This is a genomic window from Streptomyces misionensis (assembly GCF_007896895.1).
GTDB classification, from domain to species: domain Bacteria; phylum Actinomycetota; class Actinomycetes; order Streptomycetales; family Streptomycetaceae; genus Streptomyces; species Streptomyces misionensis_A.
The window spans coordinates 66104-122290 of record NZ_VOGW01000177.1; the positions used below are offsets into that span (position 1 = coordinate 66104).

The 56187-nt window shown below is 73.6% G+C and carries 56 protein-coding genes (2 of these 56 only partly in view); 24 read left to right on the forward strand and 32 right to left on the reverse strand.

Going from position 1 to position 56187, the window contains the following annotated elements:
- Positions 1-445: the end of a HelD family protein gene (locus FRZ03_RS29540; RefSeq protein WP_146468210.1), read on the forward strand. The gene continues 1829 nt to the left of window position 1, outside the view; the window shows 445 of its 2274 coding nt (coding positions 1830-2274); its start codon lies off the left edge, out of view; its stop codon occupies positions 443-445.
- Positions 446-503: 58 nt separating this feature from the next.
- Here the strand turns inward: FRZ03_RS29540 and glgB are convergent, their stop codons facing one another.
- The 5 genes from glgB to FRZ03_RS29565 all read right to left on the reverse strand — a co-directional run bounded on the left by glgB (position 504) and on the right by FRZ03_RS29565 (position 8289).
- Positions 504-2705: a 1,4-alpha-glucan branching enzyme gene (glgB, locus tag FRZ03_RS29545; protein WP_146468147.1), complete on the reverse strand. Its 2202-nt coding sequence runs from the start codon at positions 2703-2705 to the stop codon at positions 504-506.
- Between the two features lie 27 nt (positions 2706-2732).
- Positions 2733-4100, reverse strand: coding sequence for a maltokinase N-terminal cap-like domain-containing protein (locus tag FRZ03_RS29550; protein ID WP_186785686.1), 1368 nt, complete (start codon positions 4098-4100; stop codon positions 2733-2735).
- Positions 4101-4192: 92 nt separating this feature from the next.
- Positions 4193-5893 carry a maltose alpha-D-glucosyltransferase gene (treS, locus tag FRZ03_RS29555; protein ID WP_146468149.1) on the reverse strand — a complete coding sequence of 567 codons (1701 nt, stop codon included), beginning with the start codon at positions 5891-5893 and terminating at the stop codon, positions 4193-4195.
- Positions 5890-7881, reverse strand: coding sequence for an alpha-1,4-glucan--maltose-1-phosphate maltosyltransferase (locus FRZ03_RS29560; RefSeq protein ID WP_146468150.1), 1992 nt, complete (start codon positions 7879-7881; stop codon positions 5890-5892). Before FRZ03_RS29560 ends, treS begins: the two co-directional genes overlap by 4 nt.
- A 108-nt stretch (positions 7882-7989) precedes the next feature.
- The gene (locus tag FRZ03_RS29565) at positions 7990-8289 is read right to left on the reverse strand and encodes a DUF5133 domain-containing protein (RefSeq protein ID WP_146468151.1); all 300 of its coding nucleotides are present in this window, start codon (positions 8287-8289) and stop codon (positions 7990-7992) included.
- A 303-nt stretch (positions 8290-8592) separates the two neighbouring features.
- Here FRZ03_RS29565 and FRZ03_RS29570 point away from each other — a divergent pair, with 303 nt between their 5' ends.
- Positions 8593-9105, forward strand: a complete 513-nt coding sequence (locus tag FRZ03_RS29570; protein WP_146468152.1) for a pep a2 — start codon at positions 8593-8595, stop codon at positions 9103-9105.
- Positions 9102-11249 (forward strand): glycogen debranching protein GlgX, encoded by a 2148-nt coding sequence (glgX, locus tag FRZ03_RS29575; protein ID WP_146468153.1) that lies wholly within the window; start codon positions 9102-9104, stop codon positions 11247-11249. The genes FRZ03_RS29570 and glgX overlap by 4 nt, the downstream gene beginning before the upstream one ends.
- Positions 11250-11264: 15 nt before the next feature.
- Here the strand turns inward: glgX and FRZ03_RS29580 are convergent, their stop codons facing one another.
- Complete coding sequence (locus tag FRZ03_RS29580; RefSeq protein ID WP_146468154.1) at positions 11265-12095, reverse strand: VOC family protein; 831 nt, start codon at positions 12093-12095, stop codon at positions 11265-11267.
- 129 nt (positions 12096-12224) lie between these two features.
- Between FRZ03_RS29580 and FRZ03_RS29585 the strand changes: the two genes are divergently transcribed.
- Positions 12225-12572 (forward strand): ANTAR domain-containing protein, encoded by a 348-nt coding sequence (locus FRZ03_RS29585; protein WP_146468155.1) that lies wholly within the window; start codon positions 12225-12227, stop codon positions 12570-12572.
- Between the two features lie 7 nt (positions 12573-12579).
- Here the strand turns inward: FRZ03_RS29585 and FRZ03_RS29590 are convergent, their stop codons facing one another.
- Positions 12580-13380, reverse strand: a complete 801-nt coding sequence (locus tag FRZ03_RS29590; protein ID WP_146468156.1) for an RNA polymerase sigma factor SigF — start codon at positions 13378-13380, stop codon at positions 12580-12582.
- A gap of 282 nt (positions 13381-13662) precedes the next feature.
- On the opposite strand from FRZ03_RS29590, the gene FRZ03_RS29595 reads away from it, so the two are divergent.
- From FRZ03_RS29595 to FRZ03_RS29610, 4 genes are all read left to right on the forward strand, one after another.
- A complete protein-coding gene (locus tag FRZ03_RS29595; protein ID WP_261399396.1) occupies positions 13663-14217 on the forward strand; it encodes a MarR family winged helix-turn-helix transcriptional regulator in 555 nt (184 codons plus the stop codon).
- Positions 14214-15110, forward strand: coding sequence for an ABC transporter ATP-binding protein (locus FRZ03_RS29600; RefSeq protein WP_261399397.1), 897 nt, complete (start codon positions 14214-14216; stop codon positions 15108-15110). The genes FRZ03_RS29595 and FRZ03_RS29600 overlap by 4 nt, the downstream gene beginning before the upstream one ends.
- On the forward strand, positions 15070-15930 hold the full coding sequence (locus FRZ03_RS29605; protein WP_146468157.1) for an ABC transporter permease: 861 nt from the start codon (positions 15070-15072) through the stop codon (positions 15928-15930). The genes FRZ03_RS29600 and FRZ03_RS29605 overlap by 41 nt, the downstream gene beginning before the upstream one ends.
- Positions 15931-16127: 197 nt before the next feature.
- Complete coding sequence (locus tag FRZ03_RS29610; RefSeq protein WP_146468158.1) at positions 16128-16655, forward strand: hypothetical protein; 528 nt, start codon at positions 16128-16130, stop codon at positions 16653-16655.
- Positions 16656-16684: 29 nt separating this feature from the next.
- Here the strand turns inward: FRZ03_RS29610 and hemC are convergent, their stop codons facing one another.
- The 4 genes from hemC to FRZ03_RS29630 all read right to left on the reverse strand — a co-directional run bounded on the left by hemC (position 16685) and on the right by FRZ03_RS29630 (position 20075).
- Positions 16685-17626, reverse strand: coding sequence for a hydroxymethylbilane synthase (gene hemC / locus FRZ03_RS29615; RefSeq protein WP_186785687.1), 942 nt, complete (start codon positions 17624-17626; stop codon positions 16685-16687).
- Between the two features lie 18 nt (positions 17627-17644).
- Positions 17645-18601 carry an ATP-dependent DNA ligase gene (locus tag FRZ03_RS29620; RefSeq protein WP_146468213.1) on the reverse strand — a complete coding sequence of 319 codons (957 nt, stop codon included), beginning with the start codon at positions 18599-18601 and terminating at the stop codon, positions 17645-17647.
- 116 nt (positions 18602-18717) lie between these two features.
- Entirely contained in the window at positions 18718-19503 is a 786-nt protein-coding gene (locus tag FRZ03_RS29625) for a helix-turn-helix domain-containing protein (protein ID WP_146468160.1), read from the reverse strand.
- A 191-nt stretch (positions 19504-19694) separates the two neighbouring features.
- The gene (locus tag FRZ03_RS29630) at positions 19695-20075 is read right to left on the reverse strand and encodes an SH3 domain-containing protein (RefSeq protein WP_146468161.1); all 381 of its coding nucleotides are present in this window, start codon (positions 20073-20075) and stop codon (positions 19695-19697) included.
- A gap of 260 nt (positions 20076-20335) precedes the next feature.
- Between FRZ03_RS29630 and FRZ03_RS29635 the strand changes: the two genes are divergently transcribed.
- Together FRZ03_RS29635 and FRZ03_RS29640 are read left to right on the forward strand one after the other, a co-directional pair.
- Positions 20336-20857, forward strand: coding sequence for a MarR family winged helix-turn-helix transcriptional regulator (locus FRZ03_RS29635; RefSeq protein ID WP_146468162.1), 522 nt, complete (start codon positions 20336-20338; stop codon positions 20855-20857).
- 148 nt (positions 20858-21005) lie between these two features.
- On the forward strand, positions 21006-21473 hold the full coding sequence (locus FRZ03_RS29640; protein ID WP_146468163.1) for a peroxiredoxin: 468 nt from the start codon (positions 21006-21008) through the stop codon (positions 21471-21473).
- 66 nt (positions 21474-21539) lie between these two features.
- On the opposite strand, the gene FRZ03_RS29645 is transcribed toward FRZ03_RS29640, so the two are convergent.
- The 8 genes from FRZ03_RS29645 to FRZ03_RS29680 all read right to left on the reverse strand — a co-directional run bounded on the left by FRZ03_RS29645 (position 21540) and on the right by FRZ03_RS29680 (position 28644).
- Positions 21540-21974, reverse strand: a complete 435-nt coding sequence (locus tag FRZ03_RS29645) for a cupin domain-containing protein (protein ID WP_146468164.1) — start codon at positions 21972-21974, stop codon at positions 21540-21542.
- 113 nt (positions 21975-22087) lie between these two features.
- Entirely contained in the window at positions 22088-22693 is a 606-nt protein-coding gene (locus tag FRZ03_RS29650; protein ID WP_146468165.1) for a DNA polymerase ligase N-terminal domain-containing protein, read from the reverse strand.
- A 61-nt stretch (positions 22694-22754) separates the two neighbouring features.
- Positions 22755-23585: an aldo/keto reductase gene (locus FRZ03_RS29655; RefSeq protein WP_146468166.1), complete on the reverse strand. Its 831-nt coding sequence runs from the start codon at positions 23583-23585 to the stop codon at positions 22755-22757.
- Between the two features lie 126 nt (positions 23586-23711).
- Positions 23712-24740, reverse strand: coding sequence for an LLM class flavin-dependent oxidoreductase (locus tag FRZ03_RS29660; RefSeq protein WP_146468167.1), 1029 nt, complete (start codon positions 24738-24740; stop codon positions 23712-23714).
- 133 nt (positions 24741-24873) lie between these two features.
- Entirely contained in the window at positions 24874-26118 is a 1245-nt protein-coding gene (locus tag FRZ03_RS29665) for an oxygenase MpaB family protein (RefSeq protein WP_146468168.1), read from the reverse strand.
- 81 nt (positions 26119-26199) lie between these two features.
- Positions 26200-26877, reverse strand: coding sequence for a DUF5701 family protein (locus FRZ03_RS29670; protein WP_146468169.1), 678 nt, complete (start codon positions 26875-26877; stop codon positions 26200-26202).
- Between the two features lie 83 nt (positions 26878-26960).
- Positions 26961-27944, reverse strand: coding sequence for an alpha/beta fold hydrolase (locus tag FRZ03_RS29675; RefSeq protein ID WP_146468170.1), 984 nt, complete (start codon positions 27942-27944; stop codon positions 26961-26963).
- A gap of 37 nt (positions 27945-27981) precedes the next feature.
- Entirely contained in the window at positions 27982-28644 is a 663-nt protein-coding gene (locus FRZ03_RS29680; RefSeq protein WP_146468171.1) for a serine hydrolase, read from the reverse strand.
- A gap of 296 nt (positions 28645-28940) precedes the next feature.
- Here FRZ03_RS29680 and FRZ03_RS29685 point away from each other — a divergent pair, with 296 nt between their 5' ends.
- Positions 28941-31376: a M4 family metallopeptidase gene (locus FRZ03_RS29685; protein ID WP_464862631.1), complete on the forward strand. Its 2436-nt coding sequence runs from the start codon at positions 28941-28943 to the stop codon at positions 31374-31376.
- Positions 31377-31446: 70 nt separating this feature from the next.
- Here FRZ03_RS29685 and FRZ03_RS29690 read toward each other — a convergent pair whose 3' ends face one another.
- The 3 genes from FRZ03_RS29690 to FRZ03_RS29700 form a co-directional block, all read right to left on the reverse strand.
- Positions 31447-32646: a glycoside hydrolase family 64 protein gene (locus FRZ03_RS29690; RefSeq protein WP_146468172.1), complete on the reverse strand. Its 1200-nt coding sequence runs from the start codon at positions 32644-32646 to the stop codon at positions 31447-31449.
- 194 nt (positions 32647-32840) lie between these two features.
- On the reverse strand, positions 32841-33596 hold the full coding sequence (locus tag FRZ03_RS29695) for a dienelactone hydrolase family protein (RefSeq protein WP_146468173.1): 756 nt from the start codon (positions 33594-33596) through the stop codon (positions 32841-32843).
- A 148-nt stretch (positions 33597-33744) separates the two neighbouring features.
- On the reverse strand, positions 33745-34365 hold the full coding sequence (locus FRZ03_RS29700) for an L-threonylcarbamoyladenylate synthase (protein ID WP_186785688.1): 621 nt from the start codon (positions 34363-34365) through the stop codon (positions 33745-33747).
- Positions 34366-34648: 283 nt separating this feature from the next.
- On the opposite strand from FRZ03_RS29700, the gene FRZ03_RS29705 reads away from it, so the two are divergent.
- The gene (locus tag FRZ03_RS29705; protein WP_261399398.1) at positions 34649-36178 is read left to right on the forward strand and encodes a helix-turn-helix domain-containing protein; all 1530 of its coding nucleotides are present in this window, start codon (positions 34649-34651) and stop codon (positions 36176-36178) included.
- 355 nt (positions 36179-36533) lie between these two features.
- A complete protein-coding gene (locus tag FRZ03_RS29710; protein WP_186785689.1) occupies positions 36534-36707 on the forward strand; it encodes a hypothetical protein in 174 nt (57 codons plus the stop codon).
- Between the two features lie 21 nt (positions 36708-36728).
- Here the strand turns inward: FRZ03_RS29710 and FRZ03_RS29715 are convergent, their stop codons facing one another.
- Both FRZ03_RS29715 and FRZ03_RS29720 read right to left on the reverse strand, forming a co-directional pair.
- Positions 36729-37199, reverse strand: coding sequence for a hypothetical protein (locus FRZ03_RS29715; RefSeq protein WP_146468176.1), 471 nt, complete (start codon positions 37197-37199; stop codon positions 36729-36731).
- Between the two features lie 208 nt (positions 37200-37407).
- Positions 37408-38520 carry a PP2C family protein-serine/threonine phosphatase gene (locus FRZ03_RS29720; RefSeq protein WP_146468177.1) on the reverse strand — a complete coding sequence of 371 codons (1113 nt, stop codon included), beginning with the start codon at positions 38518-38520 and terminating at the stop codon, positions 37408-37410.
- A 224-nt stretch (positions 38521-38744) separates the two neighbouring features.
- On the opposite strand from FRZ03_RS29720, the gene FRZ03_RS29725 reads away from it, so the two are divergent.
- From FRZ03_RS29725 to FRZ03_RS29745, 5 genes are all read left to right on the forward strand, one after another.
- The gene (locus FRZ03_RS29725) at positions 38745-39653 is read left to right on the forward strand and encodes a GNAT family N-acetyltransferase (RefSeq protein WP_146468178.1); all 909 of its coding nucleotides are present in this window, start codon (positions 38745-38747) and stop codon (positions 39651-39653) included.
- Between the two features lie 264 nt (positions 39654-39917).
- Entirely contained in the window at positions 39918-40454 is a 537-nt protein-coding gene (locus tag FRZ03_RS40650; RefSeq protein WP_146468179.1) for an EF-hand domain-containing protein, read from the forward strand.
- A complete protein-coding gene (locus FRZ03_RS29735) occupies positions 40451-41554 on the forward strand; it encodes an isocitrate/isopropylmalate family dehydrogenase (protein ID WP_261399400.1) in 1104 nt (367 codons plus the stop codon). The genes FRZ03_RS40650 and FRZ03_RS29735 overlap by 4 nt, the downstream gene beginning before the upstream one ends.
- Positions 41551-42195 (forward strand): cysteine hydrolase family protein, encoded by a 645-nt coding sequence (locus FRZ03_RS29740; RefSeq protein WP_146468181.1) that lies wholly within the window; start codon positions 41551-41553, stop codon positions 42193-42195. The genes FRZ03_RS29735 and FRZ03_RS29740 overlap by 4 nt, the downstream gene beginning before the upstream one ends.
- Positions 42174-43133 (forward strand): class I SAM-dependent methyltransferase, encoded by a 960-nt coding sequence (locus FRZ03_RS29745; RefSeq protein ID WP_261399401.1) that lies wholly within the window; start codon positions 42174-42176, stop codon positions 43131-43133. The genes FRZ03_RS29740 and FRZ03_RS29745 overlap by 22 nt, the downstream gene beginning before the upstream one ends.
- Here FRZ03_RS29745 and FRZ03_RS29750 read toward each other — a convergent pair.
- From FRZ03_RS29750 to FRZ03_RS29780, 7 genes are all read right to left on the reverse strand, one after another.
- Positions 43130-44017 carry a Gfo/Idh/MocA family protein gene (locus FRZ03_RS29750; RefSeq protein WP_146468182.1) on the reverse strand — a complete coding sequence of 296 codons (888 nt, stop codon included), beginning with the start codon at positions 44015-44017 and terminating at the stop codon, positions 43130-43132. The two genes, FRZ03_RS29745 and FRZ03_RS29750, sit on opposite strands and share 4 nt — an antisense overlap.
- Positions 44018-44052: 35 nt before the next feature.
- The gene (gene tgmB / locus FRZ03_RS29755; protein ID WP_146468183.1) at positions 44053-45036 is read right to left on the reverse strand and encodes an ATP-grasp ribosomal peptide maturase; all 984 of its coding nucleotides are present in this window, start codon (positions 45034-45036) and stop codon (positions 44053-44055) included.
- Positions 45037-45054: 18 nt separating this feature from the next.
- Positions 45055-45246 (reverse strand): putative ATP-grasp-modified RiPP, encoded by a 192-nt coding sequence (gene tgmA, locus FRZ03_RS29760; protein WP_146468184.1) that lies wholly within the window; start codon positions 45244-45246, stop codon positions 45055-45057.
- Positions 45247-45365: 119 nt separating this feature from the next.
- Positions 45366-46232, reverse strand: a complete 867-nt coding sequence (locus tag FRZ03_RS29765) for a fructosamine kinase family protein (protein WP_146468185.1) — start codon at positions 46230-46232, stop codon at positions 45366-45368.
- Between the two features lie 156 nt (positions 46233-46388).
- Positions 46389-47267, reverse strand: a complete 879-nt coding sequence (locus tag FRZ03_RS29770; protein WP_146468217.1) for an SCO6745 family protein — start codon at positions 47265-47267, stop codon at positions 46389-46391.
- 56 nt (positions 47268-47323) lie between these two features.
- Positions 47324-47833, reverse strand: coding sequence for a TetR/AcrR family transcriptional regulator (locus FRZ03_RS29775; protein ID WP_146468186.1), 510 nt, complete (start codon positions 47831-47833; stop codon positions 47324-47326).
- Between the two features lie 135 nt (positions 47834-47968).
- Positions 47969-49414: a glyceraldehyde-3-phosphate dehydrogenase gene (locus FRZ03_RS29780; RefSeq protein WP_146468187.1), complete on the reverse strand. Its 1446-nt coding sequence runs from the start codon at positions 49412-49414 to the stop codon at positions 47969-47971.
- 216 nt (positions 49415-49630) lie between these two features.
- Here FRZ03_RS29780 and FRZ03_RS29785 point away from each other — a divergent pair, with 216 nt between their 5' ends.
- The 4 genes from FRZ03_RS29785 (at position 49631) to FRZ03_RS29800 (ending at position 53328) form a co-directional block, all read left to right on the forward strand.
- A complete protein-coding gene (locus FRZ03_RS29785) occupies positions 49631-50839 on the forward strand; it encodes a hypothetical protein (RefSeq protein WP_261399403.1) in 1209 nt (402 codons plus the stop codon).
- Between the two features lie 108 nt (positions 50840-50947).
- Complete coding sequence (locus FRZ03_RS29790) at positions 50948-51268, forward strand: hypothetical protein (RefSeq protein WP_146468189.1); 321 nt, start codon at positions 50948-50950, stop codon at positions 51266-51268.
- 128 nt (positions 51269-51396) lie between these two features.
- A complete protein-coding gene (locus FRZ03_RS29795; RefSeq protein WP_146468190.1) occupies positions 51397-52227 on the forward strand; it encodes a PP2C family protein-serine/threonine phosphatase in 831 nt (276 codons plus the stop codon).
- A gap of 75 nt (positions 52228-52302) precedes the next feature.
- Complete coding sequence (locus tag FRZ03_RS29800; protein WP_186785690.1) at positions 52303-53328, forward strand: MASE1 domain-containing protein; 1026 nt, start codon at positions 52303-52305, stop codon at positions 53326-53328.
- A gap of 14 nt (positions 53329-53342) precedes the next feature.
- On the opposite strand, the gene FRZ03_RS29805 is transcribed toward FRZ03_RS29800, so the two are convergent.
- Complete coding sequence (locus FRZ03_RS29805) at positions 53343-53543, reverse strand: hypothetical protein (protein ID WP_146468191.1); 201 nt, start codon at positions 53541-53543, stop codon at positions 53343-53345.
- 398 nt (positions 53544-53941) lie between these two features.
- On the opposite strand from FRZ03_RS29805, the gene selA reads away from it, so the two are divergent.
- The gene (gene selA / locus FRZ03_RS29810; protein WP_186785695.1) at positions 53942-55285 is read left to right on the forward strand and encodes an L-seryl-tRNA(Sec) selenium transferase; all 1344 of its coding nucleotides are present in this window, start codon (positions 53942-53944) and stop codon (positions 55283-55285) included.
- Positions 55285-56187: part of a GTP-binding protein coding region (locus FRZ03_RS29815; protein ID WP_146468219.1), annotated on the forward strand (this coding region is incomplete at its 3' end). 284 nt of the annotated region lie beyond the right edge of the window; the window shows 903 of its 1187 annotated nt. The genes selA and FRZ03_RS29815, both read left to right, overlap by 1 nt.

Consider the following 56187-nt stretch of genomic DNA (forward strand, 5'->3'; position numbering starts at 1 on the left):
CCCGTCCGAGATCATGGACCTCGCCGCGGCCGTGGTCCGGGCCGAGGACCCCGGGTTCCGGCCGCCGAGTTCGGTGCGCTCCACGGGCGTACGGCCCTGGGTGCGCCGGGCCGACGACGACCTGCCCGGCGCGGTGGCCAAGGCGGTCGCCGAACTCGCCCCGGCGGAGGGCCGCCTGGCGGTCATCGCCCCGCGCCGCCTGCACCGGGCCGTCGCCGCCCGCCTCGACGGCGTCACGGCCGGCGCGGAACCCGACCTCACCCGGGCGGTCGTCCTGCTGGACCCCCGCCAGTCCAAGGGGCTGGAGTTCGACTCGGTCCTGGTGGTCGAGCCGGGCGAGTACGGCACCAGCGACCTCTACGTGGCCCTGACCCGGGCGACCCAGCGGCTGGGGGTGCTGTACACCGGCGAGCCGCCGGCGGCCCTGGCCGGGCAGCCCGGGTAGCGGGCCCGGCGTCCGAGGCCGAGCGCTTTGGAGCGGCGTGCTCCGGGGCGCTCGGCCGTCAGGCCGGCCGCAGCCACACCGTGGCCGAGGGGGGCAGGGTCAGGCGGACGGAGGCCGGGTGGCCGTGGGCGGCCCGGGGCTCCGCCTTCAGCGGCCCCGGGTTGGTCACGCCGCTCCCGCCGTAGCGTCCGGCGTCCGTGTTCAGCATCTCCGACCACGCCGGGACGTCGTCCGGGACGCCGATCGCGTAGTCGGGGCGGGGCACCGGGGAGAAGTGGCAGACGACGAGGACGGGGGCGCCGGCGGGGGAGAGGCGGAGGAAGGCGAGGACGTTGTCGTCGGCCGCGTCGCCGGTGATCCACCGGAAACCGGACGGATCGGTGTCCCGCTGCCACAGGGCCGGAGTCGTGCGGTAGCGGGCGTTGAGATCGCGCACGAGGTCGCGGACGCCCCGGTGGTCGGGCTCGGCGGGGTAGGACGGATCGAGGAGCCACCAGTCGGGGCCGTGCGCCTCGGACCACTCGGCGCCCTGCGCGAACTCCTGCCCCATGAACAGGAGTTGCTTGCCCGGGTGGGCCCACATGAAGCCCAGGTAGGCACGCAGGTCCGCGCGTTGCCGCCACCAGTCGCCCGGCATCTTGGAGACCAGGGACCGCTTGCCGTGCACCACCTCGTCGTGGGAGACCGGCAGGACGTAGTTCTCGCTGTACGCGTACATCATCGAGAAGGTCATCTCGTGGTGGTGGTACGCGCGGTGCACCGGGTCGTGGGACATGTACTGGAGCGAGTCGTGCATCCAGCCCATGTTCCACTTCAGCCCGAACCCCAGCCCGCCGCTGTCGGTCGGCCGGGTCACGCCCTCCCAGGCGGTGGACTCCTCGGCGACGGTCACCACGCCCGGGCAGCGCCGGTACACGGTGGCGTTCATCTCCTGGAGGAAGGCCACCGCGTCCAGGTTCTCCCGGCCGCCGTGCTCGTTCGGCGTCCACCGGCCCGGCTCGCGCGAGTAGTCCAGGTAGAGCATGGAGGCCACCGCGTCCACCCGCAGGCCGTCCACATGGAACTCCTCGCACCAGTAGACGGCGTTCGCCACCAGGAAGTTGCGCACCTCGCGCCGGCCCAGGTCGAACTCCAGCGTGCCCCAGTCGGGGTGCGCGGCCCGCAGCGGATCGGGGTGCTCGTACAGCGGACGCCCGTCGAACTCGGCCAGCGCCCACTCGTCGCGCGGGAAGTGGGCCGGCACCCAGTCCACCAGCACCCCGATGCCGGCCTGGTGCAGCCGGTCCACCAGGTACTTGAAGTCGTCCGGGGTGCCCAGGCGGGCCGTCGGCGCGTAGTAGCCGGTGACCTGGTAGCCCCACGAGCCGCCGAAGGGGTGCTCCGCGACCGGCATCAGCTCCACATGGGTGAACCCCATCTCCGTGACGTACGCGGGCAGTTGCTCCGCGAGGTCCCGGTAGGTCAGGCCGGGGCGCCAGGACGGCAGATGGACCTCGTAGACCGAGAACGGCGCCTCGTGCACCGGGGTGTCCCCCCGGTGGGCCATCCACTCCGCGTCGTCCCACACATGGTGCGAGACGTCGACGACCGACGCCGTGGCCGGCGGGACCTCGGTGCGGCGGGCCAGCGGGTCGGCGCGCAGGGTCCGGGAGCCGTCGGGCCGGGTGATCTCGAACTTGTACAGCTCGCCCTCGCCGATCCCCGGCACGAACAGCTCCCAGACCCCGGAGGAACCCAGCGAACGCATCGGGAAGCCGGTGCCGTCCCAGAAGTCGAAGTCCCCGGCGACCCGCACCCCCCGGGCGTCGGGCGCCCACACCGTGAACCGGGTGCCCGTCACCCCCTGGTGGGTCAGGACACGGGCGCCGAGGGCCCGCCACAGCTGCTCGTGCCGGCCCTCGCCGATCAGATGCAGGTCCAGCTCGCCGAGGGTGGGCAGGAAACGGTAGGCGTCCTCCGTCTCGTGCACGACGCCGTCGTACACCACCCGCAGCCGGTAGGCGGCCGGTACCGCGGACAGCGGGACCAGGCCGGAGAAGAAGCCGTCGCCGTCGCCGCGCAGTTCGGCGTGCAGGTCGCCGGTGACGACGGTGACCGAGCGGGCGCCCGGGCGCAGCGCCCGGAACACCACGCCGCCGGGCGCCGGATGGGCGCCCAGGACGGCGTGCGGGTCGTGGTGGGTGCCGTGCAGCAGCCGGTCGCGGTCCCCGGCCTCCCAGGGCGCGGCGGTCCCGGCGGATACGTGCTTCTTCGACGTCACGAGCGAGTCTCCCGGGCGTGGATCGGGTCAGTTCGGGTCGGACGCGGCGAGGCGGCGGACCGCCGACAGCGGCACGGGCAGCCAGTCGGGGCGGTGGCGGGCCTCGTACACCACTTCGTAGACGGCCTTGTCGGTCTCGTAGGCGCGCAGCATGACCGGATCGGTGCGCGGGTCGTGCCCGGTCACCTCCGCGTACCCGGAGCAGAAGGCGGCCCGGCAGTCGTGCGCCCAGCGCGGTGCGGGCGGGCTCGCGGAGCGGGCGGCGTAGTCGAAGGAGCGGAGCATCCCCGCGACGTCCCGCACCGGCGGCTGCGGCAGCCGCCGCTCGGCCGGCGGCCGGGCCGGTTCCCCCTCGAAGTCGATCAGCGACCAGTCGCCGGACGGCGCGCGCAGGCACTGCCCGAGGTGCAGGTCCCCGTGCACCCGCTGCGCCGTCCAGGTCCGGCCCCCGGCCACCAGCTCGCCGAGCGCCGTGTACGCCGAGCGCAGCCCCTCCTCGTACGGCAGCAGCGCGGGCACCGCCTGGACGGCCGCCGCCAGCCGCTCGGTCATCCCCTGGACCAGCGGCCCCAGTTGGGCCGGACCGAGGGTGACCGTCGGCAGGGCGCGGGCGAGCGCGGTGTGCACCTCGGCCGTGGCCCGGCCCAGCGCCCGCGCCTCGGGGGCGAAGTCCTCGCCCTTGGCCAGCCCGCGCAGCGCCAGCTCCCAGCCGTCGGCGGCACCGCTCACGAACGGCTGGAGCACCGCCAGCACGTACGGCTCCCCGTCCAGTTCGGTACGGAGCCACGCCGTCGGCGCGGGCACCCGGGGGCAGCCCTCGCGGGCCAGCGCCAGCGGCAGTTCCAGATCGGGGTTGATCCCGGGGACCACCCGGCGCAGCACCTTCAGGATGAACGTGTCTCCGTACACCACCGAGGAGTTGGACTGCTCGGCGGCCAGCAACCGGGCCACCAGGTTCGGCCGTATCTCCCGGCGCGGGTCCCGCTCGAAGACCAGCCCGCCGACGCGGGCCCGGGAGCGCAGGGCCTCCAGGAGCACTTCGGCGGGCCGGGGGTCGTGGAGGGCGTCGTACACCGTGTGTCCGGCGAGCGGGCCGCTGTCCACATGGCCGATCAGCGCGGGCGCCAGCCGGGGCGGCAGCGCCTCGCGCACGCCTATGAGGAGCTGGTAGCAGTGGCCGGGTTGCCGTCCCGGTGGCTGATGGACCCGCAGCAGGATGTGGTACAGACCCAACCGGCCGCCGGGCGGCAGGAGTGGGGTGACGGCCACCGGGGTGAACCCGGTGACCGGGCGGCCCTTGCCCGCGAACCAGCGCTGCCGGGGCAGCCAGGCGCGCAGCAAGGGGGCCAGTGAGTCGAGGGTGGTGCTCGTCGAAGGGGTGACCGCTTCCGTCATGGGCGTCACGTCCTTTCCCCGGGTCGTCGGGGTGTCACTGTCGCGTGCCCGGGGCGGGGCGAGGGAAACGCCCCGCGGCGCGAGCGGTGGGACTACACCGCCTCCCGGCGCAGCCGGAACCAGTAGAAGCCGTGTCCCGCGAGGGTCAGCAGATACGGCAGCTCGCCCACCGCCGGGAACCGCACCCCGCCGAACAGCTCGACCGGGTGGCGCCCGCCGAACCGGCTCAGGTCCAGCTCGGTGGGCTGGGCGAAGCGGGAGAAGTTGTGCACGCACAGCACCAGGTCGTCCTCGTACTCGCGCAGGAAGGCGAGCACGGCGGGATTGCTCGACTGGAGTTCGGTGTACGTGCCGAGGCCGAAGGCGGGGTTCTGCTTGCGGATCTCGATCATGCGCCGGGTCCAGTGCAGCAGCGAGGACGGCGAGGACATGGCGGCTTCGACGTTGGTGACCTGGTAGCCGTAGACCGGGTCCATGATCGTGGGCAGGAAGAGGCGGCCCGGGTCGCTCGACGAGAAGCCGGCGTTGCGGTCGGGGGTCCACTGCATGGGGGTGCGCACGGCGTCGCGGTCGCCGAGCCAGATGTTGTCGCCCATGCCGATCTCGTCGCCGTAGTAGAGGATCGGCGAGCCGGGCAGGGACAGCAGCAGGGCGGTGAACAGCTCGATCTGGTTGCGGTCGTTGTCGAGCAGCGGGGCGAGCCGTCGGCGGATGCCGATGTTGGCGCGCATGCGGGGGTCCTTGGCGTACTCGGCCCACATGTAGTCGCGTTCCTCGTCGGTGACCATCTCCAGGGTCAGCTCGTCGTGGTTGCGCAGGAAGATGCCCCACTGGCAGCCCGACGGGATCGCGGGCGTCTTGGCGAGGATCTCGGACACCGGGTAGCGGGACTCGCGCCGTACGGCCATGAAGATCCGCGGCATCACCGGGAAGTGGAAGGCCATGTGGCACTCGTCGCCGCCCGAGGTGTAGTCCCCGAAGTAGTCGACCACGTCCTCCGGCCACTGGTTGGCCTCCGCCAGCAGCACCTTGTCCGGGTACTGGGCGTCGATCTCCTTGCGCACCCGCTTGAGGAACTGGTGGGTCGCGGGGAGGTTCTCGCAGTTGGTGCCCTCCTCCGCGTAGAGGTAGGGGACCGCGTCCAGCCGGTAGCCGTCGATGCCCAGGTCCAGCCAGAAGCGCAGGGCGGCCAGGATCTCCTCCTGCACCGCCGGGTTCTCGTAGTTGAGGTCCGGCTGGTGCGAGAAGAAGCGGTGGAAGTAGTACTGGCCGCGCACGGGGTCGTACGTCCAGTTGGAGGCCTCGGTGTCGACGAAGATGATCCGGGCGTCCTGGTACTGCTTGTCGTCGTCGGCCCAGACGTAGTAGTCCCCGTAGGGGCCGCCCGGATCGCGGCGGGACTCCTGGAACCACGGGTGCTGGTCGCTGGTGTGGTTCATGACGAAGTCGATGATCACGCGCATGCCGCGTTGGTGGGCGGCGTCCACGAACTCCACGAAGTCGGCGAGGTCCCCGAACTCCGGGAGCACGGCGGTGTAGTCGGCGACGTCGTAACCGCCGTCTCTGAGTGGCGACTTGAAGAATGGCGGCAGCCACAGGCAGTCCACGCCGAGCCATTGGAGGTAGTCGAGCTTGGCGGTCAGGCCCTTGAGGTCGCCGACGCCGTCGCCGTTGCTGTCGTGGAAGGAGCGGACCAGGACCTCGTAGAAGACGGCGCGCTTGAACCACCGCGGGTCACGGTCCCGGGCAGGGGTGTCCTCGAAGGTGTCCGGTACGGGTTCGTTGACGGTCATGACGCTGCGGGCCCTCCGTTCTCGGGCGTCGATCGCCGGACGTGGAGCACGTGCGCGGGCACCCGGCCGGGTGTCAGCCGCACGTAGTTGGTGCTGCCCCAGTGGTACGTCTCGCCCGTCAGTTCGTCGTGTACGGACAGGTCGGCGTGCCAGTCCAGGCCGAGTTGCGGCATGTCCAACGAGACCGTGGCCTCCTGGGTGTGACGCGGGTCGAGATTGACGACCACGATGACCGTGTCCGCCCCCGTGCTCTTGCTGTAGGCGAGCACGGCGTCGTTGTCGGTTTGATGGAAGCGGAGATTCCGCAGGCGCTGTAGCGCGGGATGACGGCGCCGGATGTGGTTGAGCTCGGTGATCAGGGGGGCGATGGTGTGGCCCTCGCGTGCCGCGGTTTCCCAGTCGCGTGGCTTGAGCTGGTACTTCTCGGAGTCGAGGTATTCCTCGCCGCCCTCTCGCAGGGGGGTGTTCTCGCAGAGTTCGTAGCCGCTGTAGACGCCCCAGCTGGGGGAGAGGGTGGCGGCGAGGACGGCGCGGACCTCGAAGGCGGGCCGGCCGCCGTGCTGGAGGTAGGCGTGCAGGATGTCGGGGGTGCTGGGGAAGAGGTTGGGCCGCATGTAGGCGGCCGCGTCCCCGCTCAACTCGGTGAAGTACTCGGTGAGTTCGTCTTTGGTGGTGCGCCAGGTGAAGTAGGTGTAGGACTGCTGGAAGCCGATCTGCGCGAGGGCGTGCATCATGGCGGGGCGGGTGAAGGCCTCGGCCAGGAAGATCACGTCGGGGTCGCGGCCGTTGATCTCGGCGATGACCCGTTCCCAGAAGAGCACCGGTTTGGTGTGGGGGTTGTCGACGCGGAAGATGCGCACCCCGTGGTCCATCCAGTGCCGCAGCACCCGCACGGTCTCCTTGACCAGGCCGTCCATGTCCGCGTCGAAGGCGATGGGGTAGATGTCCTGGTACTTCTTCGGCGGGTTCTCGGCGTAGGCGATGGTGCCGTCGGGGCGGTGGTGGAACCACTCGGGGTGTTTGTGCACCCAGGGGTGGTCGGGGGAGCACTGGAGGGCGAAGTCGAGGGCGATCTCCAGGCCCAGGGCGCGGGCCTGGGCGACGAAGTGGTCGAAGTCCTCGATCGTGCCGAGCTGGGGGTGGACGGCGTCGTGGCCGCCCTCGGGGGAGCCGATGGCCCAGGGCACCCCGACGTCGTCGGGGGTGGCGGTGAGGCTGTTGTTGCGGCCCTTGCGGAAGGTGCTGCCGATCGGGTGGATCGGGGGCAGGTAGACCACGTCGAAGCCCATGTCCGCGATCGGCTTCAGCCGGCGGGCCGCGCTGCGGAAGGTGCCGTGCGGCTGCTCGGCCGTGCCCTCGCTGCGCGGGAAGAACTCGTACCAGGAGCCGTAGAGCGCGCGCTCGCGCTCGACCAGCAGCGGCATCGGGTCCGACGCGGTCACCAACTCCCGCAACGGATACCGCGCGAGAACGTCCTGGACCTCCGGGCGGAGCGCGGGCTCGAGGCGGTCGTGGACCGAGCGGGAGTCGTCGCCGAGGGCGCGGGCGGCGGCGGCCACCAGGTCCCGCTCGGGGCCCCTCGGGACCCCGGCGGCGGCGCGCTCGTACAGCTCGGCGCCCTCCTCCAGGACCAGCCCCGTGTCGATCCCGGCCGGCACCTTGACCGAGGCGGCGTGCCGCCAGGTCGCCAGCGGATGGCTCCAGGCCTCCACCCGGAAGGTCCAACGGCCCGTCACGTCCGGGGTGACCTCGGCGCCCCACACGTCGCTGCCCGGGGACAGCTCGCGCATCGGGGTCCAGGGGCCGCGCCGGCCCCGGGGATCGCGCAGGACCACATTGGCGCCGACGGCGTCGTGCCCCTCGCGGAACACGGTGGCGGTGACCTGGAAGGTCTCCCCGGCCACCGCCTTCGCCGGGCGCCTGCCGCACTCCACGGCCGGCCGGACGTCGCGTACCGGTACACGGCCGATGGCCGGGGTCCTGCGCATGTATCTCACCTCCGCCGTGCGCGGAGCCGGGCACCGGCCCGGCTCCGCGATCCGAGAGCGGGGCCGGCCCCTGCCGGTCCCCGGGGGAACGCCTTGTACGGTGCCAGCTCAGGAGCTCGGCGCCGTGGAACGCCGCTCCGATGTCGGCGTCCTTCGTGCCGAATGGCGCGCCTTCGGCCGTCCGTCCTGCTCGCGCAGGTAGATGACCAGACTCGTGCGCAGATAGCGCTCCGCCGCGTCCGCCGCCTCGCGGGCGCAGCGTTTGCCCATCAGCACGCACAGGGTGTACCCCGAGTCCTCGAACGTGGCCCGGACCCTGCGGTCGTACGGCGAGGCGAGCATCACGCGCTCCCACGCCCGGTAACGCCGCAACTGCCGGGCCACTTCGGCCTTGGCGGGTAGCAGCATGGCCCTCTTCACCTTCCACGCTCTCGACTGGGCGCGTTCCCGACGGTCGGGTGATGACCGCGCGGGGGTGGGCGCGGCACCGTTACGGCGATCGAGGCTTTCACTCATGGTGCACGGGCGACGACGCAGCGTCTTGTTGGAGCTTCAATCAATCGGGGCGGCGGGCGTTCGTGTTGCACGAATGGCGTAGCGCCCGCACCGTGGAGGTGACTCAGAAGCGATCAACGCTCACGCTGTGTGTCCGGGATCCCTCCCGGACAGGGTGAGGGGAGCGAGAGCCGCGCCGGTGAGGAGCAAGCGACGATGAAGACCGCAGTGCCCTGCTACTACCACCTCGATGTGGAAGTCAGCCCGGAACGGGTGGGACAGGTCAGCCGCATCCTGGCCGCCCACCTGCGCTACTGGGACCTCGACAACCTCGTGGACCCGGTCTGCCGCGGCGCGGAACTGCTGCTGCACGCGATCGACCAGCACGCCAGGGACAAGCACACGTCCATCGAGATGTGGTGGAACGGGCAGCACCTCATCACCGCGTTCGGCGACGACGACCCGGACCTGCGCCCGGACCAGGATCTGCGGGCCGCCCTCGCGGACATCGCCGCCATGAGCGACGGCTGGGGCTGCTGCGCCCCCGACACCGGCAGCAAGATCATCTGGTTCTCGCAGCGGGCCCGGGCCGGCGAGCGGGTCCCGCTGGTGCCGCTGCCGCCCGAGCCCTTCCTGAGCACGGGCCTGACCGAGCCGCGCCGGCACCGGGTGGCCGTCCTGGCCGCGCCCGTGCCCGCCGGCGACACCACCCTGGAGGGCCGCCGGTGAGCCGCCGCACCGTCCGGAAGGGGCTGCCCGTGTGGAGCGGGCAGCCCTACCCGTTGGGTGCCGTCTTCGACGGACAGGCCACCAACTTCGCGCTGTTCAGCGAGGTGGCCGAGCGGGTGGACCTGATCCTCGTGGACGACGACGGCCGGGAGACCCCCGTACGGCTGCACGAGGTCGACGGCTTCGTCTGGCACGCCTGTCTGCCCGGCGTCGTGCCCGGCCAACGCTACGGCTACCGGGTGCACGGCCCCTGGCAGCCCGCGCTCGGCCACCGCTGCAACCCGGCGAAGCTGCTGCTCGACCCGTACGCCCGCGCCGTGGCCGGTCAGATCGACAACCACGCCTCGCTGTACGAGCGTTCACCGGACGGACCGGCCCCGGCCGACAGCGCCGGGCACTCCATGCTGGGCGTGGTCACCGACCCGTACTTCGACTGGGGCGACGACCGGCCGCCGCGCACACCGTACGCGGACTCGGTGATCTACGAGGCCCATGTGCGGGGGCTGACCCGCCTGCACCCCGAGGTGCCGGCGCGGCTGCGCGGCACCTACGCCGGGCTCGCCCACCCCGCCGTCATCGAGCACCTGACCTCGCTCGGGGTGACGGCGGTGGAGCTGATGCCGGTGCACCAGTTCGTCCAGGACGGGGTGCTCCAGGACCGCGGACTGTCCAACTACTGGGGCTACAACACCATCGGCTTCTTCGCCCCGCACAACGCGTACGCCGCCTTCGGCAGCCGGGGCGAGCAGGTCAACGAGTTCAAGGCGATGGTGAAGGCCCTGCACGCGGCCGGCCTGGAGGTCATCCTCGACGTGGTCTACAACCACACCGCCGAGGGCAACGAACGCGGCCCCACGCTGTCCTTCCGGGGCATCGACAACGCCTCCTACTACCGCCTGGTGGACGGCGACTGGGCGCACTACTACGACACCACGGGCACCGGCAACAGCCTGCTGATGCGGCACCCCTACGTGCTCCAGCTGATCATGGACTCGCTGCGCTACTGGGTCACCGAGATGCACGTCGACGGCTTCCGGTTCGACCTGGCGGCCACGCTGGCCCGGCAGTTCCACGAGGTGGACCGGCTGTCCGCGTTCTTCGACCTGATCCAGCAGGACCCGGTGATCAGCCGCGTCAAGCTGATCGCCGAGCCCTGGGACGTGGGGGAGGGCGGCTACCAGGTCGGCAACTTCCCGCCGCTGTGGTCGGAGTGGAACGGCAAGTACCGGGACGCCGTACGGGACTTCTGGCGCGCCGAGCCCGGCTCGCTGGGCGAGTTCGCCTCCCGGCTGACCGGCTCCTCCGACCTGTACCAGCACAGCAGGCGCCGGCCCCGCGCGAGCGTCAACTTCGTCACCGCGCACGACGGTTTCACGCTGCGGGACCTGGTGTCGTACAACGAGAAGCACAACGAGGCCAACGGCGAGGACAACCGGGACGGCGAGAGCCACAACCGGTCCTGGAACTGCGGGGCGGAGGGCGACACCGACGATCCCGCCGTGCTCGAACTCCGCGCCCGCCAGCAGCGCAACCTCCTCGCCACCCTGCTGCTGTCGCAGGGCATCCCCATGCTCTGCCACGGCGACGAACTCGGGCGCAGCCAGCGGGGCAACAACAACGCCTACTGCCAGGACAACGAGATCTCCTGGATCGACTGGAAGCTCACCGACGAGCAGCGCGGCCTCGCCGACTTCACCCGGCACCTGATCGCGCTGCGCGCCGCGCACCCGGTGCTGCGCCGGCGCCGCTTCTTCCGGGGCGAGACCGCGACCAACGCCGCGCAGCCGCTGCCCGACCTGATGTGGCTGCGGCCCGACGCCCGCGAGATGACCGGGCGGGACTGGCAGCGCGGGGACGCGCACTCCGTCGGCGTCTTCCTCAACGGCGACGCGATCGCCGAACGGGACGAGTACGGACGGAGGCTGATCGACGACTCCTTCCTGCTGCTGCTCAACGGCTACTGGGAACCGGTCGACTTCCGCCTGCCCGACCACACCTTCGCGGAACGCTGGACGACGCTCGTCGACACGGCCGACCCGGAGGGGGTCCCCGACGAACGCGAACGGAAGGCGGGGACGCGGGTGCGGGTGGAGGCCCGGAGTCTGGTGCTGCTGACGCGTCCGTCGCGCATCAGGGGTGCGTGAGGGACCGGTTCGGCCTCAGTGCGTGCGCCGGGACGTCACCGTGAACTGGGCGCCGTCGGCGTCCCGCAGGATCGCCTCCGTCTCGTCCTCCCGCAGCACGCTGCCGCCGTGCTTCTCCGCGGCCCGCGCGCACCCCGTGACGTCGGCGACGGCGAAGTGGATCTGCCAGTGCGGTCGTACGGAGGGGTCCGGGGCGGCCTCCACCGCGCCGGAGTCGATGCGCGCCACGGCGTCGCCCTGGCTGCGCAGGACGACCTCGTCGCCGTCGTACTCGACCTCGCAGCACCCCGGCTTCCCGGAGGCCCAGTCGAGGATCTCGCCGTAGAAGATCGCCGAGTCGAAGGCGTCGCGGGTGTGCAGCCGGATGAAGGTGGGGGCCGCGCGCCGCCACGCCTCCCAGTTGGAGACCAGTTCGCCCTGCCAGATCCCGAAGGTCGCGCCGTCCCGGTCGGCGAGCAGCGCGGCCCGGCCCGGCGGGAAGGACAGCGGGCCCACCGCCGCCGTACCGCCCCGCTCCCGGGCCCGGGCCACGGCGACATCGGCGTCCTGCACGGCGAAGTACGGCGTCCACGCCACCGCCATCTGCCACATCGCGGCCACGGCGGCGATCCCGGCCACCGGCACCCCGTCCGCCAGCGCGATCCGGAAGTGCTCGCCGAGTTTGGCCCCGCGCCAGCGCCAGCCCAGCACGGCCGTGTAGAAGTCCTGGGTCGCCTGGAGATCGCGGCTGGTCAGGCTCACCCAGCACGGTGCGCCGAAGACGGAGTGCGTGGAGACGACGTCCCCCCGGCGCGGCCCGTGCCCCGCGCCGTTCGTGCCGCCGCTGACAGGGGTGTCTTGGTTCATGGCAGTCGCGTCCTGCTTTCGTGGACCGGCCGGACACCGGTCTGGCTCCAGTGTCCGACCGGAAGCGGGTGGAACGCCTGTCGAGTACCCCCGGTGGCATGGAGGCAGGCCGCTGAGCAGGATGGAGAGATGGCACAGAGCGAGCCGGACAGGATCGCCGCGATGCAGGCGGAGATCGACCAGCTGCGGCAGGCGGTGTCCTCGCACGCGGTCGTCGACCAGGCGATCGGGATGGTGGTGGCCCTCGGCCGGGTCACCCCGGAGCAGGGGTGGGAGGTGCTGCGGGAGGTCTCCCAGCACACCAACATCAAGCTGCGCGACGTCGCCGAGCTGGTCCTGATCTGGGGCCGTCTGGGGGAGATGCCGCCCGAGATCGCCGCGGCGCTGGAGAGCGCCCTGGACCGGCACGGTCCCACGCGGATACCCGGCGGGGACACGGACCCGGCACCCCTGCCCGGCCGGCCGGAGCGGGCCTGAGCCCGCCTCAGCGGACCTCCGTGAGCAGTTCCTCGCGCAGCCGGTCGAAGCAGCCGCTGAGCAGCCGCGAGACGTGCATCTGCGAGATGCCGAGCTGCTGGGCGATCCGGCTCTGCGTCATCCCGCCGAAGAACCGCAGGTAGAGAATGGTGCGTTCGCGCTCGGGCAGCGCCGCCAGACACGGCTTGACGGCCGCCCGGTCCACGACGAGGTCGTACCCGGGGTCGGGACCGCCCAGCGAGTCCCCGAGGGCGTAGCCGTCCGTGCCGGCCACCTCCGCGTCCAGCGACAGCGCGGAGAAGCACTCCAGCGCCTCCATCCCGGTGCGCACCTCGTCCTCGTCCAGCTCGGTGTACGCGGCGATCTCGGCCACGGTCGGCGGCCGGCCCGGGGCGGACGACTGGGACAGCTCCTTCACCGCGGTGCGGACCCGGTTGCGCAGGTCCTGGACCCGGCGCGGCACGTGCAGGGTCCACATGTGGTCCCTGAAGTGCCGCTTGATCTCGCCGGTGATGGTGGGCACCGCGTACGCCTCGAAGGCGCGCCCGCGCGCGGGGTCGTAATGGTCGACGGCCTTCACCAGGCCCAGTGCGGCCACCTGGTAGAGATCCTCCAGGGACTCCCCGCGGCCCCGGAACCGTACGGCGATCCGCTCGGCCATGGGGAGCCAGAGCCGGACGAGTTCGTCCCGCAGCGCCCGGCGCTCGGGGCCGTCGGAAAGCTCCGCGAGCCGCTCGAAGGACTCGCCCGTGTCGGGCGCGTCGTCGTGCGGGTGGGGGCGGGGCTTGGTGCTGGCAGTGACACGCATGGCGCGCACCTCATCTCGGCCGGTGCTGGCTGGACAGACACCGTGGGAGGGCGCGCTTGGTCATATGACGGACACTGGGGCGTCCGGCCGCATCGCGGCCGGCTCCCACGGAAGTGCCTCCTGTCCGAAGCACATACATCGATTTTCCCACGCCCGGGCATCAACAAACAATTCGGTTCATATCGGGCAAAACAATTCGCCGGTCGACCGGCCTGTCGTCTTGACCTCCTCTTGGATGCGCGCGGCGGGCAGTTACCTCTGTAGCAGAGGTAATCTTCAGGCGTGGAAGACGAAGCGATACGAGGCCGCGGCGGCCAGGCGCCGCCCGGGACCTTCGAGACCGAGCTGACCGACGCGCTCGTCGGCATCCAGCGGCTGATCCGGCGCCGGCTGCGCGGCGGACTGGCCGGGCCACGGCTGCGCGGTGCCGAGGTGGAGCTGCTGCGGCTGGTGGAGTCCCGGCCGGGGATCGGCGTCTCGGAGGCGGCCAGGGAACTGCATCTGGCGAGCAATTCCGTCTCGACGCTGGTCAACCAGCTCGTGCGGGACGGCTACCTGGTCCGGGAGACCGATCCGGCGGACCGGCGGGCCGCGCGGCTGCGGCTGACCGGGGCCGCGGAGAAGCGCCTGGAGGACTGGCACCGGCGCCGCGCCGACCTGGTCGGGCGGCAGCTGAACCGGCTGGACGAGGCCGACCGGGAGGCCCTGCACGCGGCCCTGCCGGCCCTGCGCAGGCTGGCCGGCCATCTGCGCGAGGAGATCGAGGAGCCCGTGAGCGCGCCGGCCGGGACGACGCGGGCCCCGGAGGCACCCTGGACGAAGGGCACGCCATCATGACGACCGACCCGGCGGACCTGCCCGCCACCCCGGCACCGACGGCAGCCGACCCGGCGGAGGCGGCCGACGCCCCGGTCGAGGCCGTCAGCTGCACCGGGCTCACCCACGCCTTCGGCGACACCGTGGCCGTCGACGGGCTCGACCTGGCCGTCCGCCAGGGCGAGGTGTTCGGGCTGCTCGGGCCGAACGGCGCCGGCAAGACCACCGCCATCCGCTGCGTCACCACCCTGCTGCCGGTCCCCGCGGGCATGGTCCGCGTCTTCGGGCACGACGCCGCCAAGGAGCGGATGGGGGTGCGCCGCCTGCTCGGCTACGTCCCCCAGCAGCTGTCCGCCGACAGCGGGCTCACCGGGCGCGAGAACGTCGCCCTGTTCGCCCGGGTGTTCGATGTGCCGCGCCGGGAGCGCGCCGCACGCGTCGACCAGGCCCTCGCCGCCGTCGACCTCGCCGACGCCGCCGACCGGCTCGCCGGCACCTACTCCGGTGGCATGGTCCGCCGCCTCGAACTCGCCCAGGCCCTGGTCAGCGCGCCCCGGCTGCTGATCCTCGACGAACCGACCATCGGCCTCGACCCGATCGCCCGCACCGGCGTGTGGGAGCACATCAACGCGGTGCGCGAGGCCACCGGCATGACCGTCCTCGTCACCACCCACTACATGGACGAGGCCGACCAGTACTGCGACCGGGTCGGCCTGATGCACCGCGGCCGCGTCCGCGCCCTCGGCACCCCGGTCGAACTGCGCCGCGGTCTCGCCGAACGCCAGGGCGCCGAGACCCTGCCCACGCTGGAGGACGTCTTCCGGGACATCGCCGGCAGTGGCCTCGACGACAACACCGCAGGAGGTTTCCGTGATGTCCGAAGCACCCGCCGCACCGCGCGCCGCGTCGGCTGACCGCACTCCAGGGAAGGACGCCGCGCTGCTGCTCACGCCCCCGGTGCCGCGCGCCGGCTGGCGGCTGCTGCCCGCCCGGGTCTTCGCGATGTGCGCCGTGGAACTGCAGAAGCTGCGCCACGACCGCACCGAGCTGTACACCCGCGCGGTCCAGCCCGCCCTCTGGCTGCTGATCTTCGGTCAGACCTTCACCCGCATCCGGGCGATACCCACCGGCGGCATCCCGTACATCGACTACATGGCGCCCGGCATCATCGCCCAGTCCGCCATGTTCATCGCGATCTTCTACGGCATCCAGATCATCTGGGAACGCGACGCCGGCATCCTCAACAAGCTCCTCGTCACCCCGACCCCGCGCTCGGCGCTGATCACCGGCAAGGCGTTCGCGGCCGGCGTGAAGTCGCTGGTGCAGGCGATCGTCGTGATCGTGATCGCCGCCCTGCTCGGCGTCGCCCTGACCTGGAACCCGCTGAAGCTGCTCGGCGTCGCGGTGGCCGTGGTGCTGGCCTCGGTGTTCTTCTCCTGCCTCTCGATGACCATCGCGGGCATCGTGCTCAGCCGCGACCGGCTGATGGGCTTCGGACAGGCGATCACCATGCCGCTCTTCTTCGGCTCCAACGCCCTGTATCCCGTCTCGGTGATGCCGGGCTGGCTGCAGGCCGTCAGCAAGGTCAACCCGCTGAGCTATCAGGTCGACGCGCTGCGCGGGCTGCTGCTCGGCACGCCCGCGCATCTCGGCGCCGACTTCGGGGTGCTGGTGATCGCCGCGGCGCTCGGCATCACGGCGGCCTCCTCACTGCTCGGCCGGCTGGCTCGGTGATCCCCCTTCGGTGATCTTGCTCCGAACGTGATGTGCGGCACGCGCCGGGGCCGCGCCCGAAGGCGCCCGGAGGGATTCCTCCTGGGCAGCGCTTGATCGTCGATCAAAGGGTGCGAACCCCCTGGCCCCGGCGCATTCCGCTCATTTGACAGTGCGCTGAGCCCACAGATAGACACTCCGGGGTCGAGAGGGGCAGTGTGTACGAGCCGAACGTGGTCGGTGACTGGCAGGAGTACGAGGAGCATGCCGGTCTGCGGGTCCGCGTCCACCGCCTGGCGGCGGGCGAGCCGCCGCGCGGACGCGATGACGCCGCTGCCGGGCTGACGTACTTCAGTGTCCGGGTGACGGTCGAGAACCGCGGCGTGCGGCCCTTCGGCGTCCATCTGGAGGACGGACAGGTCGACATCCGCGTCGGCCCGGACGGCGAGGGCGCGTTCATCGACTGGCGCAACTCGCAGTTCATCGAGGGCTTCGACGTCCATCCGCTGCGCCGCGCCACCGCCGTCCTCTACGCCGCCGCCCCCGAGGCCGCCCTCACCCACGTGGATGTGCAGGTGCAGCTGCGGGTGGACGAGGAGTGGACCGACCGCAGGCTGTGGGCCGGCGGCACCGGTCTGGCGGAACCGGCCGGGACGGCCGCCCTCGCGGGCTGTGGTCCCGCCGCCGACCTGGCCCACCAGGTCAGCGCCTTCCTGAAGGAGCAGACGGAGCCGGGCACCGCGTAACCGGCGCCCGGCGGCCAGTAGGTGCGCGCTCAGTGCGCGATGCCGTCGATGATCTCCCGCGCGCCCTGCCGCAGCAGCGCCACCGCGACCGAGGTGCCGAGCGTCGCCGGGTCGAGCCGGCCCGCCCACTCGTGGGCGTTCAGCCGGGTCTTGCCGTCCGGCGTGAACACGCAGGCGCGCAGGGAGAGTTCGCCGCTGCGCTCCACGCGCGCGTATCCGGAGATCGGGCTGTTGCAGTGCCCTTGGAGCACATGCAGGAACATCCGTTCGGCCGTCGCCTCCCGGTGGGTGTCCGGGTCGCCGAGCCCGCTGACCGCGTCGATCAGCTCGGTGTCGTCCTCCCGGCACTGGAGGGCGAGGATGCCCGCGCCGATCGCCGGCATCATCGTCTCCGTCGACAGCACCTCGCTGATCACGTCGGTCCGGCCGATGCGCTCCAGCCCGGCGACCGCGAGCAGCAGCGCGTCCGCCTCGCCGTCGGCCAGCTTCTGGAGCCGGCGGTTGGCGTTGCCGCGGAAGGGCACGCACTCCAGGTGCGGGTGCGTGGCGGCCAGTTGGGCGATCTTGCGGACCGCGGAGGTGCCGATCCGGGTGCCGGCCGGCAGCTCGTCCAGGGTGAGCCCGCCCGGGTGCACCAGCGCGTCGCGGATGTCGTCCCGCTTCAGGAACGCGGCGAACACCGTCCCGGCGGGCAGCGGCCGGTCCGCGGGCACGTCCTTGACGCAGTGCACCGCGAGATCCGCCTCGCCGGCCAGCAGGGCCGCGTCCACCTCCTTGGTGAACGCCCCCTTGCCCTCCACCGTGGACAGCGAGCCCAGCCACTTGTCGCCGGTGGTCTTCACGGGGACGACCTCGGTGCGCACCCCGGGGTGAAGGGCCGCCAACTCGGCGCGGACTCGCTCGACTTGGGCCAGGGCCATGGGCGAGTCACGGGAGACGATTCGGATCAGTTCGGGAACCGGCATGCGCACACGATAGACCCGTGACCCTCAGTCGGCGCCCCCGGGCAGGTCCGCGGCCGAGTCCTCGGGGGTGAGATCGGGGCGCAGCCGCAGCCAGGACGGCTGGCGCAGCATCCCCGAGCGGGTACGGGTGCTGTAGGAGACCTCGCCGACCAGGCGGGGCCGCACCCAGCGGGCCCGGAGGACGCGGGGCACCGGTTCGAAGGGGCACCGCTCGCTCGCCGCGTCCCGCAGCAGCTCCGCCAGCGCCGTCCGCTCGGTCTCGCTCCAGCCGGTGCCCACCCCGCCGACGTAGCGCAGCCGGCCGGCCGCGTCCCGCTGGCCCACCAGCACCGCGCCGGGCAGCCCGGTCAGCCGTCCCTTTCCGGGCAGCCAGCCGCCCACGATCACGTCCTCCGCCCGCGTGTTGCGGATCTTGATCCAGGCGCGGGAGCGCACTCCGGGCTCGTAGACGGAATCGAGCCGCTTGCAGACCAGGCCCTCCAGGCCGTGCTCCCGGGTGGCCGCGAGCGCCTGGGCGCCGTGCCCGGTCAGCGCGCCCGGCGTCGACCAGTGCGGCCCGGCGAGGCCCAGCTCCGTCAGCCGGGCCCGGCGCCGTTCGTACGGCTGCCGCAGCAGCGGTTCGGCCAGATAGGGCACGTCGAACAGCACCAGGTGCACCGGCACCCGCGCGGCCCGGTGGGCGGCGCGCGCGGGCGCGTGGGCGAGCCCCATCCGGCTCTGCAGCAGCTGGAAGTCGGCCCGGCCGTGCGCGTCCAGGGCCAGCACCTCGCCGTCCAGGATCGCGGGCGTGCCGCCGAGCGCGCCGCCCAGCGGCCTCAGTTCCGGGTAGGCCCCGGTGATCTCCTCGCCCGAGCGGGCGCGCAGCACCACACCGCCGTCCCCGGGCAGATAGACCATCACCCGCTGCCCGTCCTGCTTGGTCTCGTACGCCCACCGCGCGTCCTGCGCGGCGGGCGGCAGCGAGCCGGGGGTGGCGAGCATGGGCGCGATGAGCGGCAGGGCTGCGGCGGTCACGGCAGAAGATGTCGACCGTTCCCGCCCGCCTCACGCGCCTTCGGCCACCGGTTCCCCTGAACGGGGTGCGGGGACCGCCGGGCTCAGTCCCGGTCGCCCGGCGGCCCGTCCGCCTCCAGACCCGTGCACACCACCTCCCCGTCCACCTCGGCGCAGGCCGCCACGCCCCGGGGCGAAGTCACCGGCAGCATCGGGCTGTTGGTCCCCGTGGTGTCGTCCGCCGGATAGTTCGCGGTGAGGACGTTCTCGCCCGCCCGCACCGACACCTCCCGGGCGTGACGGACGCGCATCCGCACCTCGGACCAGGCGGTGCCGCAGGACGGCGAGTAGCGCAGCCGTACGACATAGGCCGGGTCGGTGACCTCGCTGGGGGTCTGCGCGTCCCGGGCGCAGAAGGACGCGCCGGGCAGCACACCCTGGCAGGAGGGGCCGTGGCAGCGCGGCACCGAGGCCAGGGGCCGGGCCGCGGGCGCGGGCGCGGACCCCGGGCGCCCGGAGAGGGCCACGGTGGCGGCCACCGCCGTGGCCGCGCCGAACAGCGCGAGCGCGGACACCGGGAGCCACAGCGGCAGCCAGGAGGGCCGCCTGCCGCGGGGCGCCTGGTCGGGCGGGTCCGGGGGAGCGGGCACGTCGGCCGCCTCCCACAGCGCCAGTACGGTCGCGGGATCGGCGTCGGCCAGCCGGCACAGGGCCTCCACCGCGGGCCTCGGCGGGCGCTTGCCGCCCGAAAGATAGCGGTGCCAGGCGGACTTGCTGTAGGGGGTGCGCGCGGCCAGCGCCGCCAGGCTCAGCCCCGTACGGTCCTTCAGCTCGCGCAGTCTCACCACCAGTGACTCGTCCGGCGCGGTCGATCCTTGGGGGTGCCGCATCGTGCGTTCCTCGACTCCCATTCCTGTATGGGCGTTTCGCCCCTGTTGCCGGAATGGCTTCCCTGCCGAGCGGCGGCTGCAACACCGGACGAGGTATGGGCGGGGTCAAGCACCCCTGTGCCGAAGGCCTGTTCGGGACGCGGTTCCCGGACAGGCCCTCGGCGGTCAGTGGTCGATGCGGCGTTCGGACGTCAGCACCAGGGGACGTACCGGCCGGTGCGCACGTAGTGGGCGGAGACGTAGCCCCGGTGGTCCGGGAGCCGGTACCACAGGCGGTTGCCGTGCACCCGGGAGCCGTGGGACTTGCAGCTCACGGAGATGAGCCGGCGGGCGTCCCGGTGGCCGACGATCCGGTAGCGGGTACCCGGTCCGGAGCGGACGTTGAGCCGGCCGCGCTGGGTGGCGACCCGGCCGGTGAGGTAGTGGTGGGTGCGGTCGGGGTGCGGGGCGGCGACCGCGGCCACCGGGTGCGCGGCGACCGTGCTCGCCGCGGCGGCACCGGCCGTCACGGGAAGGAGCGCGAGCACCGCGGCCGCGGCCGGCAGGACGCTCTTGAGGGCCCGTCGGATCATGGAAACCTCCGGCTGTCGATCTCGTGACCACGAGCAGTGATCACGCCGCCCAGCCTTGCCGTGACCAGCGGTCACCATGCCGGTCCGGCGTCCCCCGGGACGGCCCGGGACGTCCCGGGACACGGGCGCCGAGGTCCCGTGCGCCTCGCCTGCCGGGCCGCGCGGGACCCGGTGGGCGTGCCGCGCGGACGAGGATCGTGCCGCCAGTCGTACCGGGACGAAAAGGTTGAGTCGGGCAATGTCCGCGTACACTCGGAGGCATGCCCGCGCCCTCGCCGTCCGGACCGCCCGCGCCCTGCCCGGAGATCGCCGAGATCGAGCGCGCCCTCAACCGCATCACCTACCTCGGCATGCGCACCCGGCACCACGACCGGATGCGCGCGCTGACCGGCATCACCCTGGACCGGGCCGCCGTGGCACTGCTGCGGCAGATCGCCGACTGCGAGTCACTGCGGCCGGGCGAGATCGCCCACCGGCTCGGCGTGGAGGCCTCGCACGTGACGCGGACGGTGCAGCAGCTCCAGCGGGCGGGCTACGTCGCCCGGGTCCCCGACCCGGACGACCGGCGCGCCCAGCGCATCCGGCTCACCGACGCCGGGCGGCGGGCCGTCGAACGGATCAGGGCGGCCGGGGCCGACGAGATGCGGCTCGCCCTCACCGGCTGGCGGCCCGAGGAACTGCGGCAGCTGGCCACGCTCTTCCACCGCATGGTCGACGACTTCCTCGCGTACTCGGCGCAGGTCGGCGCCGGGCCGGAGGCGAGCGCCGAGGGCGCCGGCTGAGCGGCTCCCGCGGAAGCGGCCGTGCGCACGGGCCGCACGGCGCCGTACCGTCCAGTAATATCCGGCGGCAGGCCATCCGAGGAGGAACCGTGCCCCGCTGTGAACGCCCGCTGCCGCCACCCGCCGCCGGACCCGCGAGGGCGCGGTCATGAGCGCGCGGATCGAGGTCGGAGACCGGGTCGAGGACTTCGCCCTGCCCGACGAGACCGGCACCGTCCGCAGGCTCACCGACCTGCTGGCCGACGGCCCCGTGGTGCTCTTCTTCTACCCCGCCGCCCTCACCCCGGGCTGCACCGCCGAGGCCTGCCACTTCCGTGACCTCGCCGCCGAGTTCGCCGCGCTCGGCGCCCGGGCCGTCGGGATCAGCGGCGACGAGGTGGGAAAACAGCGGGAGTTCGCCGGGCGGCACACCCTCGGCATGCCGCTGCTGTCCGACGCCGACGGCGCGGTCCGCGAGCGGTTCGGGGTCCGGCGCGGCTTCACCCTCGCCCCCACCAAGCGCGTCACCTTCGTCATCGGCCCGGACCGCACCGTCGTCGAGATCGTCCGCAGCGAGCTGCGCATGAACACCCACGCCGACAAGGCCCTCGCGGCCCTGCGCGCCCACCGGGGCTGACCCCCGGCCCCGCCCTCGTCCGACGGGCGGGGCCGGAGGACCGCTCCCCGGCGGCCGGCCGCCGTCCTACTGGAAGGAGCAGCCCGGGTTCGGCGCGTCCTCGGAGAAGGGGGCGCCGTGCGGCAGCACGTACCACACGTCGAGGACGACCGGCGTGTCACCGAGGTTGCGGCCTATGTGCACATGCCCGGGCCCGGCGGGCTCCTGGACGCGCGAGCCCGTCCGGTACACGCCGTCCGAGGCGCAGGAGGAGTCGAAGTGGCTCAGCGTGCCCTGTCTGACCACGCCGTACAGCGGGCCGTCGTGGTAGTGCCAACCGGTGCTCTGGCCCGGCGGGACGGTGATCTCGCGCAGGGTGTAGTCGGTGCCGTCGACGGTCCGCTCGGTGATCGTGCGGGCCGTCACCCCGGGGCCCGGCGGGGTCGCCCCGGCCGTGCCACAGGTCAGTACGGTGGCCGCGGTCACGGCGCCGATCAGGGCGCCGCGCAGTGCTGTGCGCATACGGAAGCCTCCAGCGAAGCGAAGGATGTCGGCGCGAACATAGGCGCAAAGCGATCACGTTGTGGCCGGAACCGGTCAATCCCTTTCAGTGGGTCGCGCGTTGCCACCGTCCCTCACCCCTCGCCGCCGTCCGCCGCCACCTGCGCGAGGGTGCGTCCGGTGCGCACCGAGCGGGCCCGCCGGGGGTCGGGGGTGCCGTGCCCCGCGCCGGCCGGGCCCTTGCGCACCAGCAGCCAGGCGTCCTCCCCGTCCCTGCTCTGGAAGCGGGTCAGGGCGTACTCGCCGCGCAGCTTGGCGCCGTGCAGCCGGAACGTGGCGTGCCCGCGCGCCAGCGACTCGGCGAAGTCCACCGGCCGCCCCCGCCGGTCATGGCTCAGCGGTTCGTACGTCCCGCGGTCCCACACGATCACGGTGCCCCCGCCGTACTCGCCCTTCGGGATCACGCCCTCGAAGTCCTCGTACGCCAGAGGGTGGTCCTCGGTCGGTACGGCGAGCCGCTTGTCCCCGGGGTCGGCGGACGGTCCCCTCGGCACCGACCAGGACTTCAGCACGTCGTCCACCTGGAGCCGGAAGTCGAAGTGCATCCGGCGCGCGTCGTGGATCTGCACCACGAACCGCGGCCGGCCGCCGCCCCCGGACGCCTGCCCGCCCGAGGGCTCCCGGGTCCGCTCGAAGTCACGCCTGCCGCGGTACGTCCGCAGCCTGTCCTCCGCTGCCACGTGCGGCTCCTTCCGTGCGTCCGCCTCACGGGCCCCGGGTACCCCCTCCCCGGTGGAAGGCTCAGAACTCCTCGTGGGTCTCCGGGTCCCCGCCGAGCCGGTGCGCGGCGTGCCGGGCGATCGCCGCCATCTCGTCCGAGTCCAGCTCGAAGCCGAAGACGTCCAGGTTGGCGCGCTGCCGCTCGGGATCGGCCGACTTGGGGACGGGCAGCGCACCCAGCTGGAGGTGCCAGCGCAGCAGCACCTGCCCGGGGCTCACGCCGTGCGCCGCGGCGATCCGGGCGACCTCCGGGTCGGCCAGCAGATGGCCGCCCCGGCCCAGCGGGCTCCAGCTCTCGGTGAGGATGCCCTGGTCCGCGTGGAAGGCGCGCAGCTCCTCCTGCGGGAACAGCGGGTGCAGCTCGATCTGGTTGACCGAGGGCAGCACCCCGGTCTCCTTCTCCAGGCGCACGATGTGCTCCGGGGTGAAGTTGGAGACGCCGATCGAGCGGACCAGCCCCTCCTCCCGCAGTTCGATCATCGCCTTCCAGGAGTCGACGTACTTGCCGACCCGGGGGTTGGGCCAGTGGATCAGGTACAGGTCCACGTACTCCAGCCCGAGGCGCCGCCGGGACTCCTCGAAGGAGGCCAGGGTCTCCTCGTAGCCGTGGTGGCGGCCCGGGAGCTTGGTCGTCACCACCACCTCCTCGCGGGGCACCCCGCTGCCGGCGAGGGCCCGGCCGACGCCGGTCTCGTTGCGGTAGTTCGCCGCGGTGTCCACCAGTCGGTAGCCCAGGCCGAGGGCGCCGCGTACGGCCCGCTCGGCCGCCGTGTCGTCCAGCGGCCAGGTGCCGAGGCCGATGGCGGGGATCGCCGTGCCGTCGTTGAGCGTGTGCGCCGGTATGCCGTTCACGTTGGGACCTTCCCTCGACAGTGTCGTGCCTCCAGCCTCACCGACAGGGCGAGTGGCGATCAACCGGACGGACGGGAGGGAGCGGCGCCCGACCGGCTGCGCGCCGAGCACCGGCCCGCCGGTGCGTCAGCCGGCCGGCCGCCAGCCGAGCGCGGGGCCCAGCTTCGTCGCCATGTCGGTGAGGATCTGCACGTAGTCCTCGTGTCCGAAGGTGAACGGCAGCGCGAAGGCGACCTCGTCCACCTCGCGGAACGCGGCGTCCGCGCGCAGCCGTTCGGCCAGTTCCTCGGACGTGCCGACCAGGTCCGGCGCGAACAGCAGCCGGGTCGGGCCCTGCGGCGCACCGGTGCGGGGCAGCCGCCGGGCGGCGTACTCGGCGTACTTGGCGCGCTGTGCGGGGGTCGCCGAGTCGGTGGGGATCACCACCAGGCCCTGCGAGACCCGGGCCGCCGCGCCGTCGGGGTGGTGCGCCCGGAACTCCCGGACGAGGGACAGCTGCAGCTCCGCGAAGTCGTACGGTCCCTCTGGGTGCTCGGCCTTGACGACGCTGCTGGTCAGGAAGTTCATCCCGTGCTCGCCCGCCCAGCGCGCGGAGCGGAGGCTGCCGCCGCCGTACCACAGCCGCCGGCCGAGCCCGGGGGAGTGCGGCTGGACGGCGTCGCTGAACACCTCGAAGCCCTCCGTCCCGCTGAAGTCGCTGGCGGGCTCGCCGCGCACCAGGTCCAGCAGCCGCCGCACGCGCGCGTACCCGAAGTCCTCGGCGCCGGCGGTGTCCGGGTACAGCGCGTCCCGCACCCGTTCGTAGTGCATCGGCGGGCCCACGCTGACGCCCGGGTTCAGCCGCCCGCGGGACAGCACGTCGACGGTCGCCAGGTCCTCGGCGAGCCGCAGCGGGTTCTCCCAGCCCAGCGGGATCACCGCCGTGCCGAGTTCGATGCGGCGGGTGCGCTGGGAGGCGGCGGCGAGGACGGCGACCGGAGACGAGATGCCGTACTGGAGGTGGCGCTGGCGGACCCAGGCGCTGTCGAAGCCGAGCCGCTCGCCCAGTTCGACGAGCTCCAGAGTGGACTCGTGACCCCGCGCCGGGTCCGCCGGATCGAACAGGCCGATGGTGAGGAAGCCCAGTTTGCGCAGAGGGCGGGGGACGGACGGCACGGGCTCCTCCGGCGGTCGTACATCGGTTCGGTTCCGTCTCGAGTCTGACAGTCGAATGTGACAACCGTGTGATCGGTTTTCCCGCACCGGCGCCGACGCCGCTCGCGAGCACGGTGAACTCGGTGCCCCCGGTTCAGAGCGGCAGCGGGCCGACCCGTGGGCGGGCTCCGGCGAAGAGCAGGGCGCCGCGCCGCTCCCGGAACCGCTCGCCCGCGCGTTCCAGGACCAGGCGGCCGCGCTCGGTGCGCCCGAGCAGCAGTGAGGCGGCGAGGTTCTTGGCCAGCACGGGCGGCACCGCCCAGGGCAGCGTCACCGGGATCCGGAGCTCTTCGAGGCACTCCCCGCCCAGGAAGCACCGGAGCATGCCGAGCAGCCGGGCCCGCGCGTAGGCCGCCCGCAGCGGGTTCGTGCGGGCCTCGGTCAGCCGGCGCTGTCCCCGCAGGATCGCCTCGGTGAGGTCGGCGCCCGCCGGGGTCTGGCCGTCCTGCGCCAGCAGCACGTGGTAGTTGAAGACGTTCTGCTCGCGTTCGGTGTCGAACAGCCAGTCCTCGTCCACCCCGAGCAGCAGGCCGACGTACTTCCACAGGTGCATCACGGCCCGCGCGTCCGCGGCGCTCACCCACCAGCCGAGCGCGCGGGCGCCGAGCAGCAGGGTGCTGCTGAACAGGCCCAGCGTGCCGGCCCGGTCGGACTGGTTGACGGGCAGCCCCCATTCGTGGACGTCCCAGCGGCCGTTGCGCTCGAACCGGTCGTTGACGAGCGCGTGCATCACCCGCACGTGGACCGTGAGCCGGAACCCCTCCCCGTCGCGCCGCAGCCCGCCCGGCCGGGCCACGGCGTGGGTCCACGTCTCCGTCTCGCCGAGCCGCCGCATGGCCGTCGCGCCGGACAACCCGCCCGTGGCGACCAGCAGTTCGGCCGGACCACCGAACCGGTAGCCGCCGATCAGGGACAGTTGCAGCAGCACGTCGTTCGCGGTGCGCCCGAGCCGCCGGACCACGCCGGCGCCCCGCTCGATCAGGTCGAAGTCCACCCACGCGGGCACGGCGTCGACCAGCGCGAAGAACCGCACCAGCTCCGGCGGGGCGTCGGGGACGGCCTGGATCCCCTCGTTCAGCGCCCGGTCGAACTGGGCCATGGTGACGCGTTCGGCACCGGGGCGGCCGTCCCGGCGCATGGCGCGCGCCAGCGCCGCCCCCGGCTCGTCGCGGGCGTACATGCGGCGCCCGATCCGGTCGAGCAACTCCTCGTCCACGTGCCGCACCCCGGCCACCCGGCGCAGTATCCGGCCGATCCGCCGCCCCCGCTCCTCGCCCCGGCGGAAGCGGCGCGGATACGCGGACACCGCGGCCGCCTCCTGCGCACGGGGTGTCGTCATGCCTCGATGCTGACATGGAGGGCAAGGCGCGTTCAATCGGCGCCGGCGGACCGGTCCCGGCCCGCCGCGCCCGGCCGCCCGCTACGCCCCGGGCACCTCGCGGCCCGCCGCCGAGGCGAAGCCCAGCCAGGGGTGGCGGTTGCGCCACCAGCACCAGCCCACCTTGGGGGCGTCGCGACGCTCCCGGCCGTCGCGGCCGGTGCCGTTGCTGATCCAGAGCGCCGGGGTGCGGGAGTCCAGCGTGCCGTCGGCCTTGCGCAGCCGGGAGCCGATGGTCATGAAGCAGTGGTTGCGCTCCAGGGCGGCCGGCTGCTGGAGCACCCAGTGGATGCCCTCGGTGACCAGCAGGGGGGTGCGGCGCCGGGCGGTCAGCGCGGGCAGCGCCTCCGCCGGGCTCCAGTCGGCCAGGTGGTCGCCCCGGTCGAGGCCGGTGAGGAGGTAGAGCGGGGCCTCGGGCAGGGTGCGGGCGTCGAGCGGGGCGAAGAGGTCGACGTCGGTCATGTCGGCGACGACGAATCCCGGTCGGCCCTCGCGGCGCAGCAGCGGGGCGAGGGCCGAGGCGGGGGCCAGGTCCGGGTGCACGGCGAGCAGCGCGCCCGCGCCGCCCGCGAGGGTCTCGGCGCGGGCGGCGAAGGCGCGGACGCCGGCGGGCGGCAACCCGGCGATCTCCGGCACCCCGCTCTCGATCAGCCGCTCGGCCTGTGCGCTCAGGGCGGGGAGCGGCGGAAGGGAAGTGGCGGTGGGCACGGTCTCGGACACGACGCTCCTCGGCACGGGACGGCGGACGGGCCCCCGCACAACGAGCCGGCCCACCGGAGGGTTCCCGCGGACCGGGCGCGCTGTCAGCGGGGCAGCGCGCCGAGCCAGTCGATGAGCAGCCGGTTGGTCTCGTCGGGGCGTTCCTGCTGAATCCAGTGGCCGCAGCCGTCCAGGACATGGGAGGACACCAGGCCGGGCAGCGTGACCGGGAACGCCTTGATGGCGCCGGCCAGCCATGACGTGGTGGCGTCCAGGGCGCCGCCGAGGAACAGGGACGGCTGGGTGAGGGGCGCGCCGTCGTAGGCGGCGAGGTCCTCCCAGTCGCGGTCCATGGCACGGTAGCGGTTGAGCGCTCCGGTCATGCCGGTGCGCTCGAACTCCCCGGCGTAGAAGTCGAGATCGTCCTCGCCGAGCCACCCGGGCAGCCGGCCGGCGGGGAAGCGGTCGCGCAGGGTGCCGCCCCGGCTCGCGAAGTACGGTGCGGGGGCGCCGGGTCCGGGCATGGTGTCGGCGGACAGGGCCGCGTAGAAGCCCGCCAGCCAGCCGCGCACATCGGGCTCCATCTCGGCCTCGGCGCGGCCGGGCCGCTGGAAGTAGGAGATGTAGAACTCCTCGTCGCCGCCGCTCATCGCGGCGAAGACATCGCTGGGGCGGGGCCCGCTGCGCGGGGAGTAGGGAACGCTGAGCATCCCCACCGCCGAGAAGACGTCCGGCCGGACCAGGGCGGAGCCCGTGGCGATGGCCGAGCCCCAGTCGTGGCCCACGATCACCGCCGACTCCTCGCCCAGCGCGTGCACCACCGCGACGTTGTCCTCGACCAGGTCGAGCAGCCGGTACGCGTCGGTCTCGGCGGGTTTGGAGGAACGGCCGTAGCCGCGCACGTCGACGGCGACGGCCCGGTACCCGGCCGCGGCGAGGGCCGGCAGCTGGTGGCGCCAGGAGTACCAGGACTCCGGGAAACCGTGCACGAGCAGCACCAGCGGTCCGCTGCCCTGCTCCACGAGGTGGGTCCGGCCGCCCGGCGACGGGACCAGCCGGTGGGTGAACTCGGTGGGGTGGTGCGGCATGTGCCCTCCTGTGGGCGGATCGAAAACAGCGGGTCCGTCAGATGGTCCGGTGCGCCGGCGAGGCGATGGCCCGCGCGGTCACGGCTCCGACGGCGGCGTCGGCCGCGGCGTCGTCCGAGCCCGGCCGGGACCTGGTGAACACGGCGGCGGCGTACCGGCGGCCGTCCGGGAAGGAGACGACGCCGACCTCGTTGCGTACGATCCCGGCCGGGCCGCCGCTCTCGGCCGCCACCCGCACGGGCGTCCGGAACGCGCTCGCGATCCGGTGCCGGGTGAGCTGCCGGGCCGCGCGGGCGCCCACCGGGACGCAGGCGCCGAGGGGGCCCGGCCGCCCGGTCCGGAGCAGCCGGAGCGGGGTGACCGTGTCGGGTGTCGGCGGCCATGCCGCCGGCAGCCGTGCGCCGACGCCGGCCGACTCCTTCGCCGACGCGCGGGCCGACCGGGGGACCGCCTCGGCCCGGCCCGTGTGCCCGCCCTCCTGCCCGATGGAGCCGGTCGCGCTCCGCGGATCGCGGACCACCACCGAGCCGGTCGGTCCCGGCCGGGCGGCCGCCTCGACGACCGGGGACGGCACCACGGTCTCGCCGGCGCGCGGCCCGAACTCCGCGTCCCGGGCCAGGGAACGGACCGACCGGGAGCCCGTGCGCCCCGCCCGGTCGAAGATCGTCCGCACCGCGTCGTCCACCATGCGGTCGATCATGCCAGGGCGGTGCCGGGGCGGCCGGCCGGCCCGGCCGCGACGGCTCCCAACCCGTGTTTCATGAACGTGAATTGGCGACCCGGGAAGCACACAGCGACGTCATAGGGAAAACCCTCGATTGACCTCCGGCCTGGTGACATGGACGGGTCAAGGCTGTCATTCTCCCAGCGCACGCTGATCCCCCACGGTCGGATCACGCACCACGGTCCCCGCACAGCGCACCCCTCCGGACAGCAGACCCGGCTGCCCGGTCCCTCACCGGCCGCGACCCGGCGGCCTTTGCAGGAGGAGTAAGAGTGAGACCCCACAGATCCGTTTCTCACGGGCGTCCGTCCCAAGGACGTCCCTCCCGCAAGCGGGCCACGGTCGGAGCCGCCCTGCTCTCCACCGCGGCCTTCCTCGCGATCGGCATGCAGGCCGTCCCGGCGACCGCGACGCCCGCCGCGCACCACCTCAGCCCGCTGCGCACCGGTGCCCTGGAGGCCAAGCTCAGCCCGGCCCAGCACAAGGCCCTGATCCAGAGCGCCCAGGACAAGACGGCCGACACCGCGCGCACCCTCGGCCTCGGCGCCAAGGAGAAGCTGGTCGTCCGGGACGTCGTCAAGGACGCCGACGGCACGCTGCACACCCGCTACGAGCGCACCTACGACGGCCTGCCCGTCCTGGGCGGCGACCTCGTCGTGCACACCCCGCCCGCCTCGCTGGCCGCCGGGACCGTGACCACGACCTGGAACAACAAGCACAAGATGGCGGTGTCCTCCACCACCGCGACCGTCGCCAAGTCGGCCGCCGAGAGCAAGGCGCTGAAGACCGCCAAGGCCCTCGACGCCGCCAAGCCCGCCGCCGACAGCGCCCGCAAGGTGATCTGGGCCGGCAGCGGCACCCCGAAGCTCGCCTGGGAGACCGTGATCGGCGGCTTCCAGGACGACGGCACGCCCAGCAAGCTGCACGTCATCACCGACGCCACCACCGGCAAGGAGCTGTACCGGTACCAGGGCATCGAGACCGGCGTCGGCAACACCCGCTACAGCGGCCAGGTCTCGCTGACCACGACCCAGTCGGGCTCGTCGTACACCCTGACCGACGGCACGCGCGGCGGGCACAAGACGTACAACCTGAACCACGGCTCCTCCGGCACCGGCACCCTGTTCTCGCAGACCAGCGACACCTGGGGCGACGGCACCAACTCCAACGCCGCCACCGCGGGCGCGGACGCCGCCTACGGCGCGCAGGAGACGTGGGACTTCTACAAGAACACCTTCGGGCGCAGCGGCATCAAGAACGACGGCGTCGGCGCCTACTCCCGCGTCCACTACGGCAACGCCTACGTGAACGCGTTCTGGGACGACAGCTGCTTCTGCATGACGTACGGCGACGGCAGCGGGAACAACGACCCGCTGACCGCGCTGGACGTGGCCGGCCACGAGATGAGCCACGGTGTCACCTCCAACACCGCGGGCCTCAACTACAGCGGCGAGTCCGGCGGCCTGAACGAGGCCACCTCGGACATCTTCGGCACGGGCGTGGAGTTCTACGCGAACAACTCGTCCGACCCCGGTGACTACCTCATCGGCGAGAAGATCGACATCAACGGCAACGGCACCCCGCTGCGCTACATGGACAAGCCGAGCAAGGACGGCGGCTCGGCGGACAGCTGGTACTCGGGCGTCGGCAACCTCGACGTGCACTACTCCTCGGGTCCGGCGAACCACATGTTCTACCTGCTGTCCGAGGGCAGCGGCACCAAGACGATCAACGGTGTCACGTACAACAGCCCGACCTCCGACGGTGTCGCCGTCACCGGCATCGGCCGCGACGCGGCCCTGCAGATCTGGTACAAGGCGCTGACGTCCTACATGACGTCCAGCACCAACTACGCCGGTGCCCGCACCGCCGCCCTCAACGCCGCCTCCGCGCTGTACGGCGCCAACTCCGCGCAGTACGCGGGCGTCGGCAACGCCTTCGCGGGCATCAACGTGGGCAGCCACATCACCCCGCCCAGCAACGGCGTGACGGTCACCAACCCGGGCAGCCAGTCCTCCACCGTGGGCACCGCGGTCAGCCTCCAGGTCCAGGCGTCCAGCACCAACAGCGGCGCCCTCACCTACAGCGCCTCCGGCCTGCCCACCGGCCTGTCCATCAACGCCTCCACCGGCGTCATCTCCGGCACGCCCACCACGGCCGGGACCTACAGCACCACCGTCACGGTGAAGGACTCCACCGGCGCGACCGGCACCGCGACCTTCACCTGGACCGTCGGCACCGGCGGCGGCGGTGGCGGCTGCACCTCGACCCAGCTGCTGGCCAACCCGGGCTTCGAGTCGGGCAACACCGGCTGGACCGCGAGCAGCGGCGTGATCACCACCGACACCGGTGAGCCGGCGCACGGCGGCTCCTACAAGGCCTGGATGGACGGGTACGGCACCTCGCACACCGACACCGTGTCCCAGTCGGTGACCATCCCCGCGGGCTGCAAGGCGACCCTCTCCTTCTACCTGCACATCGACACCGCGGAGAGCGGCAGCACCGCCTACGACAAGCTGACGGTCACCGCCGGCTCGACGACCCTGGCGACGTACTCCAACGTCAACGCGGCCTCCGGTTACGCCCTGAAGACCTTCGACCTGTCCTCGCTGGCGGGCCAGACGGTCACCCTGAAGTTCAACGGCGTCGAGGACGTCTCGCTGCAGACCAGCTTCGTCGTGGACGACACGTCCCTGACCACCGGCTGATCCGCACCACCTGAAGACCCGAGGGTCCCGTTCCCCGGCAGCCGGCCGGGGAACGGGACCCTTCTCGTGCTCAGTTCATCGGATCCAGGGTGAGGTACGCCTGCTGCGGGGCGCCGTCGTTCACCAGGGACTCCTGGTTGCCGACGTCGTCGAAGGCGAACGCGTAGGCCTTGCCGTCGGCCATCTGCCCGTGGACCGCCCGCGCGTACTGGTTGGTCACCGCGTCCTGGTAGAAGTCACCGGGCGTGGTGTCCGGCTGGTCCGCACGGGTCAGCAGGGTGGAGCGGTTGAAACCGGCGCACAGCGTGCGGGAGATGGGCCCGCGGACGGCGTCGTTGGGCGCGTCCAGCAGCTTGTGGCAGCCGAACACGCTGTCCGCGTCGGGCTTCTGGAAGGTGGTGACGACCGCGCCCGAGGAGTCGGTGAAGTTCATGACACCGCCCGAGACCCGGCCGTAGAACTTCTTGCCGGGCTGGTCGGCGAAGGGGGTGACGGTCAGCGTCGACGTCGTGTACTTCTGCCAGACCCGGTTGACGTAGTCGTCCATCACGTTGGCGGGCAGCGCCCCGGTCTCCACGCCGTACAGCGGCGCGAGCGCCCGCAGCACCGTGCCGTCCGACCGCGTCTGCACCAGCCCCGACCAGCCGCCCGGCTGGGCGCGCAGGGCACTGAAGAAGCCCGACCAGCCGCCCTGTTTCAGCCGGCCGGTGGTGCTCACGGTGCCGTCGGAACGCCGCACGCCGACGGAGTACGGCGCCGAGAACATGTCCACCTGGGTGCTGTTGAGCCACAGCCCGGAGTCGTTGAGCGTGTACTCGGACCAGTTGAAGAGGGTGTCGCGGTTGGGGTCGGACGGGTTCTGCACGGCCGGCTGCACCAACCCGCCGGTGGCGAGCCGGAAATCCAGCTTGCGGCCGTAGGAGAAGTAGATCCGCCCGGAGAACTTCGGAACGCGGATCGTGAGGGACTGGCCGGCGGCCGGGCCGGGAATCGCCGCGTCCGGCGCGGGAACGGGCGGATTGCCGCCCGCGGGCCAGGCGTGGAACGCGCCGCCCGCGTCGGCCCAGCCCTGCCGTCCCGAGGACAGCTGGGTGCCGAGATCGTAGAGGTAAACGGGCTCGGTGCGGCCCGAGTTGTTGGTGACGGTCAGCGCGATGGTGTCCGGTACGGCGGCCGCGGCACGGTCGGGGGAACCGAACGCGAGCGCTCCGCCGAGGAGTGCCGCCGTGGCAACCAGCGCTGCCGCGGGGCGAGTCGGGATGTACGGCACTCTTCACCTCCGTGTGGGGGGCGGGGTCGTACGGACTCCGTTTCTTGGTCCGTACCTGTGTGAGAGCGCTCTCAGCGTGGGGCTGAAGTTGCGTGCATGTCAATGAGCGGGCCGCAAAAGGCACTTCGCCCGCGCCGCCCGGCGCCCGCCTGCGCGGCGGGCGCCACGGGCCGCTGCCGCGCGGTGCGGACGGCTCAGAAGGTGCGGTCGAGCAGGGCCAGCAGCGCCGCCCAGTGCCGCTCGTCGGCCTGCCGGTCGTAGGCGGGGGTGTCCGCCTGGGTGTAGCCGTGCTGGGCGCCCCGGTACACCTCGGACGTGTAGCGCACACCGGCCGCGTCCAGCGCCTCGCCCAGCTCGCGGATCTGCTCCTCCGGCATGGAGGCGTCCTGGTCCGCGAAGCCGAAGTACAGCTCGGCGGTGACGTTCCCGGCGCCGCGGTGCGGGCTGTCCGGGGCGTCGGTGACCAGCCTGCCGCCGTGGAAGCCGGCCGCCGCCGCCACCCGGTCCGGATGGGTGGCGGCCGTGCGCAGGGCGAGCCGGGCGCCCATGCAGTAGCCGGTCAGCGCCACCGGACCCGCGGCGACGAACGGGCTGTCCGCCAGGAAGCCCAGGAACGCGTCGGCGTCGCGCCGGCTCTGCTCGGGGGTCAGGGAGCCCATCACCGGGCCGATCCGCTGCCAGATGGTCGGGTCGGCCGACGGGTCGATGAACTCCGGCAGCTCGCCGAGCGGGGTACGGCCGTGCCGGTAGAAGACGTTCGGCACCAGGACCGTGTAGCCGGCGGCCGCGAGCCGGTCGGCCATCGACCGCAGCTGCGGGCGCAGACCGTAGGCGTCCTGGTAGAACAGCACGCCCGGATGCGGCTCGCCGTCCGCGGGACGGGCGAGGTAGGCGTCGGCGGTGCCGTCCTCGGTGGTGATGTCGACGGATGTTCCCTGTACGTCGGTCATGCTGACGGGCCTCCTGGGGAGTCGGTGGCGGACGGCGGGTGCCCCGGCGTCCCGCGGGCACGCGGCTGCGCGGGGCACGCCGGGCACGTCTCATGCTGCCACGCAAGATCCACGGGCTCGCGGCCGGTCCGCCGTACCGCCGCCGCGCTCACTCGAACCGCGAGGTGTCCCCGGCGCCCCGCCGGACGATCTCCGCCTCCCCGCCGGAGAAGTCGACCACCGTCGTCGGCTCGGTGCCGCAGTCCCCGGAGTCGACCACCGCGTCCACCACGTGGTCGAGGCGGTCCTTGATCTCCCAGCCCTGCGTCAGCGGCTCCTCCTCGTCCGGCAGCAGCAGCGTGCTGGACAGCAGCGGCTCGCCCAGCTCGGCCAGCAGCGCCTGGGTGACCACGTGGTCCGGGATGCGCACGCCGACGGTCTTCTTCTTCGGGTGCATCAGCTTGCGCGGCACCTCGCGGGTGGCCGGCAGGATGAAGGTGTAGCTGCCGGGCGTGGACGCCTTCACGGCCCGGAACACGTCGTTGTCCACCCGCACGAACTGACCGAGCTGCGCGAAGTCCCGGCACATCAGGGTGAAGTGGTGCCGGTCGTCCAGATGTCGGATCGCCCTGATCCGGTCCATCCCGTCGCGGCTGCCCAGCCGGCAGCCCAGCGCGTAGCAGGAGTCGGTCGGATACGCGATGAGCGCCTCCGACCGCACCGCGTCGGCGATCTGCGCGATGCTGCGGGCCTGCGGGTTCTCCGGGTGCACGTCGAAGTACTTCGCCATTCGTCGAGCTTATGCGGTGGGAGCCGGCACGACGGGCAGCCGGGGGCGTGGCCCGCCCGGCGTCCGCGGGGAAGACCGCGAAACCTGGGGTGTACAGACCGGATTCCCGGGCACCCGAAGGGCGAGTCGCCCGGAGTCCCCCGTCCGGGCGCGGCACCTTCGCCGGCGGTCCGCCCTCCGGACCGCCGGCGGAGCCATGTCCGGAGGGGACGGGGGGATGAACTCTCCGGTAACGTCCCGCTGCGCAGACCGAGACCGACCGGGACGACAGGGAGAGGGGCACGTGGCGCGCCGAGCGGAAGAGGAGCCGCAGCCGTACGGGAGCGACGGCTGGGCGCGGGAACTGCTCGACCAACTGCGCCCCGCCGGACGCGACGTGAACCGGCTGGTGGCCTGGCTCGCCCGCGGCACCGGTTCCTCGGTGTGCCTGCGGGACGCGCGCGGCACCCTGCTCGCCGAGGCGGGGGAGCGGCTGTCCCTCGACGCCTCCGTCGTCGCCGACGTGGCCGCGGGCCGGGTCTCCGCCGCGGCGCTGGACGACGGCACTCGCCATGCCCGCCTGGTCGGGATACGGCACCCCGGACCGGACCCGGCCGCCTCCGCCGTGCTGGCCGTGGCCCGCCGGGACCCCTTCGACCGGCACACCACGGATATCCTCGGGCACACCGCGGGCGTCCTCGAACTGCTGCTGCGCGAGCGCGAGCTGGCCCATGCCGACCACCGGCTGCGGCGGGCCACCGCCGATCTGCGCCTCGCCATCCTGCAACTGCTGATGGTGGAGGACACCGTCTCCGCCCGCCGCGTCGCCGCGGGCCTGTGGCCGGGGCTGCTGGAGAAGGACACCGCGCGCGTCTACGTCATCGAGGGCTCCGCCGCCGAACGCGCCCGGATCGCCGACGAGTGCGGCGTGGCCACCGGCGGCGGGGCGCTCGTCGTGCGCTGCCCCGCGATGGACGGACACGTCATCGTGCTCGGCCCGGCCACCGAGGTGGGGGAGCGGCTGCGCTCCCTGGTCGCCGCCCGGCCCGGCACCTACCTCGGCGGCAGCCCCCGCCAGCGCCTCGCCCTGACCGCCACCGCCTACGGACAGGCGGTCAGCGCCCTCGCCGTGGCCCGCTTCCGCCCGGAACGGGCCGCCGTGTACGCCGAACGCACGCGCCCCGCCCGCCTGATGGACCCCGTCGCGCTGCGCGCCTGGTCGGCCGCCGTGCTGCGCCCGCTCGACACCCTGGCCCATCACATCCGCGCCGAACTGCTCGCCACCACCCGGCTCGGCCTGGAGTTCACCGCGGTGAGCGCGGCCAAGGTGCTCGGCGTGAGCCGCAACACGGTGCGCGCCCGGATGGACCGGGTCGCCGCGCTGATCGGCGCCGACTTCTCCGCCCTCACCGTCCGCGCGGTGGCGCACGTCGCGCTGAACACCGAGGCGGCGCAGGGGCCGTACGACCCCGACGGCACGGCCCCCGTCCCGCCGGTCCGGTTCGCGGACCTGCTCGGCTCCGCCGCGCTGCGCTCGTGGGCCGAGGGCCTGCTCGGACGTCTCGACCAGGACGGCCGGGACCTGCGCGGCACCCTGCGCGCCTGGCTGGCGGCCGACGCCAACGCCGGGCCGGCCGCCGACGCGCGGGGTGTGCACGCCCAGACCGTGCGGGAACACGTGCGGGCCGCCGAACCGGTCCTGGAGCGCCGGCTGCTGACCGGGGGCACCGATCTGTACGAGGTCGTCCTCGCCCACCTCGTCACCGGTGAACTCCCCGTGCCCGCCTGGGGACCGGCGAATGCGGACCAAGCGGACGCGGCTGTGCACAGGTGAGTCCCGGACGCCGCGTGCCGGGCACCGGTGCGCTGGTCCGGACCGTGCGTCGCACGTAAGTTCAGTTCCCGCGGGGCACGACCGGAACGGGGGGCCGGTCGGGGCCCCGCCCCTCATGCCGTTCGGCCCCCGTCGGAGACGGGCTGTTTGTCGGACAGGCGGAAGACCCCGTTCGAGCGATGTCCTCACCCGACCCGGTGAGCCCGCCGCGCCGGGCGTACCGGCGGCGGGCGACGGGCGTTGCCCCGGCAGGAACCACTGGGACCGGATCGGCCGGACGGATCGAATGGATCGGGTGGACCCGATGGACCGGATGCCACGGGGGGATCGGATGGACCGCGTCGAAGCAGCCCGCGTGCCGCGTACCCGGGAGCCGATCTACGCCCGGCTCGTCGCCGAGTGGCGGGCGCAGGGCAGGACCGTGCCCACCGGCCCCGAGGTGCCGTGGACCTCCCTCGCGGGCCTGGCCGATCTCGCCGGACTCGCCCTGCGCACCGGGTCCGGGACCGAGCCGTCCGGGCGTTTCTGAGTCCCGCGGTCGCCCGCCCCGCTAGCGCCCGCCTCCCTGTGCCGCCAGGACCGCCAGCGTGCCGTTGGCCTGGCGCAACGCGTCCTCGAGGGTGCCCGGGGAGTGCAGGGTGCCGGTGCCGTCCGGCGGCACCAGCCACTCCAGGGAGCGGGCGGGCCGGTACGGGGGCGGTACGGCGACCCAGGAGCCCTTGGTCGCGTGGCGCAGCCCGGCCCCCACCCAGCCCCCCGAGGGGTCCGGCGGCAGGAAGAAGCCGACCCGGCCCGCCGTGAGGTCCACCAGGGTCGGGCCCGGCACCGGCAGCGCGGGCTGCCACAGCAGGTCGAGGGTGAGCAGCCCGAGCCGCTCGGGGACGCTGAGCACGTCCCAGAACCGCCCCGCCTCCAGCAGCGCGATCCCCTCGCCGTGGTCCCACTCCCACTTGCACGCCCGTGGATCGGCCGCGGCTGCCGCCAGCCATTCCACGCCCCGCGTCCACATCGTGTTCGTCATGCACTGCTCCGCGTGTTCTCGCTCGCCTGCCATGGGCGCAGGAAACGGCCGTGGCCGGGCACTCCGTGCCCAAGCACAGCAACCCGGCATATGCATGCTCTTAGATATTTCTACATGGCGGAAGGGGTGGCGCGCCCTGGCGTTTGAGGTGGGACGTCGGAACTCCGCGCGGGCGGCCACCGCTTCCCGCGGGGCGCGGGCCGACGTCTCAGGCGGCTTGGCCGCCGGGTTCGGGGGCCAGCACCAGCATGGTCGCGTCGTCGCGGACCTCGTAGCGCAGCCGCGCGAGGTCGGCCCACACCGCGTCGGGCAACCCGCCGTGCCCGGTGTCCGCGAGGGCGGCGAGCCGGTCCGGCAGCGGGTAGAAGGTCCCGGAGCGGGACCGCGCCTCCCAGACGCCGTCGGAGGCCAGCAGCAGCCGGTCGTCCGGCTCCAGCGGCACCGTGACCTCCTTCGGCGGATCGACCCCGACCAGGCCCAGCCCCAGCGGGGTGCCCGGCATGACGGTGATCTCCCGGGCGTCGCCCTCGCGCAGCAGCACCGGCGCCGGATGACCGCAGGCCACCACCCGCATCGTGCGCGCGTCGCCCTCGAACTCCACGAGCAGGGCGGTCGCGAACATCTCCCCGTTCGGCACTCCCGCCGCGTCCACGTCGAGACGGCGGTCCAGCCGGGCCGCCACCTGCTCCAGGTCCTGCTCGTCCAGGACCGCCTCCCGGAACGCCCCCAGCAGCGCCACCACGGTCGCGACCGCCGCGAGCCCGTGCCCGCGGACATCGCCCATCACCGCCCGTACGCCGTACGGCCCTTCGCGCACGTCGAAGAAGTCCCCGCCGACCAGCGTGCCGTTCTCGGCGGCCCGGTAGAAGCCCGTGCAGCGGATGCGCCCGACCCGCTGGGGCAGTGGCGGCATCACGGCCTGCTGCACCGCCTCCCCGATGGCGCGCTCCACCCGCAGCTGGGCGTCGCGGCGGCTGCTCACGAACGCCACGAGCACGCTGAGCAGGGCGACGAACGTGATGGTGAGCAGGTCGGTGTTGCCGGGCCGGTTCAGATGGGTGCCCGGCACGTTCAGCGCCACGACCACCAGGGCGCCGAGCAGGGCGGTGCCGGCGGGGCCGTACGACAGGACGGCCAGCGGCGGGATCGCGCCGAGCAGGAAACCGAGGTCGCTCGCGTGGGGCGTGACGGTCGCGGCGGCGGTCACCGCGGCCAGCAGCAGCACCGGCAGCAGCCGTACCCACCACGGCGGTGGCGCGCCCCGCAACCAGCCGCGATCCTCCTGGCTCCCGCGCGACGACCACCCGCGCACCGATCGCACAAGCCCACGCTACGCCGCCTGCGCGAGGCGGGCCCGACGACGGGTGGCACGGAAAATCCTGTGGACACCGCGGTCGTGGCCCGCATAGCGTGAGGCCGCACGCCCGAGACCGACGGAAGGAGGCGCGTGTCATGGCCACTGTCATCATGCGCTCCCCCCTCCCCGTCGCCCGGGTGTGCCAGGCCTGACCGGGAGCGCCCCCGCATCCCGGAGGAATCCGTTTCATGACCGATCTGGTCATCCGCACGCTCGACGCGAGTAGTGCACACCTGTTCGACACCATGCCCGACCCGCTGCACTTCGCCGAGCGGCACCGGCTGATCGGCTTCCGCCCCGAGTGGCAGCGCATCGCCGTGCGCGACGGCCGCACCGTGGCCCGAGCCGCCTGGTGGGCCCGGCCGGAGGACGCCGAGCCGCTGCTGATCAACTGGTTCGACGTCGCCGAGGGCGAGGAGGCGGCCGGGGCCGAGCTGCTGCGGACCGCCCCGTGGCACCCCGAGGAACTCGAACTCGACCTGCCGCCCGGCTGGCGCGACGACCCCCGGCTGCGGGCCGCCGCCGGCACCCGCGCCGCCGCCGCGCGCTCGGCCGGGTACGAGCCCCTCGTCGAGCGCTTCCTCTACCGCTGGACCCCGCAGTGCGGCCTGCCCGAACGCCCCGGCCGCCTGGTCTTCACCGCCGAGCCGGACGACGCCGTCTTCCACGACCTCCTGCGCCGCATCCACTCCGTCACCCTCGACGCCCACGCCCGCCGGGCCATCGCCGCGGGCGGGGTGGAGCAGGCCGCCCAGGAGGAGATGGACTTCTTCCACTGGATGCCCTCGCCCCGCTCCTGGTGGCAGATCGCCCGCACCCGCACGGGCGAGCCGGTCGGCGTCCACATCCCCGGCCGCAACCCCGCGGGCCCCTGCGTCGGCTTCATCGGCGTCGTCCCCGGGCAGCGCGGCCACGGGTACGCCTACGACCTCCTCGCCGAATGCACCCACTTCCTCGCCGCGCACGGCGCCGAGTTCATCGCCGCCGCCACCGACCAGGGCAACTTCCCGATGGCGGCCCACTTCGCGACGGCCGGCTACCCGGTGGTGCGGGAGCGGGTGAACTTCTGGGCCGAGCGCGTCGGCGGTGCCGGGTGACCCGCTGACCGCCCGGTGACCGACGCCGGAGCGGGAGAGGGGCGAGCCGTTCGAGGAGACGGGAGCAGCTCGGGCCGACAGCCCGAACCCAGCGTACTGTCCAGGGAGTTGGGGCTTCATGCCGCCCGGCGGGGAATTCCTTCCTTCGGGGTCAGGTGGCGGTCTTTCCCCGCCCGGGTGCCGGTGGCGAGCCGATAGTGGAGCCGCCGCCGGGCCCGGGTCCGGCGGTGTTTCGGTGAACCGCGTGACCGGAGGGGAACAACCATGGCCACCAGCGAGGCGAACAACCGTGTCGAACTCGTCTTCTCCCTGTTCGACGCCAACGGCAACGGCGTACTGGACCCGGGGGACTTCGAGCTGATGGGCAGGCGGGTGGTCGAGGCCGTGCCCGAGGCCGGCGACAGCGCGAAGAACAGGATGCTCCAGGCCTTCCAGGGCTACTGGGACACCCTGCGCACGGAACTGGACGCCGACGGCGACGGGCAGGTCAGCCCCGAGGAGTTCAACGCCATCGTGCTCGACCCGCAGCGGTTCGACGTCACCGTCGACGAGTTCGCCGAGGCGCTCGCCGCCCTGGGCGACCCGGACGGCGACGGCTACGTCGAACGCCCCCACTTCGTCGCCCTGATGACGGCCATCGGCTTCCGCCGCCCCAACATCGAGGCCCTGTTCGACGCCTTCGAACCGGTCCACGGCGACCGCATCCCCGTGGTCACCTGGGCCGACGGCATCCGCGACTACTACCGTCCCGAGAAGTCCGGCATCCCCGGCGACCACCTCGTCACGGACGGCACCCGGTGACCCGCGCCCACAGCGCCCCCGTCGTCGGCCTGGCCGTGGGCCGGGGCACCGGGCCCGAACTGGCGGACGTCTTCGAGCGGGTGCTCGGCGCGCTGACCGCAGGCCACCCGCACGGCGTGACGATCGAGCGCTCCCCGCGCCTCTACCACTCCTACGTCTCGCTGCGCGGCGAACGGGACATCGCCCGCATCCGCGCGCTGACCGCCGAGGACGCCGACCACTACGAGCGGTTCTGCCGTACCAGCGCCGAGCAGGGCACCACCGCGGTGTTCCGCACCGCGATCAACGCCCAGTCCCTGTACCTCGTCCGCGGACGGCTGCGCGCCGTCAAGGTGGACCTGCTCGGCACCCGCCGGCGCTCCCTGCTGCTGGTGCGGGACCAGGCCCAGGGCTTCTACACCGGCGAGAACCGGCACACGCCCGGCGAGGTCACCCGCACCACGACCTTCAGCCGGGAACTCACCGAGGCCGTCGTCTCCTACGCGCTGAGCCGGGCCCGGCGGGAGTGGCCGGACGGGCGGATCGGCCGCATCGTGATGGCCTACAAGTTCCATCTGCTGGACGGCGCGCTCGACGCCTGGGTGAGCGCCCTCGCGGACCGGCTCGGCGTCGAGATCGGGCTGTTCCAGCCGGACACCGTCAACCGCGACCTGATCACCCACGGCCTGCCCGACCGCACCCTGCTGATCGCCGGGAACGAATGGGCCGACATCATGCACGTCATGCTGCTGGAACGGTTCGGCTCCGACCGGCAGGAAAACCGCTGCACCGAGAACGTCTTCCTCGACCCCGCGCTGTCGGGCCTGACCGAGTACCAGACGGTGCACGGCTCGGCCGACGACCTCGCCGGGCGGGACCTCGTCAACCCGGTGGCGACGTTCCGCGCGGCGGCGCTCGTCGCGGAGCGGCACGCCGGACGCGCCGGCGCGGTGGCGGCCGTGGAGAAGGCCCTGCGGACCCTCGCCGGACGGGGCATACGCACCCCCGACCTCGGCGGACGGCACTCCACCAGTGCCGTGACCGACGCCCTGCTCGCCACCCTCGGCGCGTCCGGGACCGGCGGTACTCCGGCGGACGCCGCCCTGGTCGGCGGGTCATGACCGGCGCGGCGGGCAAGGGGACGGCCCTGGTCGTCGTCGATGTGCAGAACGACTTCTGCGCGAGCCCGGCGGCCCTGGCCCGTTTCCCCGGCGACCCCACCGCCCTGGAGGCGGCCGTCGCCGGCACCGTCCGCGCGGTGGCCGAGGCCCGCGCCCGGAACGTGGAGGTGATCTTCGTACGCTTCACCGGCGATCCCGGGCACCAGGGCCCCGCCTGGCGGCTGCGCGACCGCACCCTCGGCAAACGGCCGAAGTGCCTGGAGGGCACCTGGGGCGCCGAGTTCCACGCGGTCCGCCCGGCCCCGGGCGAGCGCGTCTTCACCAAACGCGCCCGCTTCGACGCCTTCCGCGCCGACGGCTTCGGGGCCCACCTCACCGCGCGGGGCACCGGTCATCTGGTCCTCGCCGGCCTCTACGCCGACGTGTGCGTGGACACCACCGCCCGCACCGCGTTCCAGCAGGGCCTCCACGTCACCGTCCTGACGGACTGCACCACCGCCCTGCATCTGCCGTACGACGCCGCCCTGCGGTTCATGCGCGTGGTGTACGGCGCCCGGACCACCACGGCGGACGATCCCGCGGCCTGGACCGCGCCCGCGTACCGCAGCGAGGAGGAGCCGTGCCCGCTGCCACCGGGCTGACCGACGGGGTGGCCCGGGGGGTGGGGCGCACCGCCCTGCTGGTGGCCGCGGCCCGCGCCATCGAGACCCACCGCCCCGACGCCCTGGCCCGGGACCCGTTCGCCGAGCACTTCGTGCGCGCGGCCCCGGCCTCGGCCGGCTGGCCGGTCCGCCCGGGACAGGTGCCCGACGGGGAGGCCGACCCGCTGTGGGGCCGGCTCGGCCGGTACTTCGCCCTGCGCACCCGCGTCCTGGACGACCATCTGCTCCGCTCGGCGCACCTGGGCGCCCGTCAGGTGGTGCTGCTCGGCGCGGGCCTGGACTCCAGGGCGTACCGGCTCGACTGGCCGCCCGGGTGCGCGGTGTACGAGGTGGACACCCCCGAGGTGCTGGCGTTCAAACAGTCGGTGCTCGACCGTGTCCGGGCGACCCCCGTGACCGAGCGCCGCCCGCTCGCGGCCGACCTGCGGCACGACTGGGCCGGGGCGCTGCAAGACGCCGGCTTCGACCCCGGCGCGCCCACCGCCTGGCTCGCCGAGGGACTGCTGCTCTACCTGCCCGCGGCGGCCGAGCGGCGTCTCGTCGCCACGGTCGACCGGCTCAGCGCGGCGGGCAGCACCCTGGCCTACGAGATCAAGGAGATCGCGGAGTCACCCGAGGTGCGGTCCAGCCCCGTCTACGCCGATGCGCGCCGGCGCGTCGGCATAGACCTGCTCGCCCTCTTCGACGGCGAGCCGCGCCCCGACTCGGCGGGCGAACTCGCGGGCCGGGGCTGGACGGTGACCGTCCGCACCCCCTACGAGTTCACCCGCCGCCACGGCCGCGGCCCGCTGCCGGAACCCCACGACGCCCTGGCCGCCAACCGCTGGATCTTCGCGGCCGCCACCCACACCCGGGAGGGCCCCGCCCCCGCACCCCGGACGACCCGACCGCGTTCGCAGCGGCGTCCCGGAAACTAGTTCCCGGCGGCCGTCAGGCGGGCCTCCGCGGTCGTCAGGATCTCGGTGACCCGGAGGCCGAAGGCCGCGTCGCACGGGTGGGGGCGGCCCGTGGCGGCGGCGCTCAGGAGCGCGTCGGCGGCCCGGGTGAGGGCGGCGGTCGCGTCCTCCGTGCCGGGCGGCAGGGCGGTGACCCCGGCCTCGCCGCGCAGTTCCACCTCGGCCCCGGCCGCCGCGGGCGGGGCCGTCAGGCTCAGGGTGAGGGCGCTGGAGGCCCCGGCGGCATGGTCGAGGACCACATGCACGCTGTCGCCCTGACCCTGTCCGGCGGCCACCACCCGGGTGACGTCGCCGAGGACCGGCAGCAGCACCGAGAGCGCGTGCGGACCCACGTCCCACAGCGCGCCCTTCTCCCGGCGCCACGGCGAGGCCGCGAACGGGCTGTCGGTGGTGAACACCGCGCCCAGCCACTGGGCCCGCGCCGTGAACCAGCCCGCCACCGCGGCCTGTTCCTCGATCCACGCCTCCGGCTCCTTCTGGAACCGCGCGGTGAAGAACACCACCGACGCCACTGCGGCACGCTCCGCGGCCTCCGCGACCGCCCGCGCGTCGGCGACCGTGAGCGCCAGCGGCTTGTCCAGCAGCAGATGCCGCCCGGCCCGCGCCGCGCGCACCGCCAGCGGGGCCTGCACGGACGGCGGCAGGGCGACGGCGACCGCGTCCACATCGGCCAGCAGCGTGTCCACCTCGTCGTACGCCGTGACGTCGTACCGCCGCGCGAGCGCGCCCGCCGCCTCCGGCCTGCGGCCCCACACCCCGGCGAACTCCAGGCCGGGGTGCCCGGCGAGGGCGGGGGCGTACGCCGCCCGGGCCCACGGGCCCGTTCCCAGCAGTCCGATGCGCATGAGACGTTCCTTTCGGCGGACCGTGGCCCGCGTGCTCAAAAGCCCGAGAACTCTTCGTCGTCGAGGAGTCCGGCCTGCGGACTCCCGCTGCCCGCGAGCCAGTCGGCGATGGTGGCGGCGATCGGCTGCCCGGTGTCCATCTCCACGAAGCCGAACTGGCCGGACTGATTGCACTCCAGGAACCACCAGACACCCTCGGCGTCCTCCGCGAAGTCGAAGGCACCATAGGCGAGTTCGGCCCCCCGCAGATACCGCAGCACCCCCTCGGCGACCGGTGGGGGCACCGGTGCCGGAGCCCAGGGGGCGTTTGACGGGGCGAACCGGACGTCCACGTCGTCCGGATGGGCGTCCGGCGCGACCGGCTTGCGCGCCGCCAGCAGGGTGCCGCCGACCGCGGTCAGCCGGATGTCGGCCCGTTTGGGCACGCGCCGTTGCAGCAGCGTCGGCCCGTAGGCCACCGCCGTGAAGTCCGTGTCCGGTGCGACCCGGCTGGTCGGCACCGCCCGGGGCGGCTCCTGCGGATGCGCCCCGGAGACCGGCTTGACCACCAGGTCCGGATGGCGCCCCGCGAACTCCCGCGCCGCCTGCGGGAACGTGGTGATCAGTGTGTCCGGCACCGGCAGCCCGGCGCGTTGCGCGAGGCGCAGCTGCCAGGGCTTGTACCGGGCGCGGCGGGCGGCGTCCGGATGGTTCATCCAGCGGGCGCCGGTGCAGCGGAGCATGCCGTACAGCGCCTGCGCGGACTCCTCGGTCAGCCAGGCGGACGGCTGGGCGGCACGGGCGGCCGCGGTCCCGGGCCTGCGCAGCCAGACGGAACGCAGGCCGTCCATGTCCACCAGGCGCCCGCCGACGGACAGTCGTCCGCGGCAGGCGCCCCGCGCGTACTCGCCCGACAGCGCCACCCCGTTCGTCAGATCGGCGGGATCGAGCCGGACGACGGGCACGCCGGCCTCGCCCAGCCGGAGGACCACCATGTCCGCCGTCACGTCCTCTTCACTGGTCAGGATGAGCACGGTCATCGTCTGCGGGTCCGCGGCTCAGTCGTCGAAGTGCGTCTTGGAACCGGCGGTCGAGGTCGTGGTTCCCAGCGCGCGCAAGGTCGCGTGATCGGTCGCGGCGATCCGCCCGTCCGGGAGGACGTTCAACTGCAGTCCGGAGTCGTACGCGTACGGAACGGTGACATCCAACTGCACAGCCGGGCGCGCGTAGTTGAGCGTGAACGGTTGCATGGTCTCTCCCTGGTTCGGCTTTCACGTCCTTATACGATTCGAACGGGTGAATGGTTTCCTTACGCTGCGTGACGGTGGCGCGGAGGGAGGCGTTCCACCGGTCCGCCGCGCGCCGGTGCTCACGCCGTGAGCGCCCCGCGCGCCACCGCCAGTGCTTGCTCCGCGTATCCGCGTCCGAACAGGACCGCGTGTACCAGGAGCGGGAACAGCTGATGTACCCCGACCCGGGTGCGCCAGCCGTCGGCGAGCGGTGCCGCCTCCTCGTACCCCGCCAGGATCCGGTCCAGATGGGGGCAGCCGAAGAGCTGAAGCATCGCCAGGTCGGTCTCCCGGTGGCCGCCGTGCGCGGCCGGGTCGATGAGCCGCACCTCGCCGTCCGCGCCCCACAGCACATTGCCGCTCCACAGGTCGCCGTGCAGCCGGGCGGGCGGCTCCGCGGGCCCCGCCAGCTCCGGCAGCCGGGCGCAGAGCCGCTCGAACACCGACGCCTCGCCCGGCCGCAGCGTGCCCCGCTCGACGGCGCCCCGCACGTACGGCAGCACCCGCCGTTCGGCGTACCAGCCGCTCCACTCGGCGCCGGGAACGTTGCGCATGGGGGCGAGCCCGATGTACGCCTCCTCGGGGCCACCGGGCGGTGCCGCCCCGAAGCGGGGCGCGCCCGCCGCGTGCAGGGCGGCCAGCGCCTGACCGAAACGGAACGCCGCCTTCGCGTCGGGTCGTCCCGTCGCCACCCGCTCGGTCACCAGCCAGCGCTCGTCGCAGCCGAGCACCGCCGGCAGCCGTACGGTGCCCGCCGCGGCCAGCCAGCGCAGCCCCGCCGCCTCGGCGCGCACCGCCCCGGGGGCGTCGGCGCGCTTGACCATCACCGGTGTGCCGTCGTCCAGCCGCACCTCGGCGGGCGAGGCGGACACCGCATACGTGCCGCTGACCGCGCGCCCGGTGAGCCGGGCCGCGGCCTGTCCAGGATCCTCGTCTCGCGTGACCACGGCTTCAGAGTACGGCTCACAACACCCGGCCAGGAGAGGGTACTTCGACCGTTGATACGACTCTTTTCGGCCGATCGGCAGCGGTCGCCCACCCGGTCGGGCGCGCGCCGGCGGCGCGAGTGCGCCGAGTGGTCACACGAGGCGCCCGCCGTACCCTCAGCCGCCGGCCGGCCGCCGGCGCGGGGTCACGCCCACCGGGTTGCCGGGCGGCAGCAGACCCGAGTCCTCGACCGCGTCGGCCAGCGGGTCCAGCAGGGCGGCCAGGCGCGCGGTGCGGTCCGGGCCGAGCGCGGCCCACGGGCCCTCGGCCGCCGCGTCGGTCAGTGCCTCGACCTCCGCGCGCGCCGCCGCCCCGGCCGCGGTGAGCGAGCCGTCCGCCGCGAGCAGCCCCCGGGCCCGCAGCCGGGCCCCGCCCGCCGCCCAGTCGGTCTGCTCCCACCTGCGCGTCTCCCGCAGGAAGGCCCCGTCCGACTCGCCGGCGGCCGCCTTGAGCAGCATCGCCTCGACAGGCCCGAGCCCCTGGCTCACCAGCGCCGCGATGTGCCCGTCGCCCCGGTGCTCGCGCAGGGTCGTCACCGCCTGCCACAGCCGGGCCGTGGGCCGCGCCGGGCGCTCCAGCGCCTGGTTGGCGGCGGCCAGCACCCGGCCCGAGGTGTCCGCGGCCGACGCGGCCCGCCAGGCGAGGTCGGCGGCCTCCGCGAAGCCGGCGGAACCGGTGACGTCCGGTCCGAACAGCTCGGTCATCGCCGCGTCCATGGCGTCCTCGCGGGCCGCCAGCACCTTGGCGGGCGCCGCGTACGCCCACGCGTCCGGCAGCGCCCGGGCCACCCGGGCGGGGTGGAAGACGTAGAAACCGCTGGTGACGACGGCGGGGGAGACCTCGCCGAGCGGGGCCGCGCGCAGCGCGAAGTAGCCCATCCAGAACCCGCGCAGCCCGAGCGCGTCCGCCGCGCGGCGGGCCTGCGGCGCGAAGTACACGAGATCGTGCACCGGTTCATAGCGCTGCCACAGGGCCCGCGCCGTCGCGTCCACCACTGCCGCCTCCCACCGCGTGTCGTGCCGTCCGGCACCAGAGTGCGCTATGACGGCTGTCATAACAAGGGGGGTGCGCTGTGGCTGAAGCCGCCGGCCGCCTCCAGGCTGACGTAGCCGTGGAACACGCTGCCCAGCAGCCGTACCGCGTGGGTCTGGTCGGGTTCGGCCAGGTCGTAGCCGCGCAGGATGGCCCGGGTCAGCTGGGCGTGCCGGACTCCCGCGCTCGCGGCGGCCGTCTCGGGGTCCAGCGGGTACCGGGCCGCCGTGTAGCGGCCGGGGTGGGCGAGGGCGTAGTCGCGGTAGACGTCCGCGAAGGCGACGAGCGCGTCCTTGCCGGCCCGTCCGGCGAGCGCCTCGGCGGCGCGGTCGGCCAGCTCCGCCAGGGCGAGCAGCGCGATCCGGGTCTTCAGGTCCTGGGAGCTCTTCAGGTGCGAGTACAGGCTCGCGGTCTTGACGTCGAACCGGCGGGCCAGCGCTGACACCGTCACCTGGTCGAAGCCCACCTCGTCGGCCAGCTCCGCGCCCGCGCGGACCAGCCGCTCGGTGGTGAGTCCCGCACGCACCATCGGTTTCCTCCCTGCATCCGAAAGAGATTATGGGGCTTCCTAAAGCCATTAGGCAAATTCCAAAGCAGTGCGGGAACGCGAACGGCCGCCGACCGGAGCTCCGGTCGGCGGCCGTTCGGTGCCGGGGGCCAGGCGTCAGACCGCCGTGGCCGGGTACGTCGGGTACTCCACGCCCGAGACGTGCTGCACGACCCGGACCACCTGGCACGAGTAGCCGAACTCGTTGTCGTACCAGAGGTAGAGGATCGCGTTGTCGCCGTCGACCTTCAGCGCGCCGGCGTCCACGATCGAGGCGTGGCGCGAGCCGATGAAGTCGCTGGAGACCGCGTCCGGCGCCGTGGTGAAGTCGATCTGGCGCTTGAGCGGCGAGGTCAGCGAGACCTCGCGCAGGTAGTCGTGGACCTCCTCGCGGGTGGTCTCGCGGGCCAGCTGGAGGTTGAGGATCGCGATGGAGACGTCCGGCACCGGGACGCGGATGGAGCTGCCGGAGATCTTCGCCTTGAGGTCGGGCAGCGCCTTCGCCACGGCGGAGGCGGCACCGGTCTCGGTGATCACCATGTTGAGCGGCGCGGAGCGGCCCCGGCGCTCGGCCTTGTGGTAATTGTCCAGCAGGTTCTGGTCGTTGGTGAACGAGTGGACCGTCTCCACGTGCCCGCGCAGCACGCCGTACTCGTCGTCCATGGCCTTCAGTGGCGGGACGATGGCGTTGGTGGTGCACGAGGCGCAGGAAAGGATCTGCTCGTCCGGCTTGATCGTGTCGTGGTTGACGCCGTGCACGATGTTGGGGACGTCGCCCTTGCCGGGCGCGGTCAGCACGACCTTGTCGATGCCGGGGCGCAGGTGCTCGGACAGGCCCTCGCGGTCGCGCCACTTGCCCGTGTTGTCGATGAGGATGGCGTCGCGGATGCCGTACTGCGTGTAGTCCACGGACGACGGGTCGTCGGCGTAGATCACCTTGATGGCGTTGCCGTTGGCGACGATCGTGCTGCTGTCCTCGTCCACCGTGATGGTGCCCTGGAACTGGCCGTGGATGGAGTCGCGGCGCAGCAGCGAGGCGCGCTTGACGATGTCCTGGGCGCCGCCGCCGCGCACCACGATGGCCCGCAGGCGCAGCCCGTTGCCGGAGCCGGCCTTCTCGATCAGCAGGCGGGCGACGAGCCGGCCGATGCGGCCGAAGCCGTAGAGCACGACATCGCGCGGCTCGCGCCGGTCGATCTTGTTGGCGCCGGTGGCCCCGGCGACCGCCTCGGCGGTGAACTCCTCGACGCTCAGGCCGCGTTCGTCGGCCTTGTACATCGTGGCGAGCATGCCGAGATCGATCTGGGAGGGCCCGAGATCCAGGGTGGTCAGGGCCTTGAGGAAGGGCATGGTCTCGGTGACGGACAGCTCCGCGCCGGCGATCTGCCGGGCGAAGCGGTGCGTCTTGAGGATGCTGACCACCGACTTGTTCACCAGGGAGCGGCTGTGCAGCAGGACGGTCACGTCCCGCTCGCGGTGCAGCTTCCCGATGAGCGGGATCATCGACTCCGCGATCTCCTCGCGGTTCTTCCAGTTGGTGAACGAGTCGTCGTTGACAGTCACAACATCTATCTTTCGAGCTAGGCAGCGCTCATATGGTAACCACACCCTACTGGGAGCCCGGGGCGGATCCGCACGGGGGTGCCCGAAGCGGCGACGACCTGCGGAAGTAAGGGATTTACACCCATTGCTTGCCCAATTCCTGATTCAGGGTGGAAGTGCAGGAGAAACCCGAGTCGTGCATTGCACGTCTTACCCGGCGTGCCCAAGGTCAGCAGAGTGAGCACCTCCTCCGTTCCGCGGCCCGAGCCGGCCGCCCCGTCCCGCCCCAGCGGCCCCTTCGGCCTGCCCCGGTTCGCCCGGCGCGGGACCCCCGAGGGGGCGGTGCCGGCCCTCGCCCTGTTCGCGGCCGTCCGGCTCGCCGGGATCGTCGCGGTGATCCTGACCAACACCCTGCGCGGACGGCCGCCGCTCAGAACGCTCGCCCACTCCTGGGACTCGCGCTGGTACCTGCACATCGCGGCCGAGGGCTACGGCCACAAGATCTGGCTCACCCCGCACGGCGCCGTCCAGACCGACTGGGCGTTCTTCCCGCTCTATCCGGCGCTGATCCGGGCGCTCGACACCGTCCTGCCGCTCACCCCCGGCCAGGCCGCGCTGCTCGTCGCCTGGATCGCGGCCGCGGTGGCCGCGTACGGCGTCTACGTCATCGGCCACCTGCTCTACGGCCGGGGCGTCGCCACCGCGCTGGTCGGCCTGTGGGCCGTGATGCCGCACGCGGTCGAACTCACCATCGCCTACACCGAGTCGCTGTTCGCCGCGCTGGCCATCTGGTCGCTGTACTGCGTGCTCAAGGGCCGCTGGCTGTGGGCCGGGGCGCTGGCCGCGCTCGCCGGCCTGGCACGGCCCAGCGGGTTCGCGATGGCCGGCGCCGTGGTGCTCGCCGCCGGGTACGAGGCATGGCACCGGCGCGGCCGGGTCCCCTGGCGCCTGTGGGCCGGGGCCGTCCTCGCCCCGCTGGGCTTCCTCGGCTATGTGCTCTGGGTGGGCACCCGGGTCGGCGATCTGTTCGGCGGCTACTTCACGGTGCAGAGCGCCTGGGACTCCCGCTTCGACTTCGGCGCCGGCTCGGCCCGCTTCGTCAAGGCGCTGCTGCTGCACGGCGGCGGTGTCGTCTACACCGTCGCCCTGCTCGTCGTCGCGGCCGGCGTGCTGCTGTTCGCGCTGCTGTGCCTGGACGGCGCCCCCCTGGTCCTGGTGGCCTTCGCCGGCATCCTGGTCCTGCTGGTGGTGGCCGGCTCCGGCTCCTTCTCCTCCAAGCCGCGCTTCCTGCTGCCCGCCTTCCCCCTCCTCGTCCCCCTGGCCCGCGCCCTCGCCCGGACCTGGCGGGTGCGCCCCGGCCAGGCGGTGCTCGTCTACGGCGCCCTCACCCTGGTCTCCCTGATGTTCGGCGCCTACGTGACGGCGGTGGCCCGCTCCCCGCTGTGAAGCCGGCGGCGCCGGTGAGGAGTCCGGGAGAAACCCCTCGCGGCCGGGACCGCCGTGCGAAGGACGGGAAACGGGGTAGTCGAGGGGACGCCCGAGGAAAGGACTGTCATGACGACCTACCTGATCAGCGTCCCCGGCACGTTCACCACCGGGATCGGGGCGGACACCCGGACCCGTCTGACCAGGGCGCTGCGCCCCGCCGACCCGCACGGCACCCGGATGGGCAGCAGCGAGGACCTGGACGTGCTCAACGTCAACGAGGACAACACCTTCACCCTCCGGCTCTCCGTCGAGGCCGACACCGGCCCGCACGCCGAGGAAGAGGCCCGCCGGCTCGCGGACTCCGCGCTGCGCGGCGCCGGCCTGGACGAGCGCAGCGCACCGCTGGGCCCCGCGGTGATCACGGGCATCGACTCGGACGCGGGCTGACGGCGGTTAGGGTGACCTTCCGGCGCGTGCCTCGTTCGTGTGATTTGGGTAAAATCTAGGCGTTTGCCCGATATTCAAGAACGCAAGGAAGGTGTCCGCCGCGGGCGCCTTCCGCCGGAAGTGAGCCGATGCCCCGCAAGCGCTCCACCGATGACGGCGACGAGCTGCTGGCCAGGCTCGGTTCGCTGACCGCCCAGGCGCGCGAGCGCGCGGAACTCCAGCGCACCCAGGTCGAACTCGCCATCGCCCTCCAGCGCGGGATGCTGCCCCGGGACCTGCCCAGCGCCCCCGGGCTGCACCTCGCGGTCCGCTACGCGCCCGCCTGCTACGGCCTCAACGTGGGCGGCGACTGGTACGACGCCTTCCCGCTGCCCGACGGCCGGGTCGGGCTGTCCATCGGGGACGTCCAGGGGCACAACATCGAGGCCGCCGCCTTCATGGGCCAGGTCCGCGCCGGGCTGCGTGCCCTCGCGTTCGCCACCGGGGAGCCGGGCGAACTGCTCGCCCGCACCAACGACCTGCTCCTCTCCCTCGGCAGCGAGCTCTTCGCCACCTGCACCTTCGTGCGGGTCGATCCCGCCACGGGGGTGCTGGAGAGCGCCCGGGCCGGGCACATCCCCTTCGTGTGGGCCACGGCGGACGGCAAGTCCGGCGTCGTCGAGGACGAGGGCGGGCCCCCGCTCGGCATCCAGCGGGGCGTCCGGTACCCGGTGGTCCGGCACCGCCTGACCTCGGGCGGGCTGTGCGTGCTGCTCACCGACGGTGTGGTGGAGGGACCCTCGCTGTCCGTCGAGGACGGGCTCGAACAGGTGGTGCGCCTGGCCGGCATAGCCGCGGTCGCCGGCCTGGAGAGCCAGGCGCTGGCCGCCGCAGTGATCAAGGGCGCCGAGAGCGTCGGGCACGAGGACGACGCCGCCGTGCTCGTCGTGGGCCTCGACGGACCCGGACCGCGACGGTAGCGACGTCCCGGATTTCAGCCGGAGGGCCGGACGCGGCACGCTCTCGCCTCGCCGTCCCGCGCCGGGCGGTGTGAGATGGCTGCTGTGGTGGGTATCGCGGAACTGCGCCGGCCGGGCGGCTATGTCGTCCAGGTGCTGGCCGTCGCGGCCTGCTACTACGGCGCCGGCCGGCTCGGGCTGCTGCGCGAGCTGTCCGTGGAGAGCGCCGTCGTCACCCCGATCTACCCGCCGACCGGCGTCGCCGTCGCCGCCCTGCTGATCCTCGGCATCGGCTGCTGGCCCGGCATCACGCTCGGCGCCCTCGGCATCATCCTGACCCTCGCGCCGCCCGGCCCCGATCTGGTCGGCATCCTGTTCGGCAACACCGCCGCCCCGGTGTGCGCGGCGATCCTGCTGCACCTGGCCCGCTTCCGCGTGGACCTCGGCCGCTTCCGGGACGGCCTCGCCCTGGTGTTCCTCGGCGCGCTGGGCGCGATGACGATCAGCGCGACGGTCGGCGTCGGCATGCTCGTCCTCACCGGCAAGCTGGCCGCGCACGCCTTCTGGCCCGTATGGCTCGCCTGGTGGGTGGGCGACGCGGTGGGGGTGCTGCTGGTCACCCCGCTGCTGCTGTTGTTGCGCGGGGCCCGCCGGCCCCCGTCCCTGCGCCGCTGGCGGGAGGCGACCGCGCTCGCCGTCATCGCCTGCGTGTTCGTCCCGGTGGCCACCTACAGCTCGCTCAGCCTGCTGTTCCTGGTGTATCCGCTGATCATCTGGGCGGCCCTGCGTTTCCAGCTCGCGGGCAGCGTACTGTGCGCACTCCTGACGTCCGTGCTCGCCAGCCTCGCGGCCACGGACGCCCGCGGGGCGTTCCACGGGCTGGGGCCGATCGAGGTCATGGTCAAGCTCCAGGCGTTCAACGGCGCGATGGCGCTCACCGCGCTGCTGATGTCCGCCCTGATCACCGAGCAGCGCAACACCCGGCGTTCGGTGGAACTGGCCTGCCAGGAACTGGTGGAGGTGCTCGAACACCTGACGGCGGGCGACGTGCCCGTGCCCAGGCCGCAACCCGGCGCCGACGGGCCGGGCGGCGAGGAGAGCGGCGACCGGTCACGGCAGTGAGGCGGCGGGGACGGTCACCGGGAGCCCTCGTCGTGGGTGTCGCGCCGGGGGGCGTTCCGGCCCCTGGCGCTGCGTTCCGCGACATCGCGCGGGGTGGGGGTCGGCGTCGGCGAGTTGCCGGACTCCTCGGCGGCGTGCCGGCGCTCGTCCTCGTGCCGGCGGTTCACGTCCCGCTGGTCCGGCCGGTCGTGGCGGTGGTCATTGCGTTCGCTCATGCGGCGTCGGGTACCCGCGCCCCCGGCCGCCGCAACGTCCGCCGCCCGGCGTGTCGAACGGCCCGCCGGGGGCACTGGGAGACGATGGCCGGAGCCCGTCGGCGAGGGCGAGGGCCGGACCGGAGGGAAAGGGCGGCATGGAACAGCGGGTGACACCGCGTGCGGCGAACACGGGGTGCGCGAAGACAGGGGCGGCCGGCGCGACGGCGGCGGGGCGCGAGGCCGCGCCGGCCACGGCCGCGAACGAGGCGCCGGGAGGCCCGGCCGCCGCCGAGACGGGTGCGAAGGGCGAGGCGGCAGGGGGGACGGCTGCGAAGGCCGGGGCGGCTGCCGCAGCAGGGGGACCGGGGGGACGGGGCGCCGCCGTGACGGACGCGCAGGCCGAGGCCGCCCAAGGGGTGCCCGGACCGGGACGCTCCGGTGGGAGAGCGGACGCCGGAGACGTCCGCCGCCGGGTGCCCCGTACCGACGTCCTGCTGCGCGACCCCCGGCTGGCCGCCGCCGTGGAACGGCTCGGGCAGGCCGTGGTGAAGGAAGCCGTGCGCGAGGCGCAGCAGTGGGCCCGGGACGGGCGGGTGCCGCCGGACCGGGTGCCCGAGACCGCGCTCGACCTGCTGCCCGGCACCGCGAGCGGACTGCGCCCGGTGATCAACGCCACCGGAGTGCTGCTGCACACCAATCTCGGGCGGGCCCCGCTGTCGGACGCCGCCCGGCAGGCGGTGGCGGAGGCCGCCGGCCCCACCGACGTGGAACTCGACCTGACCACCGGCGTACGGGCCCGCCGGGGCCGCTCCGCCCTGGCCGCGCTGCGGGAGAGGGTGCCGGCCGCCGGGGACGCCCATGTCGTCAACAACGGCGCCGCCGCCCTCGTCCTGGCCGCCACCGCGCTCGCGGCCGGCAAGGAGATCGTCGTCAGCCGGGGCGAGATGGTGGAGATCGGCGACGGCTTCCGCCTGCCCGACCTGCTCGTCTCCACCGGCGCCCGGCTCCGCGAGGTGGGGACCACCAACCGTACGACCGCCGCCGACTACGCCGACGCCGTCGGCCCCGACACCGGGTTCGTGCTGAAGGTGCACCCCTCCAACTTCCGGATCACCGGCTTCACCCGCTCGGCCGAGGTCGGCGAACTCGCCGGCCTCGGCGTCCCGGTGGTCGTGGACATCGGCTCCGGACTGCTCGCCCCGCACCCGGCGCTGCCCGAGGAACCCGACGCCGCCACCCAGCTGCGCGCCGGCGCCGCCCTCGTCACCGCGAGCGGCGACAAACTGCTCGGCGGCCCCCAGTGCGGACTGCTGCTCGGCGACCGGGACCTCGTGCGCGCCCTCGCCCGGCATCCGCTGGCCCGCGCCCTGCGCGTGGACAAGCTGACCCTGGCCGCGCTGGAGGCCACCCTGAGCGGGCCGCCCACCCCGACCGCCCGCGCGCTCGCCGCCGACCCCGCCGGGCTGCGGGCGCGTGCCGACCGGCTCGCCGCGGAACTCGCCGCCCACGGCATCGACGTACGGGCCGTGGACAGCACCGCCACCGTCGGCGGGGGAGGGGCGCCCGGTGTCGAGCTGCCCAGCGCGGCGCTCTCCCTGCCCGAGCCGTACGCCGCCGCGCTGCGCACCGGGCGCGTCCCGGTCGTCGGGCGCCTGGAGGCCGGCCGCTGTCTGCTGGACCTGCGGGCGGTGCCGCCCGCGGACGACGAGCGGCTCGCCCAGGCCGTGCGCCGGGCGCGGACCGAAGGGGGGCGGGCGTGATGCGCGTCCTCGCCACCGCCGGCCATGTCGACCACGGCAAGTCCGCCCTGGTACGGGCCCTGACCGGGATGGAACCCGACCGCTACGAGGAGGAGCGCCGCCGGGGCCTCACCCTCGACCTCGGTTTCGTGTGGACGCGGCTCGGCCCGGACGGCGACCACCTCGCCTTCGTGGACGTGCCCGGGCACGAGCGCTTCGTGCCGACCATGCTCGCCGGGGCCGGACCCGTGCCCGCCGTGCTGTTCGTGGTCGCCGCCGACCAGGGCTGGCAGCCCCAGTCGCAGGAGCACCTGGCCGTCCTCCACGCGCTCGGCGTCCACCACGCGGTCCTCGCGGTGACCCGCAGCGACCTCGCCGACCCCGAACCGGTGCGCGCGGACGCCGTGGCCCGCCTGGCGGAGACCTCCCTCGGCAAGGTGGCGTCGGTCGCGGTGAGTTCCGTCACCGGTGCGGGACTTGACGAACTGCGCGCCGAACTGGTCCGGATGACTGCGGAGTTGCCCGACCCTGACCCGGAAGCCGACGTACGGCTGTGGCTGGACCGGGCGTTCACCGTGCGCGGCCACGGCACCGTGGTGACCGGCACGCTCGGCGCGGGCACCCTGCGCGTCGGTGACCGGCTGGTGGCCGGGGACGGCTCGGCCGTGCTGCGGGTGCGCGGACTCCAGAGCCTGCACGAGGACCGCGAGTCCGTCGGCGGGGTCGCCCGCGTCGCCGTCAACGTGCACGGCCAGGGGGACGCGGAACTGCGCCGGGGACAGGTGCTGCTCACCCCGGACCGCTGGCTCGCCACCGAGGTGATCGACGTCCGGGTGGGCGGCGAGCCGGTGGCCGAACTGCCCCGCCAGGCCACCTTGCACATCGGGACCGCCGCCGTCCCGGTGACCCTGCGCCCCCTCGGG

Bases quoted from the DNA above. Each gene is read 5' to 3' on its own strand.
- FRZ03_RS29750 (WP_146468182.1), bottom strand. From the start codon at position 44,017: ATGCGCATCGGACTGCTGGGAACGGGCCCGTGGGCCCGGGCGGCGTAC.
- FRZ03_RS29630 (WP_146468161.1), bottom strand. From the start codon at position 20,075: ATGATCCGACGGGCCCTCAAGAGCGTCCTGCCGGCCGCGGCCGCGGTG.
- FRZ03_RS29640 (WP_146468163.1), top strand. From the start codon at position 21,006: ATGAGCGCGCGGATCGAGGTCGGAGACCGGGTCGAGGACTTCGCCCTG.
- FRZ03_RS29605 (WP_146468157.1), top strand. From the start codon at position 15,070: ATGTCCGAAGCACCCGCCGCACCGCGCGCCGCGTCGGCTGACCGCACT.
- FRZ03_RS29560 (WP_146468150.1), bottom strand. From the start codon at position 7,881: ATGCGCAGGACCCCGGCCATCGGCCGTGTACCGGTACGCGACGTCCGG.
- tgmB (WP_146468183.1), bottom strand. From the start codon at position 45,036: ATGACCGTGCTCATCCTGACCAGTGAAGAGGACGTGACGGCGGACATG.
- FRZ03_RS29680 (WP_146468171.1), bottom strand. From the start codon at position 28,644: ATGATCGACCGCATGGTGGACGACGCGGTGCGGACGATCTTCGACCGG.
- FRZ03_RS29645 (WP_146468164.1), bottom strand. From the start codon at position 21,974: ATGCGCACAGCACTGCGCGGCGCCCTGATCGGCGCCGTGACCGCGGCC.
- FRZ03_RS29725 (WP_146468178.1), top strand. From the start codon at position 38,745: ATGACCGATCTGGTCATCCGCACGCTCGACGCGAGTAGTGCACACCTG.
- FRZ03_RS29800 (WP_186785690.1), top strand. From the start codon at position 52,303: ATGGCTGCTGTGGTGGGTATCGCGGAACTGCGCCGGCCGGGCGGCTAT.
- FRZ03_RS29580 (WP_146468154.1), bottom strand. From the start codon at position 12,095: ATGAACCAAGACACCCCTGTCAGCGGCGGCACGAACGGCGCGGGGCAC.
- FRZ03_RS29715 (WP_146468176.1), bottom strand. From the start codon at position 37,199: ATGACGAACACGATGTGGACGCGGGGCGTGGAATGGCTGGCGGCAGCC.
- FRZ03_RS29625 (WP_146468160.1), bottom strand. From the start codon at position 19,503: ATGCGGCACCCCCAAGGATCGACCGCGCCGGACGAGTCACTGGTGGTG.
- FRZ03_RS29570 (WP_146468152.1), top strand. From the start codon at position 8,593: ATGAAGACCGCAGTGCCCTGCTACTACCACCTCGATGTGGAAGTCAGC.
- FRZ03_RS29795 (WP_146468190.1), top strand. From the start codon at position 51,397: ATGCCCCGCAAGCGCTCCACCGATGACGGCGACGAGCTGCTGGCCAGG.
- FRZ03_RS29790 (WP_146468189.1), top strand. From the start codon at position 50,948: ATGACGACCTACCTGATCAGCGTCCCCGGCACGTTCACCACCGGGATC.
- FRZ03_RS29665 (WP_146468168.1), bottom strand. From the start codon at position 26,118: ATGACGACACCCCGTGCGCAGGAGGCGGCCGCGGTGTCCGCGTATCCG.
- treS (WP_146468149.1), bottom strand. From the start codon at position 5,893: ATGACCGTCAACGAACCCGTACCGGACACCTTCGAGGACACCCCTGCC.
- FRZ03_RS29600 (WP_261399397.1), top strand. From the start codon at position 14,214: ATGACGACCGACCCGGCGGACCTGCCCGCCACCCCGGCACCGACGGCA.
- FRZ03_RS29675 (WP_146468170.1), bottom strand. From the start codon at position 27,944: ATGCCGCACCACCCCACCGAGTTCACCCACCGGCTGGTCCCGTCGCCG.
- FRZ03_RS29585 (WP_146468155.1), top strand. From the start codon at position 12,225: ATGGCACAGAGCGAGCCGGACAGGATCGCCGCGATGCAGGCGGAGATC.
- FRZ03_RS29805 (WP_146468191.1), bottom strand. From the start codon at position 53,543: ATGAGCGAACGCAATGACCACCGCCACGACCGGCCGGACCAGCGGGAC.
- tgmA (WP_146468184.1), bottom strand. From the start codon at position 45,246: ATGCAACCGTTCACGCTCAACTACGCGCGCCCGGCTGTGCAGTTGGAT.
- FRZ03_RS29550 (WP_186785686.1), bottom strand. From the start codon at position 4,100: ATGACGGAAGCGGTCACCCCTTCGACGAGCACCACCCTCGACTCACTG.
- FRZ03_RS29695 (WP_146468173.1), bottom strand. From the start codon at position 33,596: ATGACCGACGTACAGGGAACATCCGTCGACATCACCACCGAGGACGGC.
- FRZ03_RS29700 (WP_186785688.1), bottom strand. From the start codon at position 34,365: ATGGCGAAGTACTTCGACGTGCACCCGGAGAACCCGCAGGCCCGCAGC.
- FRZ03_RS29590 (WP_146468156.1), bottom strand. From the start codon at position 13,380: ATGCGTGTCACTGCCAGCACCAAGCCCCGCCCCCACCCGCACGACGAC.
- FRZ03_RS29775 (WP_146468186.1), bottom strand. From the start codon at position 47,833: ATGGTGCGTGCGGGACTCACCACCGAGCGGCTGGTCCGCGCGGGCGCG.
- FRZ03_RS29565 (WP_146468151.1), bottom strand. From the start codon at position 8,289: ATGCTGCTACCCGCCAAGGCCGAAGTGGCCCGGCAGTTGCGGCGTTAC.
- FRZ03_RS40650 (WP_146468179.1), top strand. From the start codon at position 39,918: ATGGCCACCAGCGAGGCGAACAACCGTGTCGAACTCGTCTTCTCCCTG.
- FRZ03_RS29620 (WP_146468213.1), bottom strand. From the start codon at position 18,601: ATGCTCGCCACCCCCGGCTCGCTGCCGCCCGCCGCGCAGGACGCGCGG.
- FRZ03_RS29740 (WP_146468181.1), top strand. From the start codon at position 41,551: ATGACCGGCGCGGCGGGCAAGGGGACGGCCCTGGTCGTCGTCGATGTG.
- FRZ03_RS29635 (WP_146468162.1), top strand. From the start codon at position 20,336: ATGCCCGCGCCCTCGCCGTCCGGACCGCCCGCGCCCTGCCCGGAGATC.